45 protein-coding genes and 1 pseudogene (2 of these 46 cut by a window edge) are annotated in these 57,671 nt (G+C 63.5%); 16 read left to right on the plus strand and 30 right to left on the minus strand.

Features of this window, described 5'->3' with window-relative positions:
- Window positions 1–205, plus strand: the 3' end of a protein-coding gene (locus tag B5E42_RS09340) for a hypothetical protein (RefSeq protein WP_087238949.1). The gene continues 224 nt to the left of window position 1, outside the view; only the last 205 of its 429 coding nucleotides appear in the window; its start codon lies beyond the left edge, outside the window; the stop codon is at window positions 203–205.
- Between the two features lie 79 nt (window positions 206–284).
- Here the strand turns inward: B5E42_RS09340 and B5E42_RS09345 are convergent, their stop codons facing one another.
- Both B5E42_RS09345 and spoIVB read right to left on the minus strand, forming a co-directional pair.
- Window positions 285–4,469, minus strand: coding sequence for an S-layer homology domain-containing protein (locus tag B5E42_RS09345; protein WP_087238951.1), 4,185 nt, complete (start codon window positions 4,467–4,469; stop codon window positions 285–287).
- Window positions 4,470–4,769: 300 nt separating this feature from the next.
- Window positions 4,770–5,807, minus strand: coding sequence for a SpoIVB peptidase (gene spoIVB, locus B5E42_RS09350; RefSeq protein ID WP_242967077.1), 1,038 nt, complete (start codon window positions 5,805–5,807; stop codon window positions 4,770–4,772).
- Between the two features lie 292 nt (window positions 5,808–6,099).
- On the opposite strand from spoIVB, the gene B5E42_RS09355 reads away from it, so the two are divergent.
- The 3 genes from B5E42_RS09355 to B5E42_RS09365 all read left to right on the plus strand — a co-directional run bounded on the left by B5E42_RS09355 (window position 6,100) and on the right by B5E42_RS09365 (window position 7,724).
- Complete coding sequence (locus B5E42_RS09355) at window positions 6,100–6,594, plus strand: DUF6512 family protein (RefSeq protein ID WP_087238955.1); 495 nt, start codon at window positions 6,100–6,102, stop codon at window positions 6,592–6,594.
- 185 nt (window positions 6,595–6,779) lie between these two features.
- The gene (locus B5E42_RS09360; protein ID WP_087238957.1) at window positions 6,780–7,226 is read left to right on the plus strand and encodes an Hsp20/alpha crystallin family protein; all 447 of its coding nucleotides are present in this window, start codon (window positions 6,780–6,782) and stop codon (window positions 7,224–7,226) included.
- 117 nt (window positions 7,227–7,343) lie between these two features.
- Entirely contained in the window at window positions 7,344–7,724 is a 381-nt protein-coding gene (locus B5E42_RS09365; RefSeq protein WP_087238959.1) for a hypothetical protein, read from the plus strand.
- Between the two features lie 60 nt (window positions 7,725–7,784).
- Here the strand turns inward: B5E42_RS09365 and B5E42_RS09370 are convergent, their stop codons facing one another.
- The 6 genes from B5E42_RS09370 to B5E42_RS09395 all read right to left on the minus strand — a co-directional run bounded on the left by B5E42_RS09370 (window position 7,785) and on the right by B5E42_RS09395 (window position 18,454).
- On the minus strand, window positions 7,785–11,369 hold the full coding sequence (locus B5E42_RS09370; RefSeq protein WP_087238961.1) for an S-layer homology domain-containing protein: 3,585 nt from the start codon (window positions 11,367–11,369) through the stop codon (window positions 7,785–7,787).
- A gap of 290 nt (window positions 11,370–11,659) precedes the next feature.
- Window positions 11,660–13,201 (minus strand): O-antigen ligase family protein, encoded by a 1,542-nt coding sequence (locus B5E42_RS09375; RefSeq protein WP_087238963.1) that lies wholly within the window; start codon window positions 13,199–13,201, stop codon window positions 11,660–11,662.
- Window positions 13,202–13,222: 21 nt separating this feature from the next.
- Window positions 13,223–14,326: a glycosyltransferase family 4 protein gene (locus tag B5E42_RS09380; protein WP_242967087.1), complete on the minus strand. Its 1,104-nt coding sequence runs from the start codon at window positions 14,324–14,326 to the stop codon at window positions 13,223–13,225.
- A gap of 83 nt (window positions 14,327–14,409) precedes the next feature.
- Window positions 14,410–15,084 (minus strand): helix-turn-helix transcriptional regulator, encoded by a 675-nt coding sequence (locus tag B5E42_RS09385; RefSeq protein WP_087238968.1) that lies wholly within the window; start codon window positions 15,082–15,084, stop codon window positions 14,410–14,412.
- Between the two features lie 487 nt (window positions 15,085–15,571).
- The gene (locus B5E42_RS09390) at window positions 15,572–16,003 is read right to left on the minus strand and encodes a GNAT family N-acetyltransferase (RefSeq protein ID WP_087238971.1); all 432 of its coding nucleotides are present in this window, start codon (window positions 16,001–16,003) and stop codon (window positions 15,572–15,574) included.
- 3 nt (window positions 16,004–16,006) lie between these two features.
- Window positions 16,007–18,454, minus strand: coding sequence for a cation-translocating P-type ATPase (locus B5E42_RS09395; RefSeq protein WP_087238973.1), 2,448 nt, complete (start codon window positions 18,452–18,454; stop codon window positions 16,007–16,009).
- 219 nt (window positions 18,455–18,673) lie between these two features.
- Here B5E42_RS09395 and B5E42_RS09400 point away from each other — a divergent pair, with 219 nt between their 5' ends.
- Entirely contained in the window at window positions 18,674–18,949 is a 276-nt protein-coding gene (locus B5E42_RS09400) for a hypothetical protein (RefSeq protein WP_087238975.1), read from the plus strand.
- A gap of 223 nt (window positions 18,950–19,172) precedes the next feature.
- Here the strand turns inward: B5E42_RS09400 and B5E42_RS09405 are convergent, their stop codons facing one another.
- From B5E42_RS09405 to B5E42_RS09430, 6 genes are all read right to left on the minus strand, one after another.
- Window positions 19,173–20,117, minus strand: a complete 945-nt coding sequence (locus B5E42_RS09405) for an ROK family protein (RefSeq protein WP_087238977.1) — start codon at window positions 20,115–20,117, stop codon at window positions 19,173–19,175.
- Between the two features lie 75 nt (window positions 20,118–20,192).
- A complete protein-coding gene (locus B5E42_RS09410; protein ID WP_242967078.1) occupies window positions 20,193–21,080 on the minus strand; it encodes a DUF368 domain-containing protein in 888 nt (295 codons plus the stop codon).
- A gap of 97 nt (window positions 21,081–21,177) precedes the next feature.
- The gene (locus tag B5E42_RS09415) at window positions 21,178–22,251 is read right to left on the minus strand and encodes a lysylphosphatidylglycerol synthase transmembrane domain-containing protein (RefSeq protein ID WP_087238979.1); all 1,074 of its coding nucleotides are present in this window, start codon (window positions 22,249–22,251) and stop codon (window positions 21,178–21,180) included.
- Complete coding sequence (locus B5E42_RS09420) at window positions 22,248–23,342, minus strand: glycosyltransferase (protein ID WP_087238982.1); 1,095 nt, start codon at window positions 23,340–23,342, stop codon at window positions 22,248–22,250. Before B5E42_RS09420 ends, B5E42_RS09415 begins: the two co-directional genes overlap by 4 nt.
- A gap of 77 nt (window positions 23,343–23,419) precedes the next feature.
- Window positions 23,420–23,944, minus strand: a complete 525-nt coding sequence (locus tag B5E42_RS09425; RefSeq protein WP_087238984.1) for a 4'-phosphopantetheinyl transferase superfamily protein — start codon at window positions 23,942–23,944, stop codon at window positions 23,420–23,422.
- 76 nt (window positions 23,945–24,020) lie between these two features.
- Entirely contained in the window at window positions 24,021–25,259 is a 1,239-nt protein-coding gene (locus B5E42_RS09430; protein ID WP_087238986.1) for a serpin family protein, read from the minus strand.
- 143 nt (window positions 25,260–25,402) lie between these two features.
- Here B5E42_RS09430 and B5E42_RS09435 point away from each other — a divergent pair, with 143 nt between their 5' ends.
- Entirely contained in the window at window positions 25,403–26,104 is a 702-nt protein-coding gene (locus B5E42_RS09435; protein ID WP_087238988.1) for a response regulator transcription factor, read from the plus strand.
- Between the two features lie 87 nt (window positions 26,105–26,191).
- The gene (locus tag B5E42_RS09440) at window positions 26,192–28,303 is read left to right on the plus strand and encodes a HAMP domain-containing sensor histidine kinase (RefSeq protein ID WP_087238990.1); all 2,112 of its coding nucleotides are present in this window, start codon (window positions 26,192–26,194) and stop codon (window positions 28,301–28,303) included.
- A 66-nt stretch (window positions 28,304–28,369) separates the two neighbouring features.
- Here B5E42_RS09440 and B5E42_RS19590 read toward each other — a convergent pair whose 3' ends face one another.
- From B5E42_RS19590 to B5E42_RS09495, 12 genes are all read right to left on the minus strand, one after another.
- The gene (locus B5E42_RS19590) at window positions 28,370–31,291 is read right to left on the minus strand and encodes an S-layer homology domain-containing protein (protein ID WP_242967079.1); all 2,922 of its coding nucleotides are present in this window, start codon (window positions 31,289–31,291) and stop codon (window positions 28,370–28,372) included.
- 13 nt (window positions 31,292–31,304) lie between these two features.
- Complete coding sequence (locus B5E42_RS09450; protein WP_204244398.1) at window positions 31,305–31,607, minus strand: hypothetical protein; 303 nt, start codon at window positions 31,605–31,607, stop codon at window positions 31,305–31,307.
- 245 nt (window positions 31,608–31,852) lie between these two features.
- The gene (gene rpsR, locus B5E42_RS09455) at window positions 31,853–32,092 is read right to left on the minus strand and encodes a 30S ribosomal protein S18 (protein WP_087238992.1); all 240 of its coding nucleotides are present in this window, start codon (window positions 32,090–32,092) and stop codon (window positions 31,853–31,855) included.
- Window positions 32,093–32,172: 80 nt separating this feature from the next.
- Window positions 32,173–32,664: a single-stranded DNA-binding protein gene (ssb, locus tag B5E42_RS09460; RefSeq protein ID WP_087238994.1), complete on the minus strand. Its 492-nt coding sequence runs from the start codon at window positions 32,662–32,664 to the stop codon at window positions 32,173–32,175.
- 16 nt (window positions 32,665–32,680) lie between these two features.
- Window positions 32,681–32,980 carry a 30S ribosomal protein S6 gene (gene rpsF, locus B5E42_RS09465; protein ID WP_087238996.1) on the minus strand — a complete coding sequence of 100 codons (300 nt, stop codon included), beginning with the start codon at window positions 32,978–32,980 and terminating at the stop codon, window positions 32,681–32,683.
- Between the two features lie 209 nt (window positions 32,981–33,189).
- Window positions 33,190–33,348 (minus strand): CPBP family intramembrane glutamic endopeptidase, encoded by a 159-nt coding sequence (locus B5E42_RS19175; protein ID WP_162613957.1) that lies wholly within the window; start codon window positions 33,346–33,348, stop codon window positions 33,190–33,192.
- 132 nt (window positions 33,349–33,480) lie between these two features.
- The gene (gene galU / locus B5E42_RS09470; RefSeq protein WP_087238998.1) at window positions 33,481–34,353 is read right to left on the minus strand and encodes a UTP--glucose-1-phosphate uridylyltransferase GalU; all 873 of its coding nucleotides are present in this window, start codon (window positions 34,351–34,353) and stop codon (window positions 33,481–33,483) included.
- Between the two features lie 21 nt (window positions 34,354–34,374).
- The gene (locus B5E42_RS09475) at window positions 34,375–34,890 is read right to left on the minus strand and encodes a QueT transporter family protein (protein WP_087239000.1); all 516 of its coding nucleotides are present in this window, start codon (window positions 34,888–34,890) and stop codon (window positions 34,375–34,377) included.
- 152 nt (window positions 34,891–35,042) lie between these two features.
- The gene (locus B5E42_RS09480) at window positions 35,043–36,164 is read right to left on the minus strand and encodes an SLC13 family permease (RefSeq protein ID WP_087239002.1); all 1,122 of its coding nucleotides are present in this window, start codon (window positions 36,162–36,164) and stop codon (window positions 35,043–35,045) included.
- 143 nt (window positions 36,165–36,307) lie between these two features.
- Window positions 36,308–36,577, minus strand: a complete 270-nt coding sequence (locus B5E42_RS09485; protein ID WP_087239004.1) for a hypothetical protein — start codon at window positions 36,575–36,577, stop codon at window positions 36,308–36,310.
- Window positions 36,570–36,875, minus strand: a complete 306-nt coding sequence (locus B5E42_RS09490) for a NifU family protein (protein WP_191379611.1) — start codon at window positions 36,873–36,875, stop codon at window positions 36,570–36,572. Before B5E42_RS09490 ends, B5E42_RS09485 begins: the two co-directional genes overlap by 8 nt.
- A 1-nt stretch (window position 36,876) precedes the next feature.
- Window positions 36,877–38,250 (minus strand): TraB/GumN family protein, encoded by a 1,374-nt coding sequence (locus tag B5E42_RS09495; RefSeq protein ID WP_087239006.1) that lies wholly within the window; start codon window positions 38,248–38,250, stop codon window positions 36,877–36,879.
- Between the two features lie 211 nt (window positions 38,251–38,461).
- Here B5E42_RS09495 and B5E42_RS09500 point away from each other — a divergent pair, with 211 nt between their 5' ends.
- Window positions 38,462–38,710 (plus strand): helix-turn-helix transcriptional regulator, encoded by a 249-nt coding sequence (locus B5E42_RS09500; RefSeq protein WP_087239008.1) that lies wholly within the window; start codon window positions 38,462–38,464, stop codon window positions 38,708–38,710.
- A 288-nt stretch (window positions 38,711–38,998) separates the two neighbouring features.
- Here B5E42_RS09500 and B5E42_RS09505 read toward each other — a convergent pair whose 3' ends face one another.
- Entirely contained in the window at window positions 38,999–40,198 is a 1,200-nt protein-coding gene (locus tag B5E42_RS09505) for an ATP-binding protein (protein ID WP_087239010.1), read from the minus strand.
- 186 nt (window positions 40,199–40,384) lie between these two features.
- Here B5E42_RS09505 and B5E42_RS19595 point away from each other — a divergent pair.
- Window positions 40,385–40,483: pseudogene (locus B5E42_RS19595) on the plus strand (AbrB/MazE/SpoVT family DNA-binding domain-containing protein); the annotation flags it as partial.
- A gap of 152 nt (window positions 40,484–40,635) precedes the next feature.
- Here the strand turns inward: B5E42_RS19595 and B5E42_RS09515 are convergent.
- Window positions 40,636–43,212, minus strand: coding sequence for a chemotaxis protein CheB (locus B5E42_RS09515; protein ID WP_087239014.1), 2,577 nt, complete (start codon window positions 43,210–43,212; stop codon window positions 40,636–40,638).
- Window positions 43,209–47,291 carry an EAL domain-containing protein gene (locus tag B5E42_RS09520; protein ID WP_087239016.1) on the minus strand — a complete coding sequence of 1,361 codons (4,083 nt, stop codon included), beginning with the start codon at window positions 47,289–47,291 and terminating at the stop codon, window positions 43,209–43,211. The genes B5E42_RS09515 and B5E42_RS09520 overlap by 4 nt, the downstream gene beginning before the upstream one ends.
- 254 nt (window positions 47,292–47,545) lie before the next feature.
- On the opposite strand from B5E42_RS09520, the gene B5E42_RS09525 reads away from it, so the two are divergent.
- A complete protein-coding gene (locus B5E42_RS09525; RefSeq protein WP_087239018.1) occupies window positions 47,546–47,968 on the plus strand; it encodes a hypothetical protein in 423 nt (140 codons plus the stop codon).
- A gap of 70 nt (window positions 47,969–48,038) precedes the next feature.
- Here the strand turns inward: B5E42_RS09525 and B5E42_RS09530 are convergent, their stop codons facing one another.
- Complete coding sequence (locus B5E42_RS09530; RefSeq protein ID WP_087239020.1) at window positions 48,039–53,213, minus strand: S-layer homology domain-containing protein; 5,175 nt, start codon at window positions 53,211–53,213, stop codon at window positions 48,039–48,041.
- A 364-nt stretch (window positions 53,214–53,577) separates the two neighbouring features.
- Between B5E42_RS09530 and B5E42_RS09535 the strand changes: the two genes are divergently transcribed.
- From B5E42_RS09535 to B5E42_RS09555, 6 genes are all read left to right on the plus strand, one after another.
- A complete protein-coding gene (locus B5E42_RS09535) occupies window positions 53,578–53,865 on the plus strand; it encodes an XRE family transcriptional regulator (RefSeq protein ID WP_087239022.1) in 288 nt (95 codons plus the stop codon).
- Window positions 53,855–55,105: a PBSX family phage terminase large subunit gene (locus B5E42_RS09540; RefSeq protein WP_087239024.1), complete on the plus strand. Its 1,251-nt coding sequence runs from the start codon at window positions 53,855–53,857 to the stop codon at window positions 55,103–55,105. The genes B5E42_RS09535 and B5E42_RS09540 overlap by 11 nt, the downstream gene beginning before the upstream one ends.
- A 23-nt stretch (window positions 55,106–55,128) precedes the next feature.
- Window positions 55,129–56,289 carry a serine/threonine protein phosphatase gene (locus tag B5E42_RS09545; protein WP_087239026.1) on the plus strand — a complete coding sequence of 387 codons (1,161 nt, stop codon included), beginning with the start codon at window positions 55,129–55,131 and terminating at the stop codon, window positions 56,287–56,289.
- Window positions 56,290–56,374: 85 nt separating this feature from the next.
- Window positions 56,375–56,542 (plus strand): hypothetical protein, encoded by a 168-nt coding sequence (locus tag B5E42_RS19180; protein WP_162613958.1) that lies wholly within the window; start codon window positions 56,375–56,377, stop codon window positions 56,540–56,542.
- Window positions 56,543–56,648: 106 nt separating this feature from the next.
- Window positions 56,649–57,509 (plus strand): hypothetical protein, encoded by an 861-nt coding sequence (locus B5E42_RS09550; RefSeq protein ID WP_087239028.1) that lies wholly within the window; start codon window positions 56,649–56,651, stop codon window positions 57,507–57,509.
- A 19-nt stretch (window positions 57,510–57,528) separates the two neighbouring features.
- Window positions 57,529–57,671, plus strand: partial view of a hypothetical protein gene (locus B5E42_RS09555; protein WP_087239031.1) — the start only. Its footprint extends 205 nt past the window's final position; 143 of the gene's 348 nt are visible here — the first part of the coding sequence; the start codon lies at window positions 57,529–57,531; the stop codon falls past the right edge of the window.

Raw genomic sequence — 57,671 nt, forward strand, 5'->3', positions numbered from 1 at the left:
GAGCGGCGGCACAAAGACCGTGTCCCTGGGGTTCCAGCCCAAGCTGGTCGTTGTGCCGCTCAGCGCCTATTACACGGCCGCGGCGGCCGCCGGCGGGAGCCCCTCGCAGATTTTTGTGACTTCCAACGGCTTCAGCGCGCAGGACGGAGGTGTAACCAGCCCCAACGAGAGCGGGCGCACCTATTATTACGCCGCCCTGCGGTAGACGGAAAACAGCCCCGGAGCAGTGCTCCGGGGCTGTTCCCTGCGCGGGGGCTGATCCGGTAAAAAACGTGAGATTTTACTTACCAGGTCAGACCGCTGAAGTCGATGGTGTAGCTGACACCATTGAAGCTGTGAGTAGTAGTCTGATAAGTGCGGCTGTCGCTCACCAGCAGAAGCAGATTGTCGTCACCAATGGTGATGGAAACAATGGCCAGCTTGGTAGCGTTTGCACTGTGCTGCGTATTGTACCAACTCAGGATCTCAGAAGCTCCCACATCGCTCTTACCGGAAAGGTTATCATTGCCATACCAGAAGATGTTCAGAGAAAGCTGAGTCTGAGGATCCATGCTAGCAGTATTGTCGAGCGGAGTCATGGTTCCAATACTGCTCAGGGTGATCTTATGGTTGTTCTCGTCCACGTCCATTGCCACGTTGGTAGAGACACACTTCTCGACCCCCTCAAACTTGGAGCCCTTGACCGCGTCGATCACGTCCTGGGTGGAACCGGCAATATTGGCAAGGCCCTTCACATTGAAGGTGACATCCGCGGTGACCTTGTAGGTGGTGCTGGGCCTGGAGCCGGCGTCGCCGATCTCCACGATCTTGGTGCCCTCGGTGGCGGTCAGCTGCTGGTTGCCGGTCAGGCTGGAGGACACGGTGACCTCGGTGCCGGCGGCAACGACGTTAGTGTCGCTCACAGAACGGCCGCTGGGCATGGTGACACTCACATTGGCGCCAATGCGCACAATGTAGGCGTCCACGATAGCGAAGGTCTTGTTGGCGCTGGACTCCAGAGAACCGGCGTTTCTCCAATTCTGAGAAGTTCCGTCGCTGGGGACCTTGAAGGTGGCGGTATTGCCGGACACGGTCACGTCGCTAAAGCCGTCAGAGGCATACCCATAGGTGCTGTTGACCAGGAAATCACCGTTGGTAGTGCGGAAGTCGATGGTCTCGCCCTCGCCCACATAGCCCACGAAGGTGCCGTTGTAGGTCACGCGGTAGACCTGCTCCACGGGGATACGAACCGTCAGACCGGAGTCGACGTCCGTAGCGGTCACGGTGCCCATGGCGCTGTCGTTTACAGTCAGACCGCCGTTGCCCCACCAGGTGTTGCCGACCGTGATGTCGGTAAAGCCCTTGTCGCGCAGCTCATTGGTGATGGCGCGGGCCAGCTCCAGCTGAGTGGCGTTGTCGGGGTTGTAGACGCGGACGGTCTGCTGGTCATAGGTCACCCGCAGGTCGCCGGGGTCGTCCTTGTCGTCGGAGGGCTTGGAGTCGTCATAATCCCAGATCCAGGCGGTCTGGAGCACCTTGTTGTCATTGGTGGTGATGATGACGGCGTTCTTCAGCGCGCCCACCACAAAGTCGCCCTTGGAGACCTCGTCGCCAGCCTTGGACGCGTCGGTGACATCCCACACCTTGGAGTTGCCCACCAGAGTGGGATACACCCGGCCGGAGTAGTTGTAGTCGTTGTCCTTGTTGTTGTCCACGTCCAGAGTGCCGTTCTTCAGCAGCTCGGCGGTGGTGGCGGCGGTACGGCTGTTCAGGTTGAGGTCGTAGGTGCCGTCGGCGTTCTCGCTGTAGGTGTAGGCCACCATGTAGGCGTAGCCGTCGGGCTTGTCGAACTCGCTCTCATAGTCGTCCTTGCTGACATCGATGGACTTGGTGGTGCCGTCCTCGAACACCACGTTCAGCTCCAGGATCTTGGAGGTGACCGCGTTGGCGTCCAGGACCAGCAGCCAGTTCTGAGTGTTGGTGCTGGTGCGGGCGTTGAACAGGACCACCTCGGCCAGATTGGTGGCGGCGTAGGTCTTGTCCTCGGTCTTCTTCAGCACGGGGTAAACCTGAGCGCCGGTACCCTCAGCCACGTTGCTCATCTTGTCCCAGCCGGTGGCCACGCCATAGAGCACGTCGCCCTCCTTGTAGGAGGTCTCGTAGTACTTGCCGCCCTTCTTGAGGTCTTTGTCCTCCACCACATCGTAGTAGAAGGCGACGGTGTTCTTGTCGATGGCAAACACGCGGCCGCTGTCGGTGATGGCGCCGTCCTTGTCGTTGGTGGCCTTCACGGTCAGGTAGCCGTCGCCGTTCTCGTAGGCGCCGGTCAGCACGTACTGGGTGTTGGGGGTGGAAGAGGGATCACCACTAGCGTCACCGAACACCAGCTTATTGGCCGCCGCGTTCTCCTCCATGTAGACAACATCACCGCTGTTGAGGTTGCCGCGGTAGTCGCCCTTGTTGTCGGCCAGGAAGTCGCCCTCGCTGACCTTGGAAGTAACATCGCGGCTGTTTGCCAGGTTATGCTGGCTCAGGACGCTCTTGATGGTCAGCATATCGTCGTCGGACAGGGTGTAGGTGATCACGGTGCCAGCGGCGGCGCCGGTATCAAAGCCGCCCAGCACGTCCTCGGTGCCCATGTAGGCCCGCAGGTCGGCGTCATTGTCGCCGAAGGCGTTCTTCTTGGAGGCGTTCCAGTTGATGTAGTAGGTGCCCTCGGTGCCGTCGGCCTTGAGGATCTTCAGCTGGCCCTTCACGTCCAGGGCGTTCTTGGTCCAGGCGGAGTCCAGAACCAGGGCGTAGTTGGTCACGACCTCCTCAGCGGGGCGGAAGGCCACGATGTAGGAGCCGGTGGAGTCCAGGATGAAGTCGTACTTGGTGTCAAAGCCCACATCGCCCTTGGCATCCTCAATCAGGAAGCGGGCCATATCGGCATCCACCATGGTGATGGCATCCAGAATGTAGGACTGCTTGTAGGTGTCGCCGTCGTCGATGGTGATGTACAACTCGTCGTCCTTGTCGCGGTCCACACGGGTCATGGTGCCGGTCACGACCTCAGGCACGGTGATATAGGTGCGGCCGCCGTACTGCACATACAGGATCAGATCGTCGGTGGTGACGGTATCCTCGTTGGGATACACCACGTCGGCGAAGTCCACGGCGATGGTCTCGGTCTTGCCGTTCAGCAGATCCTTGGTGTCACGGGTGGGGGTGTAGAAACTGAGGGTCTCGTTCTTCTCGCTGTAGCGGGTGATCTTGGACAGGGTCTCCTGCAGGTACAGGACATAGTCCACGTCGCCGTCGTTGTTGTTGTCAATGACCTCGACGGAGATGCCGTTCAGGTTGAAGCTGGTGCCGTCCTTCTCGCTGGAGACGTAGTTGTTGATCATGGCCTCGGCGTCAGCCTCGGTCTTGTAGTAGCCGTAGTTCACATAGAACTCGGTCTCGTCGGTGATGGACAGCCCGGTGCCCTTCAGGTAGTCCTTCACGGTGTCCTCGGTGGCGGTGGTGGTCTGGATCACGTTCTGGTCATCCTTGGTGGCCACGCCCAGCACCTTGGAGTTGGACAGGATGGTGGTTTTTTCGATGTACAGAGTCACGGTCTTGCCCAGGTACTCCACGGGGGTATCCACGTTGAACTGGATCTGGCCGGGCTGACGCACGCCCTCGCCGGTGGTGGTGTTGGCGGTGGTGGAGGAGTACAGGATCACATTGTCCAGGGTGGTCTTGCCATCCTTCAGAGCCGCGTCGGAGTCAGTCTGGTCCAGCTCGGCCCACTTGTTGCCCACCACGACGCCCTCCACCTTGTACACGCCGTACATGGCGCTCAAGATGGTGCGGCTGTCGGCATAGGCCAGGGCGTAGCCGTTCTCGTACTTCTCGATCATCTCCACGTCCAGGGCGTTGTAGATCAGCAGAGCCGCGTCATCACGGTTCAGAGGCTGGCTTACGTCCTTGGTGAAGTTGCGGAAGATGCCCAGGCGGGAGGCCAGAGCGTTGGTGTTCAGCGCCCAGTCGGTGCCCTCCAGGCCCTCGATCTTGGGATCATAGCCGGCGGCCACCAGCAGCATCTTCGCAGCCTCCACAGCGGTGACGCCCGCGTCGGGGTCGAAGGTGCCGTTGCCGCGGCCGGCAATGATGCCGGTGGTGTAACAGAAGTTGATGTGGCCCTTGGCCCAGTGGCTGTCAACGTCAGTCAGGCCGGAGGGGCTGTTGACATACAGAGCGCTGTTGTCGGCGCCCTGGTTCATGATGACGGAGATCATCTTCGCCATCTGGGCACGGTCCACGCCCTCGCCAGGCGCATAGGAACCATCGGGCTTGCCCTCGATGATACCCAGCGTGGTGAGCATGGAAACCGCATCCTTGTTCACGATCTCTTCCCGGTCGGAGAAATCGTTGTAGCTCACAGCGGAAGCGCCGACGACCATCAGGCCAATGACCATAACGACGGCCAGCACCAGGCTGAGAGCCCGTTTGAGGTTTCTCATTTTGGATTTTCCTCCTTCTAAAATTTGAGGCTTGGATTGCCATATTCCACCAATATCCGGTAAAATAGGGAAATCAGAGGCGTATGACGACCCTTACATGCAATTTGAAGTGAGGAAATCCTGCGGTATTCAGACATTTTTAGCTTGATTTACAGCTTAAATATTCCCATGGTAGACATTTGGTAGACACGAGACGGCAAAAGAAAGGGCGCGCAGCGGGAAACCGCTGCGCGCCAATAGTTTGCGGGATTGATTTGGTAGACATCTGGTAGACATGGACTCAAATGTCCTCTGAGTCCGCTAGGCGTTTTCTCCCATTGCGGTTTCGGCCTGAGACAGCATCGTTTCGGCCAGGATGCCGTACCCTTGGGTCGGATCATTGACCAGTACATGGGTAACCGCGCCCACCAGCTTGCCGTTCTGAAGGATGGGGCTGCCGCTCATGCCCTGGACAATGCCGCCGGTGGCCTCCAGCAGGCGGGGGTCGGTGACCTTGAGCATCAGGTTCCGGGTGTCGCTGTCATTGGCGGGATAGAGATGGACGATCTCCACGGTGTACTCCTCCACCTGATCCCCCGCAATGTTGGAGAGGATCGTGGCCTCGCCCGTCCGCACCTCGCCGCGGGAGGCCACCGGCACGGGTTCCAGCCCCTGAAGCAGGCTCTTGTCCGTCAGAGTGCCGAAGACACCACCGGCTGTGTTGGCGGAGAGCTGCCCCAGCTCCCGCTGGGTCTGGAAGGCGCCGTGGAGCTCACCAGGGGCGCCCTTTTCCCCCTTCTGGACGTCGGTGACCTCCGAGTAGAGCAGAGCGCCGGACTGGAGGGGCATGAGCTTGGCGGTGTCCACGTCGCTGATGCCGTGGCCCAGGGCGCCGAAGCAGCCGGTCTCCGGATCACAGAAGGTCAGGGTGCCGATGCCCGCCATGGAGTCCCGGATCCACGCCCCCAGCTTGTACTGGCCGTCGCTGCCGCACTGGACGGCCTGGGCGGTGAGCTGGACAGTCTTGTCATCCCGCACGGCCCGGATGCTCATGGGCGCGCCGCCCACGGCCTGGAGGACGCTCTGCACCTCCTCGATGCTGTCCACCTCCTCCCTGTTGATGTGAGTGATGATGTCGCCCTCCCGCAGGCCGCAGTCCCGGGCGGGGGCACTGCTGCCGGTCTCGCCGGCCACCTCGGAAAAGCCAACCACCATCACGCCGTCGGAAAAGAGCTTGATGCCCACCGCCCGGCCCAGGGGCAGGACAGTGCGGGCCTCCGCGGCCCGGGCGGTTACAGCCGGTACCAATGACGCCGCCACCAGTGCCGCCGCCAGAACCGCCCCCAGCCACGGCCGCAATTTGGATTCCTCCTTCAAAGAACCACCCCTTTTGATGCAGAAATCGCGGCGCAGATCGTGCGCCGAGTTTAATATGGTCGGAAATCCGGCCGCCTTCTCTGGGAATGAAACGCTCTTTTGGCTTGGCCGGGATTCCCAGATGCCGCGCCGGCCGCCTTCCCGGTTTTATGCTGGAAGTGTCCTCTATACTTCCCATGATTTGTTATCTGTGTATTGGAAAACATCTGGATCCGGGTATGGGCGTCCATGCCGGTGCATATACTTCAACAGATTGAAACAGGGGGGATTTGCCATGTCCCGTATTTCCAAGGCGGCGCTGCTGGCGTTTGCGGTCGCCACGCTGGCGGGCTCCTGCCTGCACTTTGTCTATGCGCTGTTTCCCAACGGGCTCACCGCGGTGCTGGCCCCGGTGAACGAGAGCATCTGGGAGCACCTGAAAATCCTGGTCTGGCCCTGCGTGCTGGGGGCCGTCCCGCTGCTGCGGCGGGAGCCGGACGGCCTGGGGGCTAGGGCGTTTTCCCTGCTGCTTGCCGCCGGGCTCATGCTGGCGGCGGGCTGGCTGTATCACGGCGTGCTGGACGGCCGCGCCCTGCTCTTTGACGTGGTGCTTTACGTGCTGTGCATGGGTGTGTGTTTCCTGCTGCCGGCCTTCCTCCGGGGGAGCTTCTGGCGGGAAAAGGCGCGGCTCTGGTGTGGCCTGGTGCTCGCGCTGATGGTGCTGATGGTGGTGTTCACCTGGCTCCCGCCGGATGCCGCCCTGTTCCATGAACTGCCGAAAACGGATTGAATTACGGCCCATCTGGTCAATTATGACCTTTTTTCGTATGAAATATGTTTTTTCTGTAAACATTAGCACTCTCCTATTGACAGCGCTAATCCAAGGTGCTATAACATAGTTGTTCCAAGAGAGAGGAACCCAAAGGGCTCCTCCCGCAGGGCACAAGATAAGTGATAAGAATGGAGGAATGACTTATGTTGCCCAGCATCTTTGGTGAGAATTTGTTTGATGACTTTTTCACGGACGGCTTTATGCCGATTCCGGTGTGGAATGGACGCAGTCCCCTGTACGGCAAGCATGCCAAGAACCTGATGAAGACCGACGTGCGGGAGACCGACACCGGCTATGAGGTGGACATCGATCTGCCCGGCTTCAAAAAGGACGAGATCAGCGTGGAGCTGAAGGACGGCTACCTGACCGTCAGCGCCGCCAAGGGCTTGGATAAGGACGAGAAGGACAAACAGGGCAAGTATATCCGGCAGGAGCGCTACGCCGGCGCCTGCTCCCGCAGCTTCTATGTGGGCGAGGCCGTGCAGCCCGGCGAGGTTCACGCCAAGTACGAGGACGGCATCCTGCGGATTGACGTCCCCAAGAAGGAGACGCAGGCCGTGGAGTCCCCCAGCCGGATTGCCATCGGCTGAGCACGGAACACAGGGCCCCCGGCTCCGGTTTATCCGGGGCCGGGGGCCTTTCTGCCGCCCGCGTTCCCCAAGACCGGAAATATCCCTCCCGGCATGACCGCCGGGAGGGATATTTTTATGGCTACATACACAAGCAACTATCAGCTGCACCAGTGGGAGGCCAGCGACAGCTTCCTGCGTACCGACTTCAATACCGATTTCCAGAAAATCGACGCCGCCATCAAGGGGGTGGAGACGGAGGCCTTGGCCGAGGCGGGGAAGAAGTGTGAGCTGACTATTGGGCAGTTTACGGGCACGGGTGCAGGCACCTACACGGTAAACCTAGGCTTCCGGCCAAGGTTTTTGATGATCTGGGGCGAGTCGTACTCCGGATTCTGGTCAGAGGTCATGCGGGAAGATTATCTGACCATCACCGATAGCGGCTTCTCGATGGCATATTCTGAAAGAGGCCTTGCCAACTACAAAGGCAAGCCTTACTACTACCATGTGTTCCATTGAAAAAGCCCCCCGGGCCATAATGGCCCGGGGGGTATAGGGTCTTATGCTGATGAAGCTAACTTAGTAGCTCGCAGCAACGATGCCGGAGTACACAGGAGTCGCAGTCGGATTGGCAGCGGGGTCAACGTCGTACACAGTGACGCGGTAGAGGTTGCCAGCCGCCATGTTGATGGTGGTCAGAGTGGCAGTACCGCCGCTGACGGCGACCCGATCCACGTTGCCCACCGGCCAGAAGTCGGTGCCGTCCTTCAGCTCAACCTTAAACCAATAGGTCGCATCGGTGCCGGTGATGGTAATCTGGTTTTTGCCGGTGATCGCCAGAGTGGAGATCTTGTCAGCGGCCTTAATCTCCATCTTGAAGGTATAAGTCTCGCTGTCGGTGCCATCACTGGAGGTCACAGTAAAGCGGGCATAGTAGGTACCACTGCTTGCCGGGGCATTACCGCTGTTGGCCGTCCAGCCGCCGCCAGCCAGAGCGGGCGGAGTCGCATTGTTATAGACATCGACATGGCTGATCACGGCGCTGGGATCGCTGGTCACAATCGCGGCACAGATAGCACTGCTCTGACGCTGAGAATCAGAGATGGTGATCGTAGGCGCACCAGCAAAGCTGGCGCCTGCGGCCTGCTCAATCTGCTGGGGAGTGGCAGAAGAACCCTTGAAGGAGACAGAGCTCAGACCCACGTCATCCATATCGGGCATGTCATAGTCGGCCATGACGAAGGCGGCGCGGATCACCATGTCGCGGTCAAAGACCACAACAGCCTTCTGACCATCCCGCAGGGTAGTGGTGGGGCAGGTGGTGTCGTCGCTGTCCAGCTCGGTGATGTCGAAAATCACGCTGGTGTTCTTGTCAGCCAGACGGGTGTAATCCCAGTTCTTGTTGAGCGGAGCATTGGGATAGCCGATCAGGCTCTGCCAGTTGTTCATGTAGCCCACAAAGGCGGTGGTCAGGGTCTCGTAGCCATCCACCTTGGTGTACAGCTGAGACTCGCGGGTCAGACCCAGAGCAGTGAGCGCCTCGTCGGTGTCGTACACGTTGACGTACATATCGTCGGTGACGCGGACGTAGCCGGCGACGTGCTGGGCAGGCTCAGCGTCATCCTTCTCAAAGTGGGCGATACCCTTGGCGTCCTCGGTGTAGATGTAGACCTCGCCCACCTTGACGTCGCCGCCAAACTTGTCGGACGCATCATCGGACTTGACCTCGCGCAGGACGGTGCCGTCCATGGTCACGACGTCATAGTAGTAATAGTCGTCGGTGCTGACATTGTAGCTGCGGGCCACGTAGACGAACTCGTCCTGGCCAAACTGGGCCTGCTCGGTGTAGATCACGATGGCGGCGGCCACGTCGGTGATGCCGCTCTTCTTGATCACAGAGGCGTAGACCTTGTTGCTGCCGTCGATGGTAGCGGCGACATTGTCGCCGGCGGCATCGATCAGGCGGGCCATGTTGTCATAGCCGGTGACCACAGAGCCCTCCTCACCATCATAGTAGTAGATGACGGTGCTGGCGGAGATGCCGTAGTTGCCAGTGACACCCGGGGTGTTTGTCAGCTTGATTTGCACATCGCCCTTGGCGATATCATCGGCCAGATAAGGCTGGCTGGAGGTAAAGAACACATCATCGGTAATCGTAGTGCTGCCAATGGTGTAGTTATCACTGGAGCCGTTGTTGATGAGCTTGCCGGCCTTGGTGGTGCCGTCCTTCATGGTGGCGAAGGTGGGCAGGCTGATGGTGACCTCGTTGGTCTCCTCATTGATGGAGTAGGCCACCAGGTTGCCGGCCGCATGGCCGCCACTGGGATACTTCTGACCAGAGGTAACAGAGTAGTCGTAGTTGCCCAGGAACATCTTCAGAGCCTCATCCTTGGTCTTGCCGTCATAGGAGAAGTTCTTGGCGCTGGCATCCCAGTTCACGGTGTACTTGCCCTCGGTGCCGTCGGGCAGGAGCAGCTTCACCTGAGCGGAAGTATCCAGGTTGTTGGTGGACCAGGAGGAGTCCAGAACCAGGGCGTACTGGTCGGGCTTGGTGTCGACCTTCTTGAAGGCGGTGACATAGCCGTGGTTGTCCAGATAGTAGTTGTAGGTGGTGTCAAACTGGACGCCGTCATCACGGTTGTTCTCGCACTTCTCAACGTCGAACTTGTAGATATCAGCGGTGCGGATCACGGACAGGCCGTCGTCCTCATACTTCTCGCCATCCACGCGGATGTACTGGTTGTCGTAGTCCTCAACGTTGAAGAGCTCCATCTCGCCGGTGACATACTCGGCCAGCTCCACATAGTAGCGGTTGCCGTACTCCACGAAGAGCACCACGTCGCCGGCCTCGTAGTCGTCGTCGGTCTCGATGGTGTCCTCCACGCCCTTCAGGCTGATCTCGCCGCGGTCGGCGTTGGCCTTGGTGACGTCAGTCATGGTCTTCTCCAGGGAGAGGACGTAGTCGACGATGCCGTCATCATCGTTGTCGATGATGGTCAGGTCGGCGCCCTTCACATTGTAGGTGTTGTTGAAGGCGCGATCCTCGGGATCGGGGTTCTTGGCGCTGGGATCATACTGGCCGTAGTTCAGGAAGTACTCGGTATCCTCGTTGACGGTCAGGCTGTTGTCCCGCAGCAGCTTCTTCAGGGAGCCGTCGCCGGTGCCGTTGTCCACGTTGGCGTAGCTGGTGATCACCACGTTATCGTCGGACAGCACGGGGTCGCCGTACACGGTGGAGTTGGCCAGAATGGTGGTCTTCTTCACGTACATGGTGACGGTCTTGCCCAGCATATCAACGGGGGTGGAGACCTCGAAGGTGCCCACAGTGGTACGGTCGCTGGGGCTGTCCACCTGGGTGTTGGTGGTGGTGGAGAAAATGCCGCGGGGGTTCTCGATGCGGGTCAGGCCCTCACGCAGAGCCTCATCCTTGTCAGCACCCAGGGTGGCCCACTCGTTGGCGGTGACGACGCCCTCCACGCGGATCACACCGTACTTGTCGGACAGGATGGTGCGGTGGTCGGCGTAGGTCAGGGCGTAGCCGTTGGAGTACTGCTGAATCATCTCAACGTCCAGGGCGTTGTAGATCAGCAGGGCAGCGTCGTCGCGGCTCAGGGGGGCAGTCAGATCCTTGGTGAAGTTGCGGAAGATGCCCACGGAGTCGGCCATGGCGGACACATTCAGCGCCCAGTCGGTGCCAACGAAGCCCTCGGTGGCGGGGTCGTAGCCGATGGCCACCAGCAGCATCTTGGCGGCCTCCAGAGCGGTCACATCCGCGTTGGGGTCAAAGATCCCGGCACCGCGGCCGGCGATGATGCCGGTGGTGTAGCAATAGTTGATGTGGCCCTTGGCCCAGCTGGTGCTGATGTCGGTCAGGTCGGAGCTCACATTTTCGTAGAGCGCGGCGTTGTCCACGCCCTTGTTCATGATGACGGAGAGCATCTTCGCCATCTGGGCGCGGTCCACGTTCTCGGTGGGCGCATAGGATCCATCGGGCTTACCCTGGATGATGTCCAGAGCAACCAGCATGGAAACCGCGTCCTTGTTGACGATCTCGTCCTTGTCGGTGAGATCGTTGTAGCTCACAGCGGAAGCGCCGACGACCATCAGGCCAATGACCATAACGACGGCCAGCACCAGGCTGAGAGCCCGTTTGAGGTTTCTCATTTTGGATTTTCCTCCTTCTAAAATTTGAGGCTTGGATTGCCATATTCCACCAATATCCGGTAAAATAGGGAAATCAGAGGCGTATGACGACCCTTACATGCGGTTTGAAGTGAGGAAATCCTGCGGTATTCAGACAATTTTAGCTTGATTTGCAGCTTAAATGTTCCCATGGTAGACATTTGGTAGACATGAGGCGGCAAAAGAAAGGGCGCGCAGCGGGAAACCGCTGCACGCCAATGGATTACGGGATTGAATTGGTAGACATCTGGTAGACACGGACTCAAAACACATTACGCAGTGTGCCGGGTACGCTCCAGGTGGGTCAGCTTGACGCAGGCGCCGATGACGCCGAAGAGGAACCAGTAGGTGAACATATTCCGGGGGTAGTACCAGGTATACTCGGCCACGCCGATGACCAGGATTCCGCAGAAAGCGGCAATGGCCGCAGCCAGCATACGCTTGACCCGGGGATCCAGCGCGGCACAGAATGCCTTTACGCCGGTTTTGAGCCGCCACAGCAGCAGGGCCAGATAGGCCAGCATCCCCAGGATGCCGGTCTCCCCCCACATCTGCAGGTAATTGTTGTGAGTGTGGACGGGATAGGTGCCGTCGAAGTTGGTGGGATAGGTCTCAAAGACCTTCTTCATCACGTCGGTGCCCAGGCCGACGCCGCGGAACCAGTAGTCCTCCATCAGGTTCCTGGTGGTGTCATAGATGCCGAACCGATACTGGACAGAGCTGTCGTCACCGGCCCGGAAGATGGTCAGGATCCGGTTGTAGATGGTCTCCGGCAGGAAGGGGATGGCCGCCAGCCCCAGCACCAGGAACACGGGCACCCAGCGCCAGTTCATCAGGGCCAGGAAAACCACCAGCGCGAAGGCCAGGCCGATCCAGCTGGCGCGGCCGAGGGTGGCGCCAATGGCCACCAGTCCCAGAGCCAGAGAGAGCAGGGACAGGAGCTTGCCCCGCCACCTGCAGTTGAGGAAGAGGGCCAGATTCAGGGGCAGCAACATCTCCAGCTGCTCGGCAAAGTTGTTGGGGTTGTCGAAGAAGGAGTACACCCGGCCCGGCATGCCCTGGTTGAGGGCCATGTCCTGCTGGGAGGCCACGATATCCACGCCGACATAGCTCTGGTAGCAGCCGTAGAGGGCGGCGACGGACAGGCCCACCACCGCCAGGGACACCATGAGCTGGAGCTGTTCATACTTATGCACCGAGCTGACCACCAGCAGGACAATTAGGAAGGCGGTCAGGTGGAAGGCAAAGAAGCGCAGGGACAGGTGGGTGGACAGGGAGCCCACCAGGGCAATGCAGAGGAAGGCCATATAGATGGTGAAATAGGGCCCCTGGGCGTCCAGCTCCAGCTTGTGCCTGGAGCGGGAGGCGCTGCCCACCACAAACAGGCCGGTGAGGGCCACCGCCCCCATCAGGCCGTAGAGGTTGTTCCACCTCTCATGGGGGGCCATGAGCATGACCATCATGAACAGGCCCAGGAACAGGAAGGTACCGCCCCCCAGTGCACCCATCAGGCGGCAGAACAGGCTGCCGTCCCACACCCGCTTCCCCGCCCGGTAGGCGGCCTTGAAGACGGCGCAGGGGATGTTGATGATGGCGGTAAACAGGCGGCAGGCGATACTCCCCGGCCAGGCCCGGGGTATGCGCCCCTCCCGCCACACAAAGTTCCAGATGGCGCTGCCGTGGGCCTGGCGGACGGCCCAGTCCTGGAGCCGGTCGCAGGCCCGGCCCAGCACGCTGTTGGCCGCCGCGTTTTTCAGGCCCAGCCAGACAGCCAGGAAAAGGCGGACAAAGAGGCTGCTTTTGGTAATTGACATAGGCAAAAATACTCCTTGGAATCAGTCGTGGAGGGCTTTTTCATACACCCCATAGGTGGCCCGGCACATCTTATGGATTTCAAACTTGTCCTCGATGGTTTTGCGGGCGTTCTCCCGGCAGCGGGCCAGGAACTCCGGCTCCTCCAGGAAGCGCTTCATGGCAGAGGCCATGGAGTCCGGGTTGTCGTACTCCACCAGAAGGCCGCACCCGGCCTCGTCGTTGACGATGTCGGAGTTGCCCCCCATGTCGGTGGCGATCACCGGCAGGCCGGCGGCCATGGCCTCGATAATCAGGAAGGACAGGGCCTCGTGCTGGGAGGAGTTGACGTACAGATCGGAACCCTTGTACAGGTTCTTCATGTCCTTGCGGAAGCCGATGAATTTGACGCAGTCCTCCAGACCCAGCTCCGCCACCTGGGCCTTGGTGGGCTCCAGCAGGGGGCCGTCGCCTGCCAGCACCAGGGTGAAGGGCCTGCCCGTCCGCTCCGTCAGCCGCTTGACCGAGTCGATCAGGTACTTGTGGCCCTTGTCCTCGGCAAACCGGGAGGCGCACAGCATGACAAACCGGTCCTCGTCCAGGCCCAGCTCGGCCCGGAGGGTGGAGTCCGCCCGGCCTCCGGCCCAGGCGTCCAGATCCACCGCGTTGAAGATCACCTGGATCCGGTCGCCGCTCCAGCCGTTGGCGATGAGCTGCTCCTTCCCCTTGTTGCACACGGCGATCATCTGGTCCTGCCGCTTGTCCATCATCCGGTTGGACAGGCGGGTGATAAAGTCGTTGGCCAGCACGAAATGGTTGGTATACACCACCCGGATTTTTGGGTTGTATTTCTTGGACAGCAGGGCGGTGTAGTGCTCCCGCAGGTAGTGGCAGTGGATCAGGTCGATATCCCACTCCTTGCACAGGGCGGCCAGCTCCCTGGCGGCCTGCTTGTCGAACCGGCTGCGCATCTCCACCCGGCGGCAGGGCACCCCCATGGCCTCCAGCCGCTCCACCAGCAGGCCGCCCTCGTTGTAGGCGAAAAAGGGCTGCACCAGCCCGTCGGCGGAGAGATACTTCACCAGGGTCTCCACATACCGCTCCGTGCCCGCCTTGCCGGCGAAATTGAGCAGATAGAGCACCTTCATCACAGAAGGAACCCCCTTTACAAAGGGATAGGCGTGAGCCCATAAACTCACGCCTATCATTTTACTCGAATCCGCCTGGGAAATCAACCCGCTTTTCTCCCCCAGCCGCAGAAGATCAGCCCGCCGCACAGCAGATGGATGAGGCCAGAGGTATGGATCTGCGACAGGGCCAGCCACAGGCCCATCAGGCGAGGCCACACGCCCAAGAGATGGGCAAACTGGGGTAAAACCAGCACCAGCAGGACCAGCAGGGCGGCGCCCCCCAGCCCTGTCCAGAACAGGACCCGGCGGATGGCCGGGCTGCGGGGGTGGAGATCCCGCCAGATGCAAATCAGCGCGCACACCGCTATGCCAAGGGTCAGATAGACGGCGGGACCCAGCACGAACATGAACGCCATATAGGCCGTCCCGTCATAGGCGAGCCTCATATAGTCGGCGACGGTCGGCCTCCCGATGAGATAGATAGCCAGCAGGACGCCCCACACCGCCCACAGCACGGCGGCGGTGACGATTCTCTTCCGCCGGTTTTCCGGGGCATTATTGGGCTGCTCCACCGGCCGCGGGCCGTAGAGCAGCTCGTCCACGCTCACCCCCATGGCCTCCGCCGCGGCCAAAAGCACCTCCAGCTCGGGCAGATTCTGGTTCCGCTCCCAGTTGCTCACCGCCTGCCGGGTCACGTGGAGCTTGTCGGCCAGCTCCTCCTGGGTCAGGCCCTTCTGCCGCCGCAGACGCTTCAGATTTCGGGCGATGTCGTGCATAGACTCCCCTCCTCGCTGTCCCTATGGTAACAGAACCGGCCCGTTTTGTCACGCAAGCCCTCCTTGCATGGGTAATCCAGAGGGGCCCGGCCCCCGGGCGGCGCCTGCGCGGCGGGCGCCCCGCTTTTGATGGCAAAAGCGGGGGGAAAACCAGCAGGGGAGGGATTTCGATTTCCCTCCCCTGCACCCCTCCTTAAAACGACCAATCAGGGGGGACTCGGCCACGGGTTAAGGAAGATCTGATTTCTTTTTGGCTAAAACATACCACTGGCATGTTTCTTAACGCCAAAACCTATTGGATGTACCCCCCGAGCTGTCCTACAGGTAACATTCCGGCCGAGGGGGCTTACGTTGTAACGCCCCCTCGGCTCGGAGCGGGCGACCACAGGTCGCCCCTACGTAGGGCGCGGCATCCTTGACGCGCCGTTTGTCTCCGGCCGCTCTGTAGGGCGGGGGCTTGCCCCCGCCGTCCAATACGGAGGGCTAGTCACCTCTCCATGACAAAATTGGTCAGGCGCACGCCCCGGCGCTCCACCTGCTGCTCCCTCACCACGTGCCAGCCCCGCTTCTCAAAGAAGGGCCGGGCGGTGAGGGAGGCGTGGGTGAGCCGGGCGCCGGGCAGGGCGTCGCACAGGGCGGTGGCCACACCCCGGCCCTGCCAGTCCCGGTGGACATAGAGCCGATCCAGATAGCCGTCCTCTGCCAGATCGGCAAAGCCGATGATCATTCCGTTTTCCTCCGCCACCAGCGTCCGGTGGGCCAGCAGGGAGGCGTCCCAGGCGGCGGCGTCCAGCTCCGCCGGGGCCCAGACGTCCAGCTGCGACCGGGTGTAGTCCCGGGCGCAGACGGTGTGGACGGCATCGCGGAACAGGTTCAGAATATCGGGGAGATCCCCGCTTTGGTAGGCCCTCAGTTTCATGTCCTACCGCCTCCTGACCACCCGGCGGCCCAGGCGGCGGGTGCCGTTCCACAGGGTCTCGCCGGCATCGAAGAGGCCCAGCATGAACCGCATGATGGCATAGGCGGCGAAAAGGAACACCAGCAGCACCAGGAAGGCCTCCAGGCTCAGCTGGCTCAGGCCGAAGCTCTCCCCGAACCAGAGGATGCACACCAGGCCGGAGCCCGCCATGGCCCCCCACAGCACCCGGCGCTTCCAGTCGAAGGGCTTGCACACCTCATAGAGCACCAAAATGCCGATGACCACCAGCAGGATGGCGGACATGGTGGACAGCTCGCTCTCGGCAAAGCCGAACACCAGGTAGAAGGCCTCCACCCCCAGCACTACGATCAGGTCGGTGAGTCCGCCGGGCAGGGCGGAGCGGAACACGTTGGCCAGGAACTTGCCCTTGACCAGGCTGTGGTTGGGCTCCAGCGCCAGGAAGAAGGAGGGCACGCCGATGGTGATGGCGCTGAGGAAGGACAGCTGCAGCGGCGTCACCGGGTAGGGGAAGGTGGCAAACAGGGAGATGACGGCCAGCAGGAAGGAGAAGATGTTCTTCACCAGGTAGAGGGCGGCGGCCCGCTGGATGTTGTTGATCACCCGCCGCCCCTCGGCCACCACCTTGGGCATGGCGGAGAAGTCGGAGTTGAGGAGCACCAGCTGGGCGGCGTGGCAGGCGGCGTCGGAGCCGGAGGCCATGGCGATGCCGCAGTCGGCGTCCTTCAGAGCCAGCACGTCGTTGACGCCGTCGCCGGTCATGGCCACGGTGTGGCCCTGCTTCTGGAGGGCCCGCACCAGCCTGCGCTTCTGGTTGGGGGTCACCCGGCCGAACACGGTGTACTCCCGCACCGCCCGGTCAAAGTCGGCGTCGCTCTGGAGGGTCGCCGCGTCCACGTACTTCTCCGCCCCGGGGATCTCGGCCTGCCGGGCCACCTCGGCCACAGTGACCGGGTTGTCACCGGAGATGACCTTGACGGCCACCCCCTGCTCGGCAAAATAGCGGAAGGTCTTGGGGGCCGCCGGGCGGATGCGGTTGGACAGGGCTATCAGCGCCATGGGGGACACCCGCCGGGGATCCAGCCCCTTCTGGTCGGGCACCCCGTCGTACTCCGCCGCCAGCAGCACCCGGTACCCCTTCTCCGACCAGGGATCCACCGCCTCCTTCAAGTCGGCGTAGCGATTGCCCATGATGAACTCGGGGGCGCCCACCACGAAGGAGCCGTGGCCGGGGAACACCGCGCCGCTCCACTTGGTGGCGGAGGTGAAGGGGATGGTCTGGGCCGCGTGCCACAGGGACTTGCCGTGGAACTTCTGCTGCATGGCCCGGGCGGTATCGTTGTCCGCCTCCATGGACTGGTAGAAGGCGTTGAGGGTCTCGGTAACCACAGTCTCGGCGTACTTCTCCTCGTCCAGGTACACCACCTCCCCCACCTCCATGTGGGGCTCGGTGATGGTGCCCGTCTTGTCCACGCAGAGCACGTCCACCCGGGCCAGGGTCTCGATGCAGTTCATGTCCTGGGCCAGCACCTTGCCCCGGGCCAGGCGGAGCATGCTCACCGCCAGGGCCACGCTGGTCAGCAGATACAGCCCCTCGGGGATCATGCCGATGAGGGCGGCCACCATGGAGATCACCGCCTCCTGGGCGGTGCGCTCCAGAAAGACGAACTCCTTGACGAACAGGGCCACGCCGATGGGCACCAGCAGGATGCCGATGACCCGGATCAGCTTGTCAAGGGAGGACATCATCTCGCTCTTGCCCACGGTGACGTCCTTCTTGGCCTCGGTGGTCAGGCGGGCGGCGTAGGACTCCGCCCCCACCCGATCCAGACGGGCCCGGCACCGGCCGGACACCACGAAGGAGCCGGAGAGCAGCTCGTCGCCGGGGGCCTTGGTGATGGCGTCGGCCTCGCCGGTGATCAGGGCCTCGTTGACCTGGATCTGGCCGGAGAGGACGGTGGCGTCGGCGGGGATCTGGTCGCCGGAGGAGAGTTCCGCCACGTCGTCCCGCACCAGCTGGGCCGACGGCACGGAGATCAGGTTCCCCTCCCGCACCACGTTGGCCCGGGGGGCGGCCAGCAGGTTGAGCTTGTCGATGGTCTGCTTGGAGCGCAGCTGCTGGAAGATGCCGATGCCGGTGTTGGCCGCGGCGATGAGGAGGAAGAGCATGTCCTCAAAGGATCCCACCGCGATGAGCAGGGCCGCCAGCACCACAAAGATGAAGTTGAAGAAGGTGCACACGTTCTCCCGAACGATCTCCCCCACAGTCTTTGTGGGGGACTCCACCGGGTCGTTGGCCCAGCCGTGCTGCTGCCGCTCCTTCACCTGGTGGAGGCTGAGTCCCTGCTCCGGATCGGCGTTGACCCGGGGCACCTCCCGCCGGGGCTTTGGTGGCTCCGGCAGGGCCCGCTTGCGGGCGTGCTTTTGTTTCATGCTTCCGCCTCTGATCCCTTGGAATTTGAAAAACAGCGCGGACGTGCCGCGCGAATAGACCGCCTCGCGGTTGATTCACTAGACATTATAGTAGATCCCCGCCGCCGGAACAAGCCCGGCCTCTCAGAATTTACCGATTCTTCACACCCGATCCGGGCAGATTTCCGTTCTGTACCGCCCCTGCCCCGCACTATACTGGAGGGAAAGGAGGCGGAGCCTGTGGAGACCAGGCCGGAAAAGTCCCAGGCCCTCACCCGGCTGGCCCTGTGCGTCATCCTCGCCGTGGGGCTCTATGCCGGGGCGGGGAAGCTCCCCCAGCTGGAGCCCTGGAGGGGGTGGCTGGAGGGGCACAAGATCGAGGCCATTGCCGCGGCGGCGGCGGTGCTGTATGGGGTGTCCCTGCTCCTGTTTCCCCTGCCCAAGGAGGGGGAGGACGGAGTGGAGCCGGATGCCGGCCCCTGTGCCGGCTATGAACCAACGGAGGGCCCGCTCTGAGCGGGCCCTCCGTCCTGCTTCGAAAAAGCGGCAAAGCCGCTTTTTCAAAAAGGATCGCACGGCGGGAGGGCCTCGATTTCTTGCGAAAAAGTCGGCCCTTCCGCCATGAGAAGTGTCATTTCCGAGGCGCATGTCCCCGGAAATGACAGATTTGAACTTGATTCCGCCGCCTTCGGGCGGCGGAACTCTGCGAGGCCTTTCAGAAGACAGCTCCCCCTAGACCCTATCGGAACAGCGGCAGCAGGGCCGCGCCGATAATGCCCGCGTCGTTGCCCAGGGAGGCCCGCACCAGCCGGGTGCGGTGGAGGTTGTTGCGGGCATAGTCCTCCCGGTTGAGGATGTAGCGCACCGGGGCCATGAGGGTCTCCCCCTGGGCGGAGGGCCCGCCGCCGATGCACACCACCTCGGGCTGGAAGAGGTTCACCAGGCTGGCGATGCCGCAGCCCAGGTAGTCCACGTACTCGTCAATGACCCTGCCGGCGGCGGCGTCGCCCTGGGCCGCGGCGTCGAAGGGGGTGCGGCCGTTGACCTCCTCCGGGCTCCCCGCCAGCTTCCACAGCAGGGAGTTGGGATCCTCCTCCATCACCTCCCGGGTGCGCTTGATGAGGGCGGTGGCGGAGCAGTAGGCCTCAAAGCAGCCCCGGCGGCCGCAGGTGCAGGGCCGCCCGCCGTGCTCGATGACCATGTGGCCCGCCTCCATGCCGGCGTAGTTGAAGCCGGTGTAGAGCTTGCCGTTCAGCACCGCGCCGCTGCCCACCCCGGTGCCCAGGGTGACCAGCACCAGGGACTGGCTGCCCTTGCCCGCCCCGGCGGCGTACTCCCCCAGGGCGGCGGCGTTGGCGTCGTTCTCCAGGTAGATCTCCTTGCCCAGCCGCCTGCTCATCATCTCCGCCAGCGGCACGTTCCGGAAATCCAGGTTAGACCAGAATTTTACCACACCGTTCTCCGGGTCGATGGCCCCGGGGGAGCCGATGCCCACCGACGCGATGTCGTCCATGGAAAGCCCGGCGGCCTCCACGGCGGCCCGGGAGGCCGCCGCCATCTGGTCGGCCACCGCCTCAACACCCCGGGGCGTGGGCAGGCTGACCTTGCCCAGGACAGCCCCTTCCTCGTCCACCACGGCTGCGGCCACGTTGGTGCCGCCCAAATCGATACCCAAATATTTCATAGTCGCTCCTCCTGCTCAAAACGTAGCCACATTATAATACAGGAGCGGCCCCGGCACAAGAGGCAATGAGCCCGCTCACAGCCGGGAAACCCGGTGGATGATCAAAAAGCCGGCCAGCAGGGAGAGCAGGCAGGGCAGCCACTCCGCCGCGCCCGGCAGCCCGGGGAGCAGGGTGGGCAGGGAGGCCAGCATGAAGCCCAGAATCACCAGATAGGTGGCCCGGGGATAGCGGGTCATCAGCAGATCCAACGCCCTGGTGAACAGAAAGATCCCCGCCAGCAGCCCCAGGGCCAGGGGGAACAGGAAGGCCAGATCCAGGCGGGCAATGGCCGTCATCGTCCCGTCATACAGCCCCAGCAGCAGGAGCAGGTAGGACACGCTGATGCCGGGCAGCACCAGGGCCGCCGCCGCCAGCGCCCCCGCCAGCAGCAGGAGCAGGAAGCCCCCGGCCCCGCCGGCCGCCGCTTCATGGGCCGGAACCGGCAGGCGGTTCAGCGCCAGCACCAGCGCCGCCCCCAGCAGCACATAGACGGGCACCCGCCACTGGAAGTGCTGGATCCGGCTCTTCCGGTAGACGGCGGGCACGCTGCCCGCCACCGCCCCCAGGAAAAAGCAGCCGGTGGGGAGGGGGAACTGCTCCAGCAGGCCCAGCAGGGGCCGGGCCAGCAGGAGGATCCCGCCGCAGGCCCCCAGGCAGAACCAGAACAGCAGCCGCAGGCTCTCCCGTTTGTGGGCGCGGAAGCCGCTGACCGCCCGAACCAGCTGGTCATAGATGCCCAGGATGATGGCCGTGGTGCCGCCGCTGACCCCGGGGATCAGCATGGTTCCGCCCACCACGGCCCCTTTTGCCGCCGCAGCGGCGGCATATCTAAACCGGCTCAGGCGCTCCGGGGCCTCCGCGCTGCCGCCCGGCGGCTCCGCCTCCATGGGCCCCGGGGCCCCGTTCCACTGTTCCTTATCCATATCCATCATAGTCCACCTGCAAGGATGTGTTTTGCCGCCCCGGCGCCGGGGCGGAAGGGGCGGCCACCCGTTTGCCGGATGGCCGCCCGCCGGGATCTTATGTTGCCACCGTGCCCCGGGCCGTCTTAGGGAGGCGGGGGGAGATCTCGATGGCCCGGTTTTTCCGGGTGCGCAGGTGGACTGTCAGGGTGACGCCCGCGCTGATCAGGAGGAAAGCGTAGAAGCTGATGCCCCGGGAGACCAGCACCGCCGGGGCCACCAGCCCCGCACCGAAGAAGAGCTTCATGGCGGCCACAAAGCCGCCCTCGGAGGCGCCCACCGCCCCGGGCAGGGGGAGGGAGGCCACCGCCAGGGTGACCAGGGCCTGGGTGCCGATGATGGCCATGGCGCCGCTGCCGCTGAGGCCGAAGGCGTGGTACACCACCAGGGGCACGGCGAACAGGGCGGTGAGCTGGCAGAAGGTGACGCCCAGCAGGGCGGGCGCCAGGCCGGGGTTCTGCTTGACGCACTCGGCCCCCCGGCGGTACTCCTCCATCTGCTTCTCCAGCTTCTCCCGGGCGGCGGCCTCGTTGCGCACCAGGCGCACCCGCACCAGCAGGGACAGCACACAGCCGGTGAGCTTCCGGGCGGCGTTGGGGAGGAACATGAGGCACAGCATGCCCGCCGTCAGCACCCCGTTCACCGCCGCGCCGAACAGGAGCAGCAGCCCCAGCCCGGTGCCCAGGTTGGTCACCAGATCAAAGCGCAGCAGGACGATGGCCAGGGCGTAGCCCATGACCACCACCTGATAGCACACGGCGATGAGCATCATGTTCAGGGCCCCGTGGGCGGCGGGGATGCCGTCCTTGGACATGTAGTAGACCTGGGCGGGCTGGCCGCCGGTGGCGGAGGGGGTGATGGAGCTGACATAGAAGCCCACGAAGGAGTAGCCCAGGCAGTGCCGGTAGGGCGCCCTGTGGCCCAGCCGGCCCAGGATCAGGTGGGAGCACAGGGCCTCGCACCCCACAAACACCAGCATGAGCCCCAGGCCCAGCACCAGCCAGCCGGGCTTAAGCCGGCCCAGGATCTGGAGCAGCCGGGTGATGGGCTGATCCTTGAACAGCATCCAGCCGGTGAGGGCCATGATGGCCACAATCAGCCCGATGCCGACCAGCGTCTTTTTCCTGCTCATGCCACGCCCACTCCTTTTTCCTCCCGCAGGCCCGCCAGAATCCGGGCCAGGCTCTCGCTCTCCAGCTGCCCCTTCATATGCCGCATGTTGGCGCGCATGGACTCCAGGGCCGCGTCGTCGTAAATCAGCGCCCGAATGGCCTCCAGGCACTCCTCGGGCTCCTTGGCCGCCACGCGGCCCAGTCCCCGCTTCACCAGGAAGCGGGCGTTGAGCTTCTCCTGCTCCAGAAAGGGCTCCCACGCCAGGATGGGCAGCTCGGAGAAGATGGTCTCAAACAGGGTGATGCCGCCGGGCTTGGTGAGCACCAGATCGGCCCGGGCCATGTAGTCGTAAACCCGGTCGGTGAAGCCCAGCACCTGGATGTGGGGATACCTGCCCGCCAGGCGGTCGTAGAGCTTCTGGTTCCGGCCGGTGATAATGGTGGTGTGGACGCCGGGCAGGGCGTCCAGCGCCTCATAAAAGCTGTCCTTCCTGGGCAGCAGGCCCAGCCCGCCGCCCATGATCAAAAGCTGGCGGGTGCGGCCCGGCCGGCGCACCACGGGCCGCTTGAACTCACAGCGGACGGGGATGCCGGTGACACAGATGCTCTCCCGCTCCACCCCCTTGGCGGCCAGCTTCTCCCTGATGTCGTTGGAGCCCACCAGGTAGCAGTCGGTGTACCGGTGGATCCACTCGGAGTGGCTGGACAGGTCGGTGACGCAGGTGATCAGGGGCAGGCGGCTGCCCGTGGCCCCCTTCCAGCGGGATACCATCCGGGCGCACAGGGGGTGGGTGGCGATCACCGCGTCGGGGCTCTTCTCCACCATCAGGCCGGACAGCTCATCCAGAAACAGGTCGTCCAGCAGAGTCCAGGTGTCGGCGGGCAGATCCCGCGTCAGCTTATAGTAGAGATTGAACAGCCCGCTGCCCCGGGTGACCAGCAGGTTGAAGCATTTATACATGGCATCGGAGGCGTTGGGCATGGCCTGTGCCACCAGATCCAGCACCTCCACCTCAGCCCCGGGAAACGCCCGCAGCAGCTGCTGGCGCAGGGACTGGGAGGCCGACCAGTGGCCCATGCCGAATTTTCCGGTGAGAATCAGAATACGCACGGGGGTTCCCCTCCTTTACTGTACCCAGTATAGCGGAGTTTTCTTTAGAAAACCTCGGTGCAATCCTTAAAGAATGATTAAGAAATTCTAACAATTCGTCCGGAGGGGGTCTCCGGCGGGACACAGCAGGCCGCCGCCCGCCAGGTTTCGCCGGAATAGGCCCGGAAGACCAGCCCGTCCAGCGTCCCCTCCTCCCCCGGCGCCAGCAGGGGGACGGCGATGGTGCGGGGGGCCTGCCGCAGGCCCAGGCCGGTGCACTTGACCCGTGCCTCCTTCAGCGTCCAGAGGGTATAAAACGTCCCCCAGCCGCCCCCCTGCTGTTGAAACCAGGCGTATTCCCTCCCGGAGAGCACATGCCGGGCCAGGCCCGCCCGCCGGGGGCGCACCAGCTCCACATCCACCCCCAGGGGGGCGCCCCCCGCGCCGCACAGGGCCAGGCCCCCGCTGTGGCTCAGGTTGAAGTGGAGGCCCGGCGCGCTGGGAAAGAAGGGCTTGCCGTTTTCCTCCCGCTCCACGGGCGGCAGGTCGGCCAGGCCGTACTCCGCCGTTACCAGCTCTCCCAGAAGCTCATATGCGTCCCCGTGTCCCAGCCACAGCACCATCTTTCCCGCCTCCTTTCCCCCAGCATACCACAGATCGCCGCAATTTTGTAGGGGCGGATATCATCCGCCCGCCGCTTTACGGCCGCTCAAAGGTGCCCAGAAACAGGGGCACCCCCCGCTCCAGATCCACAATGGCATAGCAGAAAGGCCGATCCAGAATCAGCTCCTCATAGTCCATAGGTGCGGGCGCCCCCGCCGGCGCCATCACCACCGTGGACGCGGCGGCCTCGGTGCCCTCCTCGTCCACCTGGATCTTGGCCCGGTGGAGCACCGAGTCGATGAACAGCGGGCCGCCGCTTTCCGTGGTGCCCAGCCCGGAGAGGTCGGCACGGGCCGGGTCGAAGGCGGCGTCCAGGCCCAGGGCGGACAGGACGTCTTTCAGCTCGCCGCCCCACTCGGCCTCGAATTTTGGCATGCGGAGCAGCAGCCGGGTGTCCTCCGCCGCCCCGATCAGCGCCGGGAAGGTGCCCCCGTCCAGGTCTTCCAGCCAGGCGTCCAAGTCCCCATCGGGCAGGACGGCCGCGAAGGCCAGCCGCCCGTCGTCGTAGGGGAGCACAACCCCGGCGGCGTCTTCAGTGCGGAAGTACTGCTCCTGCCGGATGCCGTTGGAGAGAAAGTCGGTTACCGTGCCCGTCCCGTCGGCGGCGTAGAAGCTGTCCTCCCGGGTGCTGTTCGGGTCGAACCCGTCGGCCCAGGTGTTTTTCAAATAGAGGGCGTTGACCAGCAGCAGGGCGGCGTCCTCCGCCGGCATCTCTGTCAATATCTCGGGGATCATGCCGCCGGTGTTCTCCTCCACCCAGCCGTTCACCGCCCGTCTGGTCTGCTCGGTGGCGAGGTCGGCCTGGTAGAGCCCCGCATCATAGAAGGCGGCGCACCGGGAGAGAAACAGCTCGTTGGCCTCCAGGCTGTCGTCCAGCCACAGGGAGTCGGCCAGATTGGACACGGTGCTGCCGCCCAAATCCCGATACTCGGCCAGCAGGGAGGCGGCGTTGGCGTTGACGGTGTCCACATCCGCCCCCAGCAGGGCCTCAAACTCCGCCAGGGTATCCCCGGCGGCGCCGTTGGCCGTCATGGACAGGGCCAGGGAAATGGACAGGGGGGAGAGCAGGGTGTTCACCCCCGGCTCCCGCACCGCCCGGAGCAGCTGGGCCCCCAGATTGCCGATGGCGGCGTCCGCCGCCCCGTCGGCCTCCGGGGGCGCGGACGTTCCGAGCGCAAACTGCCGGGACAGGTCGGTCACACCCGCCCCGAGGGGGGCGGCGCAGCCCACCAGCAGGGCCAGGGGCAGGAGCAGAGACAGCAGCTTTCCTTTCACGGGGAACCCTCCTCATAATTTTATTTGCTTTTTAGACGGAAGTTAGGGTAAAATGTTCCATGTCTTAAAGCCTTCTTAAAACATTTCCCCCGTGGGACTTAAATCTTTTCCGCTAGACTGATTCTGCAAGACGAGGTGAGGGTATGAACACCATTCTGATCTGCGACGACGACAAGGACATCGTCTCCGCCCTGGACATCTACCTGACCAGCGAGGGGTACGAGACGGTAAAGGCCTATGACGGGCTGGAGTGCCTGGAGGCGGTGAAGCGCCAGCCGGTGGATCTGATCCTGCTGGACGTGATGATGCCCGGCCTGGACGGCATCCGCACCACCGCCAAGCTGCGGGAGAGCTGCAACGTGCCCATCATCCTGCTCACCGCCAAGAGCGAGGACAGCGACAAGATCCTGGGCCTGAACATCGGCGCGGACGACTACATCACCAAGCCCTTCAACCCCATTGAGGTGATCGCCCGGGTGAAGAGCCAGCTGCGGCGGTACACCAGCCTGGGGGGCAAGAGCGGCGGCGGGAACGACAATTCCTCCCTGCTCACCAACGGCGGCATCGCCATGGACGACGGGGCCAAGTCGGTGACGGTGGACGGGGAGCCGGTGAGCCTCACCCCCCTGGAGTACAACATCCTCCTGTTGCTGATGAAGAACCCCGGCCGGGTGTTCTCCACCAGCCAGATCTACGAGCTGGTGTGGAACGACCCCTCTCTGGGCTCGGAGAACACGGTGGCCGTCCACATCCGCCACCTGCGGGAGAAGCTGGAGATTGACCCGGCCAACCCCCGCTACATCAAGGTGGTGTGGGGATTGGGTTACAAGATGGAAAAAGCGTAGGGGCCTCCATCCATCTGGGCGGATCATATCCGCCCCTACTATTCACTTTTCCCTATTCACTCTTCACTGCCCTTCCGAGGTGATCCCATGAACAAATTCAAGACCAGCCTGGCGGCCAAGGCGGCGGCGGTGCTGCTGACCCTGATCATCGGGGCGGGGGGCTTCTGGACTACGGTGTTCACCATCAGCCAGTGGGACACCCTCTGGCTGGGCAGCAGCTACTACGACAGCAGCGACTACTACGATGATCTCATGAACCGGGAGGTTCAGCTCCATGAGCTGGCCCGGCTGCTCCAGGCCAGGGAGTGGGAGGGCACCCTGCCCTACCTGGATCAGCGCCGGCTGGAAAACCTGGAGGAGGCCCTGTCGGCAGAGCAGACCAACTTCCGCTTCAACATCCGCCGGAACGACACGGGTATCCTGATCTACTCCAACCTGGAGGGAAGCGCCGCTTTGGAGGATCACGTCCATGCGGTGGAGCAGACCGAGCTCATCGTGGCCCAGAACAGCGGCGTAGCCGGCAACGACTACATGATCTGGGACAGCGGCCGGGGCTATTATCTGCTGAACGTGGTGCTCCCCGACGGCACCGTGCAGCTCTTTCTCCCGGAGGACGTCGAACAGGCTGCCTACTACGGCTACACCTTTGACGGGGATGACGCCTGGGACTACGACGAGGCCAAGGACAGCCGGGTGACCCAGTCGGTGCTGGCCCTGGAGTACGGCGTGGCCGACCCTCTCATCGTCCGGGATGAGTTCTGGAGCGGCCAGCAGGATTTCCAGAGCTATGTCCGCTATCTGCCCCTGGTGGCCGTGCTGGCGCTGGTGCTGGACGCCTGTACCGGGGTGCTGCTGGTCTTCCTGTTCCGCGCCGCCGGCTGGCAGGCAGGGCGGCCCCGCCCCGCCCTCAACTGGTTTGACCGCATCCCCTTTGATGCGCTGGCCTTCTGCGCCTTCTGGATCATCGCCGTGCTGATCAACGCCGGGGACTCCATCACCTACGGGCTCAACACCCTGGAGCTGGTCACCGAGCTGTGGGTGGGCCTTGGGTTCATCACCATCGGGGTGATGGGCACCCTGCTGGCCCTGTGCCTCACCGCCGCCGCCCGCATCAGGGCGGGCACCTTCTGGCACAACAACGTGCTGCGGATGCTGGGCAGCCTGATCGGCCGTGGACTCCGGGCCCTGGCCCGGGCCTGGCCCCTCACCGGCCGGACGGTGCTGCTGTTCCTCCTCTATGTGGTGTGCAGCGTCTTCTTCCTGTCGCTGCCGTTCCCCGTATGGGTGGCCCTCCAGGCCGTCGCCCTGTTTGCGCTGTGCCGCTGGACGCTCCAGTGGCGGCGGGTGCGGGACGGCACGGAGCGCATCCTGGGCGGCGAGCCGGAGTTCAAAATTGACACCAGCCACATGTACTACGACCTGGCCGCCCATGCCGGGCAGCTCAACGACCTGGGCGAGGCCGTGGGCACGGCGGTGGACGAGCGCCTGCGCAGCGAGCGGTTCAAGGCCGAGCTGATCACCAACGTGTCCCACGATCTGAAAACCCCCCTGACCAGCATCATCAACTACGTGGATCTGCTGCGCAAGCAGGGGCTGGACAGCCCCCACGCCCCGGAATACCTGGAGGTGCTGGAGCGCAAGAGCCACCGGCTGAAAAAGCTGACGGAGGATCTGGTGGAGGCGTCCAAGGCGTCCACCGGCAGCCTGCCGGTTCATCTGGAGCGGCTGGGCATGGTGCAGCTGCTCCAGCAGGCCCTGGGGGAGTGGGAGGAGCGCTTTGTCCAGTCCGGCCTGACGGCGGTGCCCACCTATCCGGCGGAGGAGGCCTGGATCATGGCCGACGGCCGCCACCTGTGGCGGGTGATCGACAACCTGCTGTCCAACTGCAACAAGTACGCCCTGGAGGGCACCCGGATCTACATCGGCGTGACGGTCTGGGAGGGGCAGGTGCGCCTGTCCATCAAGAACGTGTCCCGGCAGGCCCTGAACATCCCGGCGGAGCAGCTTATGGAGCGCTTCGTGCGGGGGGAGGAGTCCCGCACCACCGAGGGCTCCGGCCTGGGCCTGTCCATCGCCCGCAGCCTTACGGAGCTCCAGGGGGGCCAGTTCCGCCTGGACATCGACGGAGATCTGTTCAAGGCGGCGGTGGCCTTCCCCGAGGCCCCCGCCCAGCCCGAATCTCTCCCCCCGGCCAACTGAAAAACCCGGCCCCGGAGCAGCGCTCCGGGGCCGGGTTTGTTTTGGAATGAGCGGGAGCGCGCAGTCCTACCCGGCGAAGCGGGCCAGGATCTGGGCCAGCTCGGCGCGGGAGGCGGTGCCGGTGGGATCCAGCCGTCCGCCGTCCTTGCCGGTCAGCAGGCCCTCGCCCACCGCCCAGCGCAGGGCGTCCACCGCGTAGGCGGAGGCGGACGCGGCGTCCGCGAAGCCGTCCAGGGTACCGGCGGGCGCGGGGGAGCCGGCATAGCGGTACAGGATCGCCGCCATCTGCTCCCGGGTCAGGTCGTCCTCGGGGCCGAAGAGGCCGTTGTCGTAGCCGGTGACATAGCCGTTGGCCGCCGCCCAGTTCACCGCGTCGGCGTACCAGGCCGTGGGGCTCACGTCGGGGAAGCCCGCCGCGGCGGCGGGTGTGCCATCGGCCAGGTTGTAGAGCACCTGGGCCATCATGGCCCGGTTCAGAAGCAGGTTGGGCGCAAACAAGGTGCCGCTGGTGCCGTCCATGATGCCGTTCTCCCAGCAGTACGCCACCGCGTCGTGGTACCAGTCGCCCTCGGCCACGTCGGTGAAGGGCAGGGCGGGGGTCTCGGGCTCCTCCGGCTCGGTCACGATCTGCCGGAAGGTGACGGAGATGGTGTGGTCGGTGCGCACGTTCTCGAAGGTGTAGCGCTCCACCGCGCCCACGCTCTCGCCGTCCACCTCCACGTCGGCAATCTCCCAGCCGTCGTCGGCGGTGATGCGGAAGGTCTGGTTCTCGCCCCGGCGCACCCGCACCCGGCCGTCCGGGCTGATGTCGCCGCCCCGGCCCGCGTCGGCCTCGATGTTGTACCGCCGCACGCTGGTGGAGCCGCCGGAGGAACTGCCGGGGTCAGAGGGCTCCGGGTCGGGGGTGACCGGCTGGGCGGTCACGGCCACAGTGCAGGTATCCGTACCGGCATTGTAATTCGTTGTGGCCTTACTTTCGGCCGTGAAGGTATAGCTCTTCACGGCGGCGGGCAGGTCGGCGTACCAGACGCCGCCCTCCTGGGTGAGATAGATGCTGGAATCGTCACAGGTCACGGTCACCGCCGCGTCCTTGGGCGCGCCGGTGACGGTGAGGGTCACCCGGCCGCCGCCGGGCAGCGCGGCGGGAGAGGCCGTGACGGCCAGATCAGGCGTGCCGGGCTTAATGGAGAAGCTTAGAATCGCAGTTCCCAAACTACGCCCACTCAGTGCGGCAAGATACGTTCCCACATCTGCAGGCGCGCCGTTCAGCGGTACAGGATAGGTGGGATCTGAGTTGTTGTAATACTCTACCTTCAAATCACTGCTGACGAAGTCACCCCAGTTGTCGCTGGTCTCAATCTCAAAGGTCTGGGACTGGCCGTTGTATGTGCGCTCCGTCTCGCCGTCCAGCCAGGCGCTGATCTCCGCGCCGCAGGTGCAGGTGCCGGTGATTTTTCCCAGTGTATTGTCGCGTTCGTAAGATATGTAGTGCTTGTGGAACATCAGCTCATCATTATCTTCAGAGAGCAAAACAATAAAGCCGCTGTCGTCGCTGGTGAAAATCGTGTCGTAACCGGCCCCGTGGGTGTGGCTGCTCCAGCCGCTGGTAAATTCCTTGCCGCTGTCACTGCTGCCGGGCGTCACGCCCAGCCGGGCGTCCTCGTTCAGAGGGCCTGCGATCGTGAGTTTCGCACTGCTGAGATTAAGATTGATGTTGTTTGTCAGGTAGGAACTTCCCTTTGTGTTGCCCGTCACCACGGGGGAGCCGGAGAGCTCAATGACAGGCTTGCCGCTGTTGTAATAGCCTACTCCGCCGGAAGAGCTGCCGGCATGGTTGCCCTGAATCGTACCGCCGGACAATTTCAGGCATGGATTGTAAGTGTAGTTATTTCGATAGAGATATATGCCGCCGCCGCTGTTGTCAGAGATATTATTTTCAATGCTTCCGCCGGTCAGTTCGAAGATCCCGCGCGCCAAATATACGCCGCCTCCATAACTGTAGGAAGTCCCATTCTTCTCCGCGGAATTTTTCTGGATCGTTCCGCCGGCCATAGTGAAGGTGACGCCTTCAACGGTTCCACCGATATGGACTCCGCCGCCGGTTCGGGCGGAGTTACCCGCCACCATTCCGCCGGACATGGTGAACTCTGCTGTGTCATCACCTCGCGTATGTCCACCGAAGTAGATCCCGCCACCAGCATCCTCGGCCTTGTTTTCCGTGATGGAAAAGCCGCCGGTCATGGTGACAGTTCCGCCAGAGGCGGAAAACCCTCCGCCGTTATCGCTTGCGTAATTATGGGAAATTTCCCCGCCGTACAGGCAGACCGTGCTGAGGCTGGCACTGACCCCGCCGCCGCGGCCGCAGTTTCCGGTGATACTGCCGCCGGTCATGGTAAAGGTGGATCCTATCTCGAGCCGTACGGCGCCTCCGAGATTGGTACCGCCGTAATAGCTTGACCCGCTCTGATTGCCGGCCAGGTTGCCGCCGGCCAGGGTCAGACTGCCCTCGTTCACATACACCGCGCCGCCGCCGGCGCCGTCACTGTTACCTTCGCCGACGCCACCTATGCCTCCGTAGATCACGCCGCCGGTCAGATCGCAGGATTCACCATCGCCCGTTCCGGGCCTCCAGAGGTGTTCGCTCTCGTCCAGCCAGCCCGGAGTGATTTCGCTGGAGCAGTCGCAGATGACCAGGGATACATCCTCGTCCACAGAGATATTTTTCCCGTTCAGGTTGATGTCGTGGCCGTTCAGGCAGAGCGTCACGCCGCCGTTGGGGACAGGCCAGACGGACGAAATGGTCACGTCAGTACTGAGATAGTATTTCCCGCCGCGGTTCGGCAGACTGTCACGCGTATTCCATTCCTCATATCCTTCGTGGTCGCTGTGCCCGTAGTTCTCCGCCTCCCCTGCGGCAAAAGCCGGGGCAGGGAGAAGGGATGCGGCAAGGCAGACGGCCAGGAAGCTTGCCAGCAATCGCTTTTTCATGGGTGTTTCCTCCTCAAACTGTTCTATCTGAATGCCGGGACTGCCCCGGCAGATCAGCCGTGGAACGGGTGAGTCGTTCTAACAGCCGGGCCCGGGCATCCGCGGCCGTGGGCTCCGGCGGCTCACCAGAGAGGTAAGCCAGGGCATCATTCCATTCCCGCAGCCCCGCGGCCCCGGCAGGTATGTCCGCAAGGGTTCGGGCCAGTGCCTGCCGCCCCGGCGCGTCCAGGAACCGCAGGTCGGACAGGTAGGTGCAGCCGATCCGCCGGGCCAACTCGTCCAGCAGGGAGAGCGCAGTCTGTTGAATTCCGACCATTGGTCTCCCTCCTTTCAACCACATTTGCCAAAAGGTGTACCTTTTGGCAAATGTGGTTTTCGCATATGAGGATAACGGAAGATTCAATTATGCCAGCAAAAAAATGGCGAAAGTTATTGATATTACTAAATTTTTGTGATAATATGATATGAGAAAATCGGCTGTCAAAAGGTACACCTTTTGACAGCCGATTTTCTGCATGAAAAATCCCCCGAACCAGGCCGGTTCGGGGGATTCGGTTAAAATCAGTCGGTGACGAAGGGCAGCAGCGCGATCTGACGGGCGCGCTTGATGGCCTCGGTCAGCTGACGCTGATGCATGGCGCAGGTGCCGGTGGTGCGGCGGGGCAGGATCTTGCTCCGCTCAGACAGGAACCGGCGCAGCTTGGCCGCGTCCTTGTAATCGATGTGCTCCACCTTGTCCACACAGAAGGTGCAGACCTTGCGGCGCTTGCGGCCGCGGGGGCGCTCTCTATCCATAGCCATAACAGGAAACCTCCTTTACCACGGGCCTGTAGCCCGTCTTGTTTTTGATGTCCCGCGCCGGGCGCGGGTTGTGTTCGTGATCAGAAGGGCAGCTCGCCGTCGTCGTCATCGGACAGCTCGGCGAACTGGTCGCCGCCGCCCATGGGGGCCGCGTAGCCGCCGGCCGCCGGAGCCGGGGGCGGCGCATAGCCGCCGGCCGGGGCGCCGAATCCGCCGGACGGAGCGGCGTAGCCGCCCGCCTCCGCGTCCCGCTTGGAGTCGCCGAAGTACACGTTGTCGGCCACCACCTCGGCGGCGCGGCGCTTGTTGCCGTCCCGGTCAGTCCAGTCACGCAGCTGGAGCCGGCCCTCCACCACGGCCATGCGGCCCTTGGTGAAGTAGCGGGAGACAAACTCGGCGGTCTGCCGCCAGGCCACGATGTCGATGAAATCGGTGGCCTTCTCGCCGGTGTTTCTGTCCTTGAAGTCCCGGTCAACCGCCAGGGAGAAGGACGCCACGGGGGTGCCCGTCTGGGTATGGCGCAGCTCGGGGTCGCGGGTCAGCCGGCCCATGAGAATAATCCGGTTCAGCATCTCTGCCTGCCCCCTCTTACTCGTCGTCCTTGCAGACGATCAGGGAGCGCATGACGCCGTCGGTAATGCGCAGGATACGATCCAGCTCGCGGGGGAACTCGGGCTTGGCGCTGAAGGTCATCAGCACGTAGTAGCCCTCGGTCAGGTCGTTGATGGGATAGGCCAGGTGGCGCTTGCCCCACTCGTCAACCTCCGCCAGGGTGCCGTTCTGCTCCACCAGGGTCTTGAACTTGGCCACCATGGCCGCGGTAGCCTCCTCATCCAGGTTGGGGTTGAGGATGTAGACCACCTCGTAGTTTCCGCTCAGTTTTGCCATTTGTTTGCACCTCCTTATGGACATATGGCCCCCGCCCTCTGCGGGAGCAAGGATGTGCCTGTTCTTTGAAACAAGCTATATTATTATATAGGATTCCCACCGGAAGTCAAGGGATTTTTCCCATTTTCCGCGAAAAAATCTCCTCTGATCAGCTCCCGAAGGTGTTGACCGCCATGTGGAGCAGCAGGGACGGGCAGATCCGCCCGCTTTTATACCTGGCCGCGCCGAAGATCAGGCCGAAGACCGTGCCGCTCCAGGCCGCGCCACACCCAGCCCCGGAACAGCAGCTCCTCGAACAGCGGGGTGAACAGCGCCCCGCAGGCCAGGCTCAGCAGGCCGGGGCCGTACACCAGCAGCCGTTTTGCCACGGCATCCACCTCCTCCGGTCTGATGGCCCCATTGTACCATCCCGCCCCGGGGAAGTTTTTGCTTTTTTCTGAATTCTGCACAGCAAACAGGGGCCCGCGCTGTACGCGCGGGCCCCTGCATTTCCACACAATTTACCTGAGCTCCCCGGCCTTCTCTTTCAGGAAGTGCTTCAGCCACGCCCCGGTGGCCGGATGATCCAGGGCGAAGTCGATGGTGGCCTCCAGGAAGCCGCACAGGTTGCCAGTGTCGTAGCGGCGGCCCTCAAAGTCCACGGCCACCATGCGGTGGCTCTGGCACAGCTCCCGCAGGCCGTCGGTGAGCTGGATTTCCCCGCCGTAGCCGGGGTGCACATTCTCCAGAATGTCGAAGATCTCCGGGGTGAGCACATACCGGCCCAGAATGGCGTAGTTGGAGAACCGCTGCTCCGGAGTGGGCTTCTCATTCATGTCGGAGACCTCAAAAATCCGCTCCTCCAGGGGGGAGACCTTCACGGAGGAGTAGCGGGAGATGGCCTCGGTGGCCACCTGCTGCACCCCCACGGCGGAGGCGCCGTATTTCTCCGCGGCCTCCACCAGCTGGAGGGTCACAGGCTTTTTCGCCCGCATGATGTCGTCGCCCAGCAGCACAGCAAAGGGCTCGTCCCCCACGAAGCGGCGGGCCCGGCCGATGGCGTGGCCCAGGCCCTTCGTCTCCTTCTGGCGCACATAGAAGATGTTGGCCAGGTCGGCGGCCCGGCGCACCTCCACCAGCTCCGACTCCTTCCCCGCCTGGAGCAGGCGGGTCTCCAGCTCGGGGTAGTAGTCAAAATAGTCGTCCATGGCCGACTTGGCCCGGTTGGTGACGATCAGGATGTCCTCGATGCCGGCGGCCACCGCCTCCTCGATGATATACTGGATCACCGGCTTGTCCACCATGGGGAGCATCTCCTTGGGGACGGTCTTGGTGGCGGGGAGCATCCGGGTGCCCAGCCCGGCGGCGGGGATGACGGCCTTGCGTACTTTCATAAAGAGATCTCCTTTATCGTATTAGAGCCGCGCCAACCGCTTCTGGGGGATGAGGGCGCGGAGAGGAGTGACCTGGGGCAACACAGAAATGAGGATAGATCCCAGAACATAACAGGCTATCAGCTCCCCCAGGCCCACGGTAAATGCGTTGAACGCATAGGCAGCGGGAAAGGCACTGGTAAAACCGGTCTCAAACCAAGCCACTTCTGCCCCCACAATAACAGCGTTGCATAGCACCGGGGGGAGAGGGGCCAACCAGCGATTGGGCATCCGCTGAGTCAGCAGGCAAGCCAACAGCGTTGCCAGCGTACCGCACAGAATATCCAGCGGATAGGGAGAAAACAGGTTGGCGATAAAGCACCCCACCACCAGACCCGGTGTTGCCCCAGGGAAAAAGAATGGGAGGACGGTGAGCGCCTCCGCCAGTCGGCACTGGATGGTGCCAAACTGTGGGATGGGAAGGGTGACCGTCAGTACAGCGTATACTGCGGCGATGACAGCGGCCATTGCGAGCTTTTGAACCTTGGAATTGCGCATGGGTTGAGTTACCTCCATTTTGGTATTTAGAGAACGGCGGGCGGCCTTCCGGGCCGAAACCGCCGAACGAACACGGCACAGCCGTGCTTGGACCGGGTGTGGAAACCAGTCGGAGGTATTGTACCATGTTTTGAGGGGGAAGTAAAGGCCGCCTACCCCAAAAGCAGGGCGGCGGCGGTCAGGAGCAGAAGGAAGGCCGCGTTCCACAGGGTGAAGCTGCGGAGAAAGCGCCCCTTGCGGTCGGGATACTGGGCGGCGTAAAACTTGAAGGTGATCAGGCTGGCCAGGGAGGCCACCAGGGTGCCCAGCCCGCCCAGGTTGACGGCGGTGAGCAGGGCGGCGAAATTCTGCGTGAAGCCGGAGAGAAGAATGGCCGCCGGCACGTTGCTGATCACCTGGCTGGCCAGGATGCCGGCCAGCAGCTCGTGCCCGCCCACCAGGGAGAGCAGCAGATCGTTGAGGGCCGGGATGCGCTTGAGGTTGCCGATGAAGATGAAGAAGCACAGGAAGGTGAGCAGAAGGAAGTAGTCCACCGACCGGAACAGCCTCCGGTTCACCGCCAGCACCACCGCCGCCACGCACAGGAGCACGGGGACGAAGCCCACCACCCGGAACACCACCAGCAGGCACAGCGCCAGCAGGAGCAGATAGGGCGCCAGGGCGGACAGGGGGGCGGCCTCTCCCTCCTCCTCCGGCCGCGCCTCCCCCAAAGGCTCGTCCCGCTGGAGCAGCAGGACGGCCAGCAGCAGCACCAGAGACAGCCCGGCATAGGGGAGCACCGCCCGGGCGAACTGGGCCATGGTCAGCCCGGCGGCGGAGCAGAGATAGAGGTTCTGGGGGTTGCCGATGGGGGTGGCCATGCTCCCCAGGTTGGCGGCGATGGTCTCCAGCACCACCAGGGTGAGCACACGCCCCTCCTGCCGGATCATGCGGAACACCAGCAGGGTGAAGGGCACGAAGGTGATGAGGGTCACGTCGTTGGTGATCACCATGCTGCAGAAGAAGCACAGCAGCACCAGGGCTATGCTCAGCTCCCGCAGGCTGCCCGCCCGCCGCAGCAGGGCGCGGCCCAGCCGTTCAAATACCCCCAGGGAGCGGAAGCCGGCCACAATGAGCATCAGGCAGAACAGCAGGGCCAGCGTCCGGTAATCCGGGTAGGACAGATAGGCCGCGTCCGGCCGCACCGCCAGGGCGGACAGGGCGGCCAGCACCAGGGAGACGCAGAACACCGTCTCCCGCCAAAACAGCGTTTTGACTTGATTCAGGAGGGTCATCGCGGGGCACTCCTCTCCGGGGAATTTCCTCCGCCCGGCATACCGGGCAAACGAGCACCATTATAGCCCCCGCTGCCGGGAAAGACAAGGACGCCGGAGGGAGAAATTTCCCCCTCCGGCGTCCGGAATTTACAGCTTTTTGCCTATTGGGCCCGGCGGATGGCCTCCTCCGCCCGGCGGAAGTCGCCGGCGGTGCGGATCATCACCTGCTCCCGGCCGGAAAGGCCGGCCAGATCGGCGCAGCAGGCCGTGCAGCCGCCCACCACCAGGAGTACGCCGTACTCCCGGCCCGGCTCCGCGGCCCGGAAGTCCGCCGAGGGGCACGCCCGCGTCAGCGCCTCCACCCCGGCTACCCGGTCAAACCGGGGGTTGCAGCCGCCGCAGTAGCGCACGCCCACCGTCACCTCAGCCATGGCCGTTCTCCCGGCTGTGGTTCAGAATGGCCCGGGCCTGATCCAGCAGATCCCGGCTCACCTCCTGGATGAGCACCACCTGCTTCACCTCGGGCACGGCGGCACAGACCTCCTCCTGAATGAGCTGCTCGGTGGTGATGGCGGCGGAGGGGCAGCCGGAGCACTGGCCCAGCAGCCGCACCCGCAGCACCCCGTCCTCCAGGCTCGCTACCTCTACCTCGCCGCCGTGGCCGTGGAGGTAGGGCCGCACCCGGCCGGCCAGCACCTGCTCAATCCGTTCTCTCAGCTTCCCGTCCATCTCAGGGCACCAGCTCCACGGTGTAGCCCAGCTCCCGCAGGCCGGAGACGATGCCGCCGGGATCCACCATGTGGCCCGCGCCCACGGCCAGGAAGAAGGTGTTCTCCCCCTCGGTCTCCAGGTACTCCGCCGCCGCGGCGATCATGCCCGGATCCCGCTCGGTGAACAGCTTGGCGTTGAGCTCGTCGTCACTGTTGAGGATGGCCTGCTTGTCGTAGACCGCCAGGAAGGCGTCGGGATCCCGGTTCTTCCAGGCGTCAAACATGGCGGCGATCTGCGCCTCCTGGGCCTGGGCCAGCGCCTGGGCCTCCTCGCTGACCGTCTCCCCGCTGAGGGCGGTCTCATACATGGCCAGGCTGCTGTCCAGATAGGCCTCCTGATACTCGGCGGACAGTCCGTCGAAGATGCCGCCCTGGAAGGCGTAGGTCTCCACGGCGTCGATGGTCTTGCCGGCGTTCACCGCGTAGGCGTTGATGTAGGAGTCCACGGCCATGGCGTTGGCGCTGGTGGTGTCGTCCTGAAGGCTCAGCACCCCAAAGGTGGAGGCCAGGGCCCAGGGCTTGTAGCTGTCAAAGTCGTTGGGCCCCATGCCCAGGGCCACCGCCGCCGCCTGCACCCGCGCGTACAGCTCGGGGCTGATGTGGTCGGCCAGGGTGGTGCCGTCGGAATAGGTCTGGAGGGAGGCCAGCAGGGCCATGCCCTCTTGGTCGTTGAGATCCAGCTCAAAGCTCACCACCTGGGCCGCATCCAGGGCGTCCCGCACAGACTTGTGCAGGGGGTAGGCGTTGCTGCGATCCATGTGGATGGTGCCCAGCAGGTAGAGGGTGTTGTCCCCATTGGTGGCCTTCCAGAGCAGGCCCTTGGAGCCGGCGTTGTTGGCGTCGTAGACCGCCAGGATCAGCCGCTTGGCCATGGTCATGGCCTCCTGATAGGTGCAGGGGCGCTCCTCATTCAGCTCGCCGCTCCGGTCGCCCTGCACCACGCCCAGGCCGGTGAGGAAGGCCTCCGGGCCATCCTCCACGCCGTCGATATCGTAGGCCGCCGCCTCCTGATACAGGGCGTTCATCACGCCGCCCCGGGTGGTGTCCACCACCAGCCCGGCGGTGTCCGCCGTCCGCTGGGGCAGCTCCAGCACCGCCAGCTTGTCGGCCACGATGCCCGTCATGGTCTCCAGCTGCTCGGCCGTAACCGCGCTCTGGATATAAGTGGTGTAGCTGTCGTCCACCAGGCCCAGGGCATAGCTGTCGGCCAGCTCCGCCACCGCCCAGGCGTCGGGCAGCTGGGGCGCGGGCTCCTCCGCCGCCAGGGCGGGCACGGCCAGCAGGGCCGCGGACAGGGCAAAGGCCGCCGCGCGGCGCATCCAGTTGAATTTCATACGCTGCTTCTCTCCTTACTTTTGTAAAGTTTACTTTGCATCCATAATGTAGCATATGCCAGCCGTCCCGTCAACTTAAATTTTCCTTAAGGGCCTCCCGGCTGTGCTTCCATTGTGGAGACAGGTATACTAGCTATAAACTAGTAACAACTAAGTTTTAGCACGTAATAATCTGCCTGTCAAGATGATACCCTTAATTTGGGTGAGACAGATGAAGAGTAAAAACGACCTGGCCCGGTTCCGGGACTACTATATCGCCATCGGCATCCGCATCTCCTACTTCCGCAGGCTGCGGGGCCTGAGCCAGGAGCAGCTGGCCGAGCGGGCGGGGATCAGCCCCGGGTTCCTCTCCCAGGTGGAGGCTCCGGGCATGGCGGTGGGCATCTCCCTCAACACACTGTTCCTGATCGCCGAGGCACTGGATATCCCGCCCTACAAGCTGCTGCAGATAGAGGAATAGGGCCATTGGGAAAAAGGGCGCACTGCGGGACTCCGCAGCGCGCCCTTTTTACAGGCTGAGACTGGCGATAAACTGCTTGGCTGTTCTCGGCGTCCGACCCGGGATGCCGCATCTGTTCCCGCCGGGGCGTCACCGAGGGTGACGCCCCGGCGGGGGCCCTTCGTTCTTTCATCTGGCCGGGCGGAGTGAATCCGCCCGGCCATCAAGGTTTTGCCCACAGGGCAAAACGCTTGGACGCCGCACTGCGGCGGGGCGCTCCCGCGCCCGTGGGAGATGCGGGAAAGCCGGTTACAGGCTGAGGCTGGCGATAAACTGCTTGGCTGTTCTCGGCGTCCGACCCGGGTGCCGCATCTCCCACTTGAGGGCGTCGGCCCGGAGGGCCTCCCGATCCATGGTTACCCCGGCCTGATCGGCCAGGCTCTCCACCAGATCCAGGAACTCCGCCTTGTTCAGGGCCAGATAGGGGATGCGCAGGCCGAAGCGGTCGGACAGGGAGGTCTTCTCCTGGATGGTCTCGCTGGCATCCACCTCGTCCCCGGCCCGGTCGGAGAAGGTCTGCCGCACCAGCCGGCGGCGGTTGGAGGTGGCGTAGATGGCCACGTTGGCCGGCCGCCGCTCCAGGCCGCCCTCCAGGATGGTCTTCATGGCGGAGTAGGTCTTGTCGTCCTGGTCAAAGGCCAGGTCGTCGATGAACAGGATGAACTTGAGCCTCCGCCCGCCCAGGGTGCGGATGAGCCTCGGCATGTCGGCCAGGCCCTCCTTCTGCACCTCGATGAGGCGCAGGGCCTCGAAGCCGGGCAGGGACAGCAGGCTCTTCACCGTGGCTGACTTGCCGGTGCCCGAGTCGCCGTAGAGCAGCACGTTGTTCACCTGGCTGCCCGCCAGCAGGGCGCGGGTGTTGGCCTCCACCTGATCCCGCTGGAGCTCGTAGCCGAACATCTCGTCCGGCTCGGGGCAGTCGGGCTCCTCCACGGGGCAGAGCACCCCGTCCTCCCACAGAAAGGCCCGGTGCCGGGCGAACAGCCCAGCCCCGTGGGTGCGGTAGAACTCCGTCAGCTCCGCAAAGCTAAAGGGGCAGGTGCTCTCCCACCGGGGCAGGCGGGCCAGCATCCCCTCCAGCTCCGGCGGGGCGGCCCCTCCCACGGCCTCCAGCAGGCGGCCGCAGCCCAGCTCCGCCAGGGCGGCAAAGGTCTCGATATCCCGCCTGGCGGCCTCCGCCAGGGCGGGATCCTCCCCGCCCCGCTCCACCAGGGCGGCGTAGGGGGACTCCCTGTCCCGCAGCTGTCCGTCCAGCCAGGCGCCCAGGCTGGTGCTGCCCTCGGCCCGCAGCAGGTAAAACAGGCCGGCATAGTCCTCCGCCGCCCCGGCGCCGTCCCCGGCGGCCAGCTTGTCCAGAAGCGCCAGCACCCTCCGCAGCGGCTCCTCCTCCACCACATGGCGGTAGGCCGCCGTGCCCCGCAGGGCCCAGCGCAGTGCATCCAGTTCCATCCGTCACTCCCCCTTTTTCGTGCCTTTTATTGTAATGCGCCGCGCACCGGCCTGTCAACGCAAAAGCACGGGAACTGTCACTTTTCCTCTCCCTTTCCAAATGAAACCACCGGGCGGATCTGCATACCGGCTGGAAACCTGCGGATACTAACGGCTGTAACCACAACCGCAGGAGGAGTTTGATAGATGAAAGCGACTGGAATCGTGCGCCGCATCGACGATCTCGGGCGCGTGGTCATTCCCAAGGAGATCCGCCGCACCATGCGTATCCGCGAGGGCGACCCGTCACTGATATCATTGGCACCGTGGGAGCAGTTCTGTTCCGGCATGCTGGATCTGGCCCGGCGGCAGGGCTGGGAGGGAACATAGAGGCGCACTGTCCCCAGGGCCAGCTCCAGCTCCATCTTCTCCGGCCCGGCCAGCCGGCAGATGCCGGTTCACTTGGCCGGGTCAGAAGCGGCCTCCGCCTCCGTATGGAGGGGCGCACCCAGGCTGTCGATAATGGTGATAACCAGTCCGCGGATGCTGTTCTCCGTTGTGCGGTAGGGGGCGATGCGCAGGGTGTAGTGCCGGCCGTTCAAGGCCGTGACCTCGCGGTCAATGGAGATCAGATCCTTCAAGACAGCCCGGCAGTCGTTTTCAATGGCCTCTTCCGGAAAGCTGTGAGCAAAGATCTGGATGGAGCGGCCCACATCGTGCTCCAGCAGCTGGAACTCCCGGCCTACATACTCTGTGAACTTACGGATGTTCAGGCTGCTGTCCACAAAGAGGATGCCGATCATCGTGGAGGACAAGAAGTTGGACAGATCGTTGGTCATCATGGTCAGCTCGTCCAGCTTGAGCTGGTGCTCGGTATTGACTGTATAGAGCTCCTCGTTGACGGACTGCAGTTCCTCGGTAGAGCTCTGCAGCTCCTCATTGGCGGTAAGCAGCTCCTCATTGGCCGCCTGCAGCTCCCCGTTCACCGCCTCCAGCCTCTGGATGGTGGAGCGCAGGTCATTCTGTGACTCCTGATACTCCCGCTCCAGATCAGAGATGCGACGGGCCGCCGTAGCGTCCAAATCGTACTTCTCCACCACACCCCCTGCGCCGGCAGGCCGGTTTTCCAGGAAGAGGACGGCCAGCAGTTCGCGCTCCTCGCCCGCCCGGCCGGGAATGGGTTCCACCACCAGGTTGATGGTCTTCCGTCCACTGGGGCTGTCCACCACAACATCGGTGTAGGTGATGGAGGTGTGCTCCGTACGGCAGCGGTTGATGGCGGTAGCCGCCACCAGGGACAGATCCTTGCATACCATGTGGAAAAAGTTCAGGGTGGCCTTCCCCGGCGCCAGGGTCAGGTAATCGCTGTAGCTGCCAAAGAAGTGAAGCACGGAATCGTCCTCCTGCAGGACAACCGAGGCAGGCAGATACCGCTCCAGGAAGTGGGTATAGCGGCTCTCGTCCGCAGGCTCGCCGCTCTGGCCCAGCCCCGCGTGGATGTTTTTCAGGGAGAGATTCTGGATGTTGGGGATGTTGAAGGTGGGCGGTGCCAAATCCTCCACCTTGCCCTCCGCCTTGTGCACATAGATCTTTTCCGCAGAGCAGACCGGCTTGAACAGGCTGACATACTCGCCCGCCGTTTCGCTCTTGCCCAGGAACAGAAATCCCCCGTTTTTCAGCGCCTGGTGGAAGATGGCAAACAGCCCCCGGCGCATCACCGGCTGGAAATAGATCATCACATTGCGGCAGCAGATCAGATCCAGCTTGCCGAAGGGTGGGTCAGAGAACATGTTGTGGGTTGCAAAGACGATCATCCGGCGGATGGCCTTGGAGATCTGATACTGGTCGCCCAGCTTCACGAAAAATTTCGCCAGACGCTCTGGCGTCACATCGTCAATGATGTTTTCCGAGAACACACCCCTGCCCGCCTGCTCCAGCGCGCGGCTGTCCACATCGGTGGCAAAGATCTTCACATCCCGCTTGACCTGCAGCTCCTCCATCACCTCCTGGAACAGGATGGCGATGGAATAGGCCTCCTCGCCGGTGGAGCAGCCGGCGCTCCATACCCGGATCGGCTCGTCCTCCCCAGTCCGCTCCACAATCTTATAGATGGCATTGTACTTGAGCTTTTCAAAGAAGGCTGGATCCCGGAAGAAATTGGTAACCCCGATGAAGATTTCCCGGGTGAGAATGCCGACCTCCTCCGGGCTGTCCCCCAGGAGCCTGGCAAACTCCCCCAGGCTGCTGGTGTGGGTGACCAGCATGCGCCGCTCAATGCGCCGCAGGATGGTGGAACGCTTGTAATAAGTAAAATCTATGCCGCTGGCATTTTTGAGAATGGTGTAGATGTGGGACAGGGTCTCCTCCTCGGAAAAGGGTGCGTCCTCGTCGGAGAGGGAGCTGTCGCCCCGCAGGGGGCGCAGCAGGATGGGGGTGTTGGAGAAGTTGAGGATCTCCTCCGCGATCTCCTCCGGGGACAGGACAAAATCGGCCAGGCCGGTGCTGATGACGCTCCGGGGCATCCCGTCAAACTTGGCGCTGTCCGGATCCTGGGCGATGACCAGACCCCCGTGCTCCTTGACCGCCTTGACGCCGTTGGTGCCGTCCGAGCCGGTGCCGGAGAGCACCACCGCGATGGAGTGTTCCCGTTTCTCCTCCGCCAGCGAGGCAAAGAAAGCGTCGATGGGGTGGTTGAGCGTGCCGGGAGCATCGGACAGGATCAGCCTGCCTGACTGGATGGTCATATACTTTTTCGGCGGGATCAGATAGACGGTATCCGGCTCCATCACGGTGTTGTTTTTCACCTGGTAGACGGACATCTCGGTATGCTTGCCCAAAATGTCGGCCATCAGGCTTTTGTAGTCCGGTGACAGGTGCTGCACCACCACAAAGCTCAGGCCGCTGTTAGGCGGCATATAGTCGAAGAACTGCTGCAGCGCCTCCAGGCCGCCTGCAGATGCGCCGATCCCGATGACCAGCGGCGTCTGGCGGGGGCTCTCAGCCGGCTTCGGTCGTTTTTCCTCTGCAATGCTCATACGCGATCCTCCTTTGATCCCTCCGGCTCCGCCGAAACGGACGCACAAAGGTATTTCCGCTCAAATTCCTCCATGGAAATGGGCCTGTCATAGTAGAAGCCCTGCCCGAAGGTGCACCCGGCCTCCAGCAGCACCTCCACCTGCTCCCTGGTCTCCACGCCTTCTGCCACGCAGGCCATCTCATGGGTGCAGCAGATCCTGACGATATCCTGCACCAGCGTGCGGCTGATGGGGTTTGAGACCACCTCGGCAATGAGGCTCCGATCCAGCTTCACGGTGTCGAACCTGACATTGGCAAAGAGGGAGAGGTTGGCGTACTGGGAGCCGAAGTCGTCCAGACTGAGCCGCAGGCCGCACGCATGGAACTCATCAACGATCTGCTGCAGCTCTGCAGTTCCGACGCTGTCTCCCCGCTCCGTGATCTCCAACTCCAGCGCCTCCGGGGGGAAGGCCGGGTAGCGGCTTTGCAGCGCCAGGATAGATGCCAGGGCGGAGGGGTGGACGATGGTAGCCCGGGACAGATTGACCGCCACCGGAACCGTCCCCAGCCCGGCCAGCCGCCACTGCTCTGCCCAGGCGAGTGCCCGATCCAGGACCAGAAGATCCAACTCCCGGATGGTTCCGTCCTCCTCCAGCTGCTCGATAAACTGCGACGGAGGGATGAGGGAGCCGTCTCCGGCGACCCTGCGCACCAGCGCCTCTGCACCGGCCAGCATGCCTGTGCGCATGTCGATCTTCGGCTGCAGATATACCGTCACACGCTCGTCGGCCCGCAGCTCCGTTCTGCCGACCAGAACCGCGGCCTCTGAGAGCTCCTGGACACCGGCGGCCACCGCCCTCATGGCGGCCCGGGCCTCCTTCACAAGCCTCTTGGCGGTAAAGACGTTCTCCGCCCAGGCGCGGCCGATGCGCACCTGCGCGGGATACCGCCGCTGCAGGATGGAGCGGAGGCGCCCGCAGCGCCCCAGAAATACCTCCCGGGTGGTGTCAGGGAGGAAGGCCACGAATTCCGTTTCCCAGATCCGGAACAGCAGGGAGGCGCCGAACAGGTCTGTCAGCGTTTTGGCCACATACCACAGGATTCTGCTTCCTTTTTCAAAGCCGCGCCTGCCGCCGGGGATGTCCAGGCACACCGCGCCCAGGGAGCTGAAGTGCTCGGAGGTGAGAGTCTGCTCCGCCCTGGCGTAGGCCTGCCAGTCCGGGAGTCCCATCAGGTGCTGCACAGTCCCGGCCGCATCGCTCTCCGCGCGGAACCGCTCCCGCTCCTGCAGCATGTACGGGATCAGGGTGCTGAACAGGGCGGCGTCCTCCGGGTGCTCCCGGGCGTTTTCGATACAGAGGAAGCCCTCCACCTCCTGCTTCCGGATCAGCGGAAAGGCCGTGAAATGCCAGGCCGTCCCCGCTGCGCCCCCCGCTTCCGGGACGGCTTGCTCCGCCCGGGCGAGGAACACCGGCGCCCGCTCGGCCATGCACCGCTCCAGCAGAGGAAACCGGGCCAGGTTCATTCCGGAGACTGCCAGCTGGATGCTGTGCTTGCCGGGGCCGGTCCACTCGAATGTCATGATCACCGCGCGGCGGTTTTCTGCCAGGAGCAGGGTGTATACCCGGTCGGCCCTGTAATAGGTTCCGATGGTTCTCAGCACACCGGACAGCGATGCGTCCAGCGTCCGGGCGGCGAGCATGGCGGACATGCAGTCGAACGCCACATCCTTTTCCTGGATGGACAGAGGGCGCTCCATCTCCGCGGAGCGAACCAGAACCTGATCCTGCTCCCCGGTGGGCAGAAGCTGCGCCCAGCTTTGGCTGCCGCTCTCCTGGGCGAAGAGCACTGCATCCGCCGCAGTGTCCGTCCGCAGGGAGCTGGCCAGAACCGCCTGCGCCAGCATGGCATGGTATTCTGCCGCGTGGGCGGGCAGCATGGAGATCCCCACGATAAAGCGGAGACCGCTGTACACGGGCTCAGGGAGCAGCATCTGCCGGAGGAGGCCAAGCCCCTCCTCCACCTGGCGGCGGAGCGCTTCCCGGTCTGCCGCCGCAGGGAAAACCAGCACGGTCTGCACGGGGCTGTACTGCCCCAGGACGCAGCTGCCGCCCATCACCAGGGAGAGCCCTGCCGCGATTTCGCGGCGCATCTGTTCCGCACTCAGGCCGTCCGCCGGGGCCGCCGGCAGGCCGTGGATCCGGAGGATGGCCACCGCCCGGCTGCCATCCCCCCGCTCCCCGAACAGCTCCTCCGCGATTTGCTGAACCGTGTCCCGGCTGAACAGCTGGCTGACCTCGTCCCGCCGCGCCCCTGCGCGGATGGCCCGCTCCAGGCTGCGGCCGGCATCCAGACAGATCTGGCAGGCCAGGAGAGAGATCTGACGGGAAGCAGGGTCTTCCGTCAGATGCAGCACAAACCGCACCCAGCGGATGCTGCCGGCGCTGTCCACCCGCCGGTATTCCGCACACAGCCAGCGTTTTCCGGCCCGGAACTGCGCCAGAAGCTGCTCCCGGTCGAAGTATGGCTCCAGCCGTTTCTGCTCCTCCTTCCGGAAGATCTTCTGCCTCTCCAGCTCCAGGATCCGGGAGCACGGGGTCTCCCGCGCCCTGGCGCTCAGCTCTCCGCCCTCTGCCCACAGCATTTCCACCGTGTCCAGCTCCAGGTTGGCGCGCATCCCCATGATCAGGTCGGCCATCAGCCGTTCCGGCAGCCGGTGCCGGCCCGGCGCCCACATGCCCGGGCCGCGGGAGCCCTGGGGAAGCGCTTCCATTACCCCGACCGCCCTGGCCGGCCGGCCCACATCGTCCGTCAGCATCCGGTATGAGGCGGAAATCCAGCCGTAATGTTCACGGCCCCTGCTGCGGACAGAAAAATTCCCGTGGCCCCGGGCGCACCCGCCAAGCAGCTCCCGGGCAAAGGCCCGGAACCTGGGGACGGAGTCCGGGTGCACCCAGCCGCCCGCAATCAGGCCCTCGGGGAATGGGATCTCCTCCTCTCCCGGGCGGAGGCTCCCTGCCTCCCCGCCAAAGGAGCGGAACCTGCCGGTGCGGAGATCCACCTCCCAGAGCTGCATGGGCGTCTGTTCGAACGCGGCCCAGAGCCGCTGGATCTCCTCCTTCTGCCGCTGCTGCACCTCTTTGAACCCGGAGACGTCCATCGTGGTGAGGAGCATCACCGGGACGCCGCCGTCGTACTCGGTCTGCGCGGCGCGGATCTGCCACCAGCGCCAGCCCTGCCTGTCCCCGGCACGGACGCGGCATGTCTGCTCCACGCTCTCCCCCCGGCGCAGCCCGTCCCGCAGCGCATTCAGGAGAGGATTCAGATCGTCAGGATGGAGCAGCTCGGCCAGCGGCCTGGGCATCGGACAGGTATCCGGATTGGCCCCGACGATTCTGCACAAGCTGGGGCTGACGTAGATCACCTGGGGGCGCTCCCCCATCTCCAGCAGCGCCACACCGCTCTCCATCTTCTCCAGCAGGCTGCTGAGGGTTATGGTGCTGACCGGGCGGAAGCTGTCGGGCTGCGCCTCCTGATAGCCGTCCTTCCCTTTCAGGCAGAATCTGTGTTTTCCGGCCTTCTTGGCCTTGTAAAGGGCCAGGTCAGCCGCCTGGTACAGGCCCTCAAACGCCTGCCCCTCCCCGGCCAGGTGGACGCCCACGCTGGCGGTAACATTCACAATCTCATGGTCGCCCAGGGCGAGGTGCAGGTTTTCGCAGATGGCCGCCGCCTTGTCTCTGACCGACTTCTCAGATACCTGGCCGCACAGGAACACGGCAAACTCATCTCCGCCCAGGCGGCCCACAATGTCGCCGGCCCGGAAGAGCCGGGACAGGATCCTCGCGGACTGCCGGATGGCCTGGTCTCCCGCGCGGTGCCCCAGCGTGTCATTGACCTGCTTGAAGTTGTCCAAATCCACGATGAACAGCGCGCAGGCGTCCTCCGGCGTCATGCGCGCCAGCCGTTCCCTGATGCGCCGCTCCAGTGTCCCTCGATTCATCAGGCCGGACAGCGCGTCCCTGGCGGCGCGCCGCTGCAGCTCCTCCAACCGATGCTGGAGGCTGTCCGCCGATGACATTTCAGGAGTTTCTCTATCCATACAAATTCCCCTCAGCTCATTTTTGTCAGAGCGCCGCAGCCTGTTCCGGCCTGGACGTTCTGCCAGCCGCCAAATGTCGGGATTTGCTAGTTAGTAGTAATTATAGCATAATCCTTCCAGATATTGTAGTACAAGACATAATATATTTTATGTCTGTATCTATATCGCACGGGCAGCCGGACAGGGGCCTGCCCCCGCCGCGTCTCCCAGTGCTGTGAACATCCCTCCCGGCTGTCACGACGGGAGGGATGTTTATGGCAACATATACGAGCAATTATCAGCTGCACCAGTGGGTGCCGGAGGACGACTTCCTCCGCACGGACTTCAACACGGATTTTCAGAAGATCGACGCGGCGCTGGCGGGACTGGAGGCAAACAAGGCCGCACAGTCCAACCTGGCCGCCCTGCAGTCCAGCGTGGCCGCCGCCCAGTCCACCGCCAGCGGCCGGGCCCGGGCCATTCTGGGCAGCTACACGGGCAACGGGGCCGAGACCCGCTCCATCTCCGTGGGGGCCAGCCCAAAGGCCGTTATCCTGTCCTGGGACAACAACAGCGATACGGCCCTGAAAGGCGGCGGGGCGGTGCGCACCATCACCGTCACCTCCAACGGCTTCCGCACCGACGACGCCACCATGAACGAGAGCGGCATGGCCTACACCTATCTGGCCATCGTGTGAGAAAAGGGAAAACCCCCGGGCAGGGCCCGGGGGTTTTCGTGTGCTTGGGATAGATGCGCGTGAGACCGGATCAGCGGCCGCCAGCGGCGGTATAGTCGGAGACAGTCACATCTTTGGTAATGCCAGTCAAAGTGTAGGTGGTGCGGCCAGCGCCGTCGACCTCACCTTTCTGCACCTCGGCACCTTCCGCCTCGATCTCAACAGAAGTAGCGAAGGTCAGAGTACCATTTTCGGCATAAGCCTCAGTCACCTGCTTGTCGTTCACATAGCAGGGCTTGGTGGTGCTGAAAATAACCTTGGGATCCTCGGTCACCACAACGCGAATGTTCAGCTTATCGGTAGCAGAAGCATCCTTAAGAGCAGTAGCCGGGATAGTGTAAGAGCTTCCGGTTGCATCCTCAATCACGGTGTAGCTGCTGTACTGAGACGCATCGCTGTCGACAAGATACTTGACCTCCTTGATCTGGAAGTGATCCTTGGCGGTAACAGTAAAGGTCAGATCCTTGGTGTTATCAAAGATCAGCTCAGCCTCAACGCCGCTGACAGTGGCACCGTCCTTGGCAGTTCCCTTCTCATTGACAACAGTAATGGAACCCACAGTGGCAGTCCACTCAGCCTCAACATCAGATCCGATGATAACCTTATAATAGGTGACGGACTGTTTATCCTGAGAGGTCACGGTGATAGTCCAGTTCCAGCCGGACTTGACAGCAGGAGAGCCAGCCAGGGTACTGTCTGCCACATCCTGATTGCTGCCGTTCTTCACAGCCTTTGTGGCTCCAGAAGGAAGACCAATCTCCATCAGGGTTGCAGTGCTGTTCTGCTCAGCGGTGATGTCGCTGACGGTGAGCACATAAGGATCCTCCTCAGTGCCCTCACCGGTAGCCTTGCTCAGGTCAACCTTGACGCCCTTGACGGTCAGAGAGGTCAGCTCGCTGTCGGTCTGGCCGGCGGTCAGCTTCACGGTGATGACGTACTCCTCGGAGACGAGGCCCTTGGTGGCCTGGACGTACAGGGCGGTGGTGTCCTTATCCAGGGCGTCTTTCTTATCCAGCGGGGTATCGCTATCGCTGGCGGCATAGGCCTTGACGGTAACGCCGCTGGTGGTGGTCTTGACCACGTCATCAGTGGTGTTAGTCCACTTGTCGTAAGGCAGGGTCACATAGCCGCCGTTGCCGCTCAGAGTGACCTTCTCGCCCTTAATGGTCAGGTTGGTCAGCAGGGTGTTGGTGGGAACGTCGGTGCCGGGCTGCTCCTCCAGGCCCTCGTCGTCCAGGTAGACCAGCTCGCCGCCATTCGCGATGGTGATGCTGTCGGGCTTGGTGATGACGGACAGCTTGCCGCCGTTGTTCAGCGCCACGGAGCCAGCCTCGATGGTGCCGGGGACATAGACCTCGCCGTCAATGACAACGGAGCCAGCCTTCAGGTAGTGGATAGCGCCGTCGGCCTCATAGGTGACCTTGCCCTTGGTGTTCACGGTCAGGGTGCCGTCGATATCCATGTCGGCGCCCACGTTCATGGTCAGGGTGCTGTCGGCGTTAACGGTAACGTTAGCGGTGTCGCCGGTGACGGGGTCGATCAGCATGTCGCCCACCACCACGGAGCCGGCGCCAGCGGCGGTGCCGTCGCCGACAGTGAGATAACCGTTAGTGCTGTTATAAGTGTTGTCGTACAGGCAGATGCTGCCACGGGCGATCAGGGTGTCCTTGCTGGTGACCTTAATGCCGTAGGCATAGACGTCATCCGCCTCGGCGTGGCCGTTGACGGTCAGGTAGGCAACAATGATGTCCTCGCCGGCATACAGGTAGTCATTGACGTCCAGATCAAAGTAGCGGTTGTCAGGATCGGTGGCGACGCCGTTGTAGGAAGTGTCGCCGCCGTTGCCCACGACGCTGCCCAGCACGCCCACGCGGGCGTTGATCTCGGTGCTCTCGGTCAGCAGCAGGTCGCCGCCCACCTGGGTATCGGTGGCGATGATGCCGTCGCCCGGGTTCTCAGCGCCGATGCCGTCGCCGACATAGTAGTCGCCGCGGACGCGCAGGGTGCCCAGGCCGGAGACGTCATAGCCGTTCTCGTGCAGGTCGCCCTCCACCTGGAGGATCACGTCCTCGGGGATCACCAGATCATTGGTCAGGGTCAGGTCGCCCACGACCATGACGTTGGTCTCGTCCACCAGGTAGCTCTGGATCTGCCACTGGCTCCAGGTGCCCATGTAGGGGTACACACGCTCGTAGTTGGTCAGATCCCAGTTGAAGTTCCAGCCGGTGCCGGTGATGTCGTTGGGATCCAGATCCCAGATCCAGGCGGTGCGCACCTGGCCCTCGGACACGATGACCACGGCGTTCACGTTGATGTTGCGCTGGAACACGCCGGTGGGCACGTCGTCGCCGCCGCGGTCAACCTCGGTCACGTCCCAGACGTTGGCGTCGGCGGGCAGGGCGATGTGGCGGTAGCCGTTGAGCTCGATGGTGCCGTTGATGAGCAGGTCGGCATAGCCGTTGGCGCGGGTCCACATGGAGCCGATGTCATAGGTGCCGTCGGCGTTCTCGCTGTAGGTCCAGGCGCGCATGTAGTGGGTGTCGTCCTCGTCGTCGAAGTCGCCCTTGTCGTCGATGTCGATGGTGGCGGCGGTGCCGTCCTCAAAGACAACGTTCAGCTCCAGCTTATCCTTGCCCACGGCGTTGGCGGACAGGACCAGCATGTAGTTGGCGGCCACGGTGTTGGGCTCGGCCTCGAACAGGATGACAGCGGCCAGGTTGGAGGCCTGATACTCGCCGTTGGTGGTCTTCTCCAGGGCGGGGATCACCTGCACGTCGGTGCCGGCGTCCACGTCGCTCATGTTGTTCCAGCCGGTGGCCACGCCATAGACGTAGTCCTCGCCGTCCTTGTACCAGTAGAAGGCCACGGTGTTCAGGTCAACGGCGTAGCTGCGGGTATCGTCGTGCCAGTTGCCCTTCTCGTCCTCATAGGTACCGGTCACGCGGATGTTGCCGTAGCCGTTGTCATAGCCGTTGGTGGCGTAGTACTGCAGGTTGTTGGTGGTGTTGTTGTCATCCACACCGTCCATGAAGATCACATCGCCGTTATCGGCCACACCGGCGGTCTCGTCGGGGTTGTGGGTCTGGTCGATCTCGATGGAGCTGGTGGGATTGGTCTCGAAGGTGTTGCCCTGCAGCACGGACTCGATGGTCAGCTCGTCGCCGGCCTCGTTCAGGCTGTAGGTGATGATGGAGCCGGCGGCGAGGCCGGTGGCGTAGGTATCCTGCTTATCGTTGATCTTGTCGCCGGAGCCATCCTGCACCACGTCGCGGGAGCCCAGGTAGTACTCCAGCTTCTCGTCATCGGTGTCAACAGAAGCAGGCAGAGCGCCGCGGATGTTGTCGATGCTGGTGAAGGCGTCGGCGGAGTCGTCCCAGTTGAGGTTGAACTGCTTCTCGGTGCCGTCGGCCATCAGGATCTTGATCTGGCCGGAGCGGTCCAGGGCGTTCTGGGTCCAGGCGGAGTCCAGAACCAGGGCGTAGTTGGTCACGACCTCCTCGGCGGGACGATAGGCCACGATGTAGCCATGGGAGTCCAGGATGAAGTCATAGCGGACGTCAAAGCCGGGCGCGTCGTCGCGCACGTCCTTGTTGTCGATGTCGAAGTTCTCCACATCCACGTCCACGATGGAGGCCACGTCCAGGATGAAGGACTGGTAGTAGTTGTCGCCGTCGTCAATGGTGATGAACAGCTCGTCCTCACGGTCGCGGTCGATGCGGGTCATGTTGCCGGTCACGATCTGGGGATTGGCAACATAGGTGCGGCCGCCGTACTGGACGTAGAGGATCAGATCCTCAGTCTCCAGGGACAGGTTCTCGGTGGTGGTCACACCCTCCAGGGAGACCTTCTTCACGCTGACCATGTCGGCGGTGTCGATGGTGGTGCTCGCGGTCTTGCCGTTGAGCTTCTCCTTGCTGTCGCGGTCGGGAGCGAAGAAGGTCAGGGTCTCCTTGCTCTCGTTGTAGCGCTGCACCTCGGACAGGGTCTCCTGCAGGTACAGCACGTACTCGGCGATGCCGTCATCGTCGTTGTCGATGACCTGCACCTCCACGCCGTTCAGGGTGAAGTCGCTGCCCTTGTAGCCATAGAGGTAGTCGTTGACCCAGTCAATGGCGTCGTCGGCGTCGGCCATGTAGCCGTAGTTGACGTAGTACTCGGTGTCCTCGTTCACGGCCACGCCGGTGCCCTTCAGGTAGTCCTTCACGGTATCCTCGGTGGCGGCGGTGAAGTTGATGACGTTGGCCTCGTCGTCAGTGGCCACGCCCAGCACCTTGGAGTTGGCCAGGATGGTGGTCTTCTCCACGTACATGGTGACAGCCTTGCCCATGTACTCAACAGGGGTGGTCACATTGAAGGTCACGGGCTCGGTCTCCTTCACGCCCTCCTCCACGCGGGTGTTGGAGGTGGTGGAGTCATACCAAACCACGTTGGCCAGGGTGGTGCGGCCCTCGCGCAGAGCCTCGTCAGAGTCGGTCTGCTGCAGCTGAGCCCACTCGTTGGCCACAACCACGCCCTCGACGCGGATCACGCCGAACACGTAGCTCAGGATGGTGCGGTGGTCGGCATAGGACAGCGCATAGCCGTTCTGATACTGCTCGATCATCTCCACGTCCATGGCGTTGTAGATCAGCAGAGCCGCGTCGTCGCGGTTCAGAGGAGCGCTCACGTCCTTGTCGAAGTTGCGGAAGATGCCCAGCTCGTGGGCCAGGGCGGCGGTGTTCAGCGCCCAGTCATCGCCCACCAGGCCCTCGATCTCAGCCTCGTAGCCCAGCGCGGTCAGCAGCATCTTGGCGGCCTCCACGGCGGTCACGTTGGCGGAGGGGTCGAAGGTGCCATTGCCGCGGCCGGCAATGACGCCAAGGGTGTAGCAGTAGTTGATGTAGCCCTTGGCCCAGTTGGCGCTGATGTCAGTCAGGCCGCTGTTGACGTTCATGTACAGATCGTCACAGTTCTGGTTGTTGCTCAGCATGACGGAGATCATCTTCGCCATCTGAGCGCGGTCTACATTCTCGCCGGGCGCATAGGAACCATCGGGCTTGCCCTCGATGATCTCCAGCGTGGTGAGCATGGAAACCGCATCCTTGTTCACGATCTCTCCGCGGTCGGAGAAATCGTTGTAGCTCACAGCGGAAGCGCCGACGACCATCATGCCGATCAGCATGGCGGCGGCCAGAAGCAGGCTGAGAGCCCGTTTGAGGTTTCTCATCTTGGATTTTCCTCCTTCTAAAATTTGAGGCTCAGATTGCCATATTCCACCAATATCCGGTAAAATAGGGAAATCAGAGGCGTATGACGACCCTTACATCAGACTAGAAGTAAGTAAATCCTGCGGTATGCGGGTGTTTTTAGCCTGATTTGCAGCTTGGAAGTTCCCGTGGTAGACATTTGGTAGACACGAGACGGCAAAAGAAAGGGCGCGCAGCGGGAAACCGCTGCGCGCCAATGGATTGCGGGATTAAATTGGTAGACATTTGGTAGACATAGAAATAAATTTTGAAAAAGCCGGCGCTTAAGTGTACGCGGATGGTTCACTTTTTGCTTCCGGGAACCAGGGGTGAGGAGGGAAGCGCGTGAGAAACGAGCGGACAAGGCTGCTCCACCGGATGGAACGGCTGGCACAGTGCAGGGTCAACGACGCGGTGAAGCTGGCCTTCCTGAATGAGGGACAGCTGGAGAAGATTGACGGGCTGGAGTTGGGAGCACTGAAGGAGTTCAAGCGCAGCGGAAACGGCGCGGTGGAACTCAAGCTGGTGGATCGGGCGGCGGTGCTGGAACGGCTGGTGGAGCTGTCCGGAGGACGGGAGGACAAGGCGGAGGCTTTCTTTCAGGCGCTGAAGGAGAGCGCCGATGCGGTTTGAGACATTTTCCCGGCAGCAGAGGCGGGTGCTCACCTGGTGGCTGGCGCCGGAGACCAGAGGGCTGGAGGCCGTGATCTGCGACGGGGCGGTGCGCAGCGGCAAGACCATGTGCATGGGGCTGTCCTTTTTCCTCTGGGCCATGGGGTGCTTTGACGGGGCCGTTTTTGGCCTGTGCGGCAAGACCGCTTCCGCCCTGCGGCGGAATCTGCTGGACGAGGTGCTGCCCGCCCTGGGGGAGCTGGGGTTTCAGTGGGAGGAGCGGGTGTCCCGGGGCCGGCTGCGGGTGCGGTTCGGCGGAAGGGAGAACACGTTTTATATTTTTGGCGGCAAGGACGAGGGCAGCGCGGCCCTGATCCAGGGGGTGACCCTGGCCGGAGTGCTGCTGGACGAGGCGGCCCTCATGCCCCGCTCCTTCGTGGAGCAGGCCTGCGCCCGGTGCTCGGTGCCGGGAAGCCGGCTGTGGTTCTCCTGCAACCCGGAGAGCCCGGAGCACTGGTTTTATAAGGAGTGGATTCAGAAGGCGGAGGAGCGGCGGGCCCTCTATCTCCACTTCACCATGGCGGACAACCCCGCCCTCACCCCCCAGGTGCGGGAGCGGTACGCCCGCAGCTTCAGCGGTACCTTCTACCGGCGGTTCGTGATGGGGGAGTGGGTGGCCGCCGAGGGGCGGGTGTACGACTTCTTCGACGAGTCCATGGTGCGGCCCGCCCCTGGGGGAGAGATGGAGCGGTGGTGTATCTCCTGCGACTACGGCACCGTCAACCCCACGTCCCTGGGGCTGTGGGGCCTGCAAAACGGGGTGTGGTACCGGGTGAAGGAGTACTACTATGACTCACGGGCGGAGCGGGCACAGAAGACCGACGGGGAGTACGCCGACGCCCTGGAGCAGCTGGCCGGGGGACGGCCTATCTGGAAGATCGTGGCCGACCCGTCGGCGGCCAGCTTCATCGAGGTGCTCCGCCGGAGGGGCTGGCGGGTGGAGAAGGCCGACAACGACGTGCTGGCCGGCATCCGCACCACCGCCGGGCTGCTCAAGGCGGGGAAGCTGGTCATCTGCGAGGGATGCAGGGACGCCATCCGGGAGTTCTCCCTCTACTGCTGGGACGAAAAGGCCGTGGGCGACCGAGTGAAAAAAGTCCACGACCACGCCATGGACGACATTCGCTACTTCGCCGCCACCGTGGCGGCGGGGGAGCGGGGATACTTCGGCGGCCTGTGCGTGGAGCGGGGACGGTTTTAGACAAGCGAGACGGGAGGAAGGGCATGGGTGTGTTAGGAAAGAAAAAGGACGTGGGGGCCGGGACGGCGGTACAGCTCCGGGAGGGGGGACGGCACCCCTTCGGCGTGCTGGACGGTTACGTCCCCCTGAGAAACGGGGAGATCGCCCTCTACCGGAGCATCCGGGAGGCGGTGCCCATCGTGGACGCCGCCCTGCGCAAGCTGGTGCGGCTGGCCGGCGGCGTACAGGTGCTCTGCCGGGACAAAAGTGCCCAGGAGGGGCTGGACTGGTTCCTCCAGCACGTGAACACCGGAAGGGGACAGCGGGGGATCCAGTCCTTCCTGGACTGCTACCTGGACTCCATGCTCACCTGCGGCCGGGCCGTGGGGGAGATCGTCCCCGACCGCCGGGGGCGGGACATCGCCGCCCTGCTGTGCGGCAACCCGGCGGACATCGAGATCCGGGAGGGGGACTCCCCCCTGGAGTTTGCCATCTGGGGGCGGGACGCCGTCGGCGGTCTGCGGGAGCTGCCCCGGCAGGAGCTGCTCCTCTTCACCCCGTTTCAGCCCGAGGTGGGCAGCCCCTACGGGGTGAGCCTGCTGCGCTCCATGCCCTTCCTGACGGAGATCCTGCTGAAAATCTACCAGGCGGTGGGCATGAACTGGGAGCGGATGGGCAACGTGCGCTTCGCCGTGGTGTACAAGCCCGGCGACAGCCCCCTGGATCAGTCCATGGCCCAGGAGCGCAGCCGCCAGATCGCAAAGGAGTGGTCTGCCGCCATGCAGGCGGGCAAGGACGGCTCCGTCCGGGACTTCGTGGCCGTGGGCGACGTGGACATCAAGGTCATCGGGGCGGACAATCAGATTCTGGACAGCGAGGTGCCCGTGCGGCAGATCCTGGAGCAGCTCATCGCACGGACGGGGATCCCGCCCTTTCTGCTGGGCCTCAGCTGGTCCTCCACCGAGCGGATGAGCACCCAGCAGGCCGACATGATGACCAGCGAGATCACCGCCATCCGGCGGGGGCTGGAGCCGGTGGTGGAGCGCATCTGTGAGCTGTGGCTGACCCTCCACGGCTATGACCGCCGGGTTGCCGTGGACTGGGCGGACATCAACCTCCAGGATCTGGTGGAGGAGGCCCGGGCGGAGCTGTACCGGGAGCAGGCGGAGGATCTGCGGCTGGCCCGGGAAAACAAGAAAGCCTAAAAGAAGCCGGCCCGGGCAGCCGAGACCAGATCGGGGCCCCCGGGGAAGCGCGAAGCGCTTTCCTGGGGAGAGGCGGAGCAGCGGAATGATCGAGTCCCGCCGCATGCGGCGGGACGAGGGATATGGAGCTTGCGACGACGAGGTGGAGGAAGCCCGGGCAGAGCTTTACCGGGAGCAGGCCCTGGCGGCCAGGCTGGAGAACGAGGAGAGGGAGAGAAAACAGAAAGCCGGGCTGGAGACGGCGGGCGGATGATATCCGCCCCTGCGGGATCGTGAACGGCGGGGGCGAGCCCCCGCCCTACATGGTCAAGAATGGATCACACATAGCAAAACGAGAGCAGAGGGAAGGGAGCGATGGGATGATCATCAGCAAGGACGCGGGCGTGGACGGCGCCCTGGAGCTCAATCCCCAGGAGCTGGCCCAGATCAACGCCTGGAGCCGGAGGGAGCTGAAAGCGGAGGAGGTGTACGCCTTCGCGGTGAAGCTGTGCGACAACGAGGTGGATCGGGACTGGGAACGGTTCCCGGCGGCCACCCTGGAGGAGCTGGCCCCCCTCTTTGCGGGCAAGAGCGGCCTGTTCGACCACCAGTGGAGCGCCAGGGAGCAGACCGCCCGTATCTACCGCACCGAGGTGGTGCGGGAGGCGCGGCTTACCGGGGCGGGGGAGCCCTACTGCTACCTAAAGGGGTACGCCTACCTGCTGCGCACCGAGGGCAACCGGGAGCTCATCGCCGAGATCGAGGGCGGCATCAAGAAAGAGGTCAGTGTGGGCTGCGCCGTGGAGCGGGCGGTTTGCTCCATCTGCGGCCAGGACATCCACACCTGCCCCCATGAGAAGGGGGAGGAGTACGGCGGTCAGCAGTGCTGGGCCGACCTGGTGGGCGCCACCGACGCCTACGAGTGGTCGTTCGTGGCGGTGCCCGCCCAGAAAAACGCGGGGGTGATGAAGCACTGGAGGCTGGAGCAGGAGGCGGCCCTGGGGCGGAAGTACTTGGAGGGCCTGCGGAGCGACGTGGTGCGGCTGGGCGGCCTGGCCGGGCTGGAGCTGGAGCACGGCACCCTCAAGGCCATCGCGGCCAGGCTGGAATACCCCGAGCTGACCGCCCTGCGGAAGGCCCTGGAGAAGCAGGCCGACCGGAGGTTCCCGGCGGAGACCCAGCTGACCTACGGCGAAGCACAGAGCGGGACGGAGCAGAGAGACGGGGCATTTTTGATCTGAACAGAAAGGGGACGGGAGTATGAGCAAGATTTCCTTTGACGGCATTGGCGAGGTGGTGGCCACCTTTACCTGCGGCGCGGACGTGAAGGCGGGCCAGGTGGTCAAGGCCTCCGGCAACGGGGCCGTGGACAAGTGCGGCGACGGCGAACGCTTCTGCGGCGT

Source organism: Flavonifractor sp. An10, assembly GCF_002161215.1.
GTDB classification, from domain to species: domain Bacteria; phylum Bacillota; class Clostridia; order Oscillospirales; family Oscillospiraceae; genus Flavonifractor; species Flavonifractor avistercoris.

Coding starts and splice junctions, on each gene's coding strand:
- B5E42_RS09405 (WP_087238977.1), bottom strand. CDS start 20,117: ATGAAATATTTGGGTATCGATTTGGGCGGCACCAACGTGGCCGCAGCC.
- B5E42_RS09435 (WP_087238988.1), top strand. CDS start 25,403: ATGAACACCATTCTGATCTGCGACGACGACAAGGACATCGTCTCCGCC.
- B5E42_RS09375 (WP_087238963.1), bottom strand. CDS start 13,201: ATGTCAATTACCAAAAGCAGCCTCTTTGTCCGCCTTTTCCTGGCTGTC.
- B5E42_RS09480 (WP_087239002.1), bottom strand. CDS start 36,164: ATGACCCTCCTGAATCAAGTCAAAACGCTGTTTTGGCGGGAGACGGTG.
- B5E42_RS09355 (WP_087238955.1), top strand. CDS start 6,100: ATGTCCCGTATTTCCAAGGCGGCGCTGCTGGCGTTTGCGGTCGCCACG.
- B5E42_RS09450 (WP_204244398.1), bottom strand. CDS start 31,607: ATGGTCGGAATTCAACAGACTGCGCTCTCCCTGCTGGACGAGTTGGCC.
- B5E42_RS09545 (WP_087239026.1), top strand. CDS start 55,129: ATGGGTGTGTTAGGAAAGAAAAAGGACGTGGGGGCCGGGACGGCGGTA.
- B5E42_RS09385 (WP_087238968.1), bottom strand. CDS start 15,084: ATGCACGACATCGCCCGAAATCTGAAGCGTCTGCGGCGGCAGAAGGGC.
- B5E42_RS09515 (WP_087239014.1), bottom strand. CDS start 43,212: ATGAGCATTGCAGAGGAAAAACGACCGAAGCCGGCTGAGAGCCCCCGC.
- B5E42_RS09500 (WP_087239008.1), top strand. CDS start 38,462: ATGAAGAGTAAAAACGACCTGGCCCGGTTCCGGGACTACTATATCGCC.
- B5E42_RS09550 (WP_087239028.1), top strand. CDS start 56,649: ATGATCATCAGCAAGGACGCGGGCGTGGACGGCGCCCTGGAGCTCAAT.
- B5E42_RS09390 (WP_087238971.1), bottom strand. CDS start 16,003: ATGAAACTGAGGGCCTACCAAAGCGGGGATCTCCCCGATATTCTGAAC.
- B5E42_RS09525 (WP_087239018.1), top strand. CDS start 47,546: ATGGCAACATATACGAGCAATTATCAGCTGCACCAGTGGGTGCCGGAG.
- B5E42_RS09415 (WP_087238979.1), bottom strand. CDS start 22,251: ATGAGCAGGAAAAAGACGCTGGTCGGCATCGGGCTGATTGTGGCCATC.
- B5E42_RS19180 (WP_162613958.1), top strand. CDS start 56,375: ATGATCGAGTCCCGCCGCATGCGGCGGGACGAGGGATATGGAGCTTGC.
- B5E42_RS09370 (WP_087238961.1), bottom strand. CDS start 11,369: ATGAGAAACCTCAAACGGGCTCTCAGCCTGGTGCTGGCCGTCGTTATG.
- B5E42_RS09490 (WP_191379611.1), bottom strand. CDS start 36,875: ATGGACGGGAAGCTGAGAGAACGGATTGAGCAGGTGCTGGCCGGCCGG.
- B5E42_RS09540 (WP_087239024.1), top strand. CDS start 53,855: ATGCGGTTTGAGACATTTTCCCGGCAGCAGAGGCGGGTGCTCACCTGG.
- B5E42_RS09410 (WP_242967078.1), bottom strand. CDS start 21,080: ATGGATAAGGAACAGTGGAACGGGGCCCCGGGGCCCATGGAGGCGGAG.
- B5E42_RS09530 (WP_087239020.1), bottom strand. CDS start 53,213: ATGAGAAACCTCAAACGGGCTCTCAGCCTGCTTCTGGCCGCCGCCATG.
- B5E42_RS09485 (WP_087239004.1), bottom strand. CDS start 36,577: ATGGCTGAGGTGACGGTGGGCGTGCGCTACTGCGGCGGCTGCAACCCC.
- B5E42_RS09440 (WP_087238990.1), top strand. CDS start 26,192: ATGAACAAATTCAAGACCAGCCTGGCGGCCAAGGCGGCGGCGGTGCTG.
- B5E42_RS09365 (WP_087238959.1), top strand. CDS start 7,344: ATGGCTACATACACAAGCAACTATCAGCTGCACCAGTGGGAGGCCAGC.
- B5E42_RS09425 (WP_087238984.1), bottom strand. CDS start 23,944: ATGGTGCTGTGGCTGGGACACGGGGACGCATATGAGCTTCTGGGAGAG.
- ssb (WP_087238994.1), bottom strand. CDS start 32,664: ATGCTGAACCGGATTATTCTCATGGGCCGGCTGACCCGCGACCCCGAG.
- B5E42_RS09505 (WP_087239010.1), bottom strand. CDS start 40,198: ATGGAACTGGATGCACTGCGCTGGGCCCTGCGGGGCACGGCGGCCTAC.
- B5E42_RS09495 (WP_087239006.1), bottom strand. CDS start 38,250: ATGAAATTCAACTGGATGCGCCGCGCGGCGGCCTTTGCCCTGTCCGCG.
- B5E42_RS09345 (WP_087238951.1), bottom strand. CDS start 4,469: ATGAGAAACCTCAAACGGGCTCTCAGCCTGGTGCTGGCCGTCGTTATG.
- rpsR (WP_087238992.1), bottom strand. CDS start 32,092: ATGGCTATGGATAGAGAGCGCCCCCGCGGCCGCAAGCGCCGCAAGGTC.
- B5E42_RS19590 (WP_242967079.1), bottom strand. CDS start 31,291: ATGAAAAAGCGATTGCTGGCAAGCTTCCTGGCCGTCTGCCTTGCCGCA.
- B5E42_RS09395 (WP_087238973.1), bottom strand. CDS start 18,454: ATGAAACAAAAGCACGCCCGCAAGCGGGCCCTGCCGGAGCCACCAAAG.
- B5E42_RS09475 (WP_087239000.1), bottom strand. CDS start 34,890: ATGCGCAATTCCAAGGTTCAAAAGCTCGCAATGGCCGCTGTCATCGCC.
- B5E42_RS09520 (WP_087239016.1), bottom strand. CDS start 47,291: ATGGATAGAGAAACTCCTGAAATGTCATCGGCGGACAGCCTCCAGCAT.
- rpsF (WP_087238996.1), bottom strand. CDS start 32,980: ATGGCAAAACTGAGCGGAAACTACGAGGTGGTCTACATCCTCAACCCC.
- B5E42_RS09380 (WP_242967087.1), bottom strand. CDS start 14,326: ATGAAGGTGCTCTATCTGCTCAATTTCGCCGGCAAGGCGGGCACGGAG.
- galU (WP_087238998.1), bottom strand. CDS start 34,353: ATGAAAGTACGCAAGGCCGTCATCCCCGCCGCCGGGCTGGGCACCCGG.
- B5E42_RS09360 (WP_087238957.1), top strand. CDS start 6,780: ATGTTGCCCAGCATCTTTGGTGAGAATTTGTTTGATGACTTTTTCACG.